The sequence below is a fragment of the Candidatus Neomarinimicrobiota bacterium genome (assembly GCA_017656425.1).
GTDB lineage: Bacteria > Fidelibacterota > UBA2242 > UBA2242 > B5-G15 > JACDNV01.
Map to the genome: position 1 here is coordinate 1 of JACDNV010000015.1, position 50,143 is coordinate 50,143.

The 50,143-nt window shown below is 34.3% G+C and carries 45 protein-coding genes and 1 tRNA gene; 40 read left to right on the top strand and 6 right to left on the bottom strand.

All coding sequences use genetic code 11. From position 1 onward, the window contains the following. Positions 1-143 precede the first annotated feature (143 nt). The 5 genes from H0Z29_09685 to H0Z29_09705 all read left to right on the top strand — a co-directional run bounded on the left by H0Z29_09685 (position 144) and on the right by H0Z29_09705 (position 3,408). On the top strand, positions 144-1,001 hold the full coding sequence (locus tag H0Z29_09685) for a transposase (protein ID MBO8131767.1): 858 nt from the start codon (positions 144-146) through the stop codon (positions 999-1,001). Between the two features lie 221 nt (positions 1,002-1,222). Next, entirely contained in the window at positions 1,223-1,408 is a 186-nt protein-coding gene (locus tag H0Z29_09690) for a hypothetical protein (GenBank protein MBO8131768.1), read from the top strand. Between the two features lie 286 nt (positions 1,409-1,694). Further along, positions 1,695-2,387, top strand: a complete 693-nt coding sequence (locus H0Z29_09695; GenBank protein MBO8131769.1) for a tail fiber domain-containing protein — start codon at positions 1,695-1,697, stop codon at positions 2,385-2,387. 118 nt (positions 2,388-2,505) lie between these two features. After that, the gene (locus tag H0Z29_09700; protein ID MBO8131770.1) at positions 2,506-2,922 is read left to right on the top strand and encodes a hypothetical protein; all 417 of its coding nucleotides are present in this window, start codon (positions 2,506-2,508) and stop codon (positions 2,920-2,922) included. A gap of 255 nt (positions 2,923-3,177) precedes the next feature. Then, positions 3,178-3,408: a hypothetical protein gene (locus H0Z29_09705; GenBank protein ID MBO8131771.1), complete on the top strand. Its 231-nt coding sequence runs from the start codon at positions 3,178-3,180 to the stop codon at positions 3,406-3,408. Here the strand turns inward: H0Z29_09705 and H0Z29_09710 are convergent. After that, positions 3,357-3,623, bottom strand: a complete 267-nt coding sequence (locus H0Z29_09710) for an IS110 family transposase (protein ID MBO8131772.1) — start codon at positions 3,621-3,623, stop codon at positions 3,357-3,359. The two genes, H0Z29_09705 and H0Z29_09710, sit on opposite strands and share 52 nt — an antisense overlap. After that, complete coding sequence (locus tag H0Z29_09715) at positions 3,592-4,485, bottom strand: transposase (GenBank protein ID MBO8131773.1); 894 nt, start codon at positions 4,483-4,485, stop codon at positions 3,592-3,594. Before H0Z29_09715 ends, H0Z29_09710 begins: the two co-directional genes overlap by 32 nt. 309 nt (positions 4,486-4,794) lie before the next feature. Between H0Z29_09715 and H0Z29_09720 the strand changes: the two genes are divergently transcribed. The 23 genes from H0Z29_09720 to H0Z29_09830 all read left to right on the top strand — a co-directional run bounded on the left by H0Z29_09720 (position 4,795) and on the right by H0Z29_09830 (position 29,420). Next, positions 4,795-5,262, top strand: a complete 468-nt coding sequence (locus H0Z29_09720) for a hypothetical protein (GenBank protein MBO8131774.1) — start codon at positions 4,795-4,797, stop codon at positions 5,260-5,262. Between the two features lie 166 nt (positions 5,263-5,428). Next, positions 5,429-5,908, top strand: a complete 480-nt coding sequence (locus H0Z29_09725) for a hypothetical protein (protein MBO8131775.1) — start codon at positions 5,429-5,431, stop codon at positions 5,906-5,908. A gap of 62 nt (positions 5,909-5,970) precedes the next feature. Beyond that, on the top strand, positions 5,971-6,270 hold the full coding sequence (locus H0Z29_09730; protein MBO8131776.1) for a hypothetical protein: 300 nt from the start codon (positions 5,971-5,973) through the stop codon (positions 6,268-6,270). 45 nt (positions 6,271-6,315) lie between these two features. Further along, positions 6,316-7,575: a T9SS type A sorting domain-containing protein gene (locus H0Z29_09735; GenBank protein MBO8131777.1), complete on the top strand. Its 1,260-nt coding sequence runs from the start codon at positions 6,316-6,318 to the stop codon at positions 7,573-7,575. 247 nt (positions 7,576-7,822) lie between these two features. Beyond that, the gene (locus H0Z29_09740; protein ID MBO8131778.1) at positions 7,823-8,581 is read left to right on the top strand and encodes a tail fiber domain-containing protein; all 759 of its coding nucleotides are present in this window, start codon (positions 7,823-7,825) and stop codon (positions 8,579-8,581) included. Positions 8,582-9,331: 750 nt separating this feature from the next. Continuing rightward, positions 9,332-10,531 (top strand): phosphoglycerate kinase, encoded by a 1,200-nt coding sequence (locus H0Z29_09745; protein MBO8131779.1) that lies wholly within the window; start codon positions 9,332-9,334, stop codon positions 10,529-10,531. 3 nt (positions 10,532-10,534) lie between these two features. Beyond that, the gene (locus H0Z29_09750; protein MBO8131780.1) at positions 10,535-11,302 is read left to right on the top strand and encodes a triose-phosphate isomerase; all 768 of its coding nucleotides are present in this window, start codon (positions 10,535-10,537) and stop codon (positions 11,300-11,302) included. A 7-nt stretch (positions 11,303-11,309) separates the two neighbouring features. Next, positions 11,310-11,663 carry a preprotein translocase subunit SecG gene (secG, locus tag H0Z29_09755; protein MBO8131781.1) on the top strand — a complete coding sequence of 118 codons (354 nt, stop codon included), beginning with the start codon at positions 11,310-11,312 and terminating at the stop codon, positions 11,661-11,663. 20 nt (positions 11,664-11,683) lie between these two features. Beyond that, positions 11,684-11,765: transfer RNA gene (locus H0Z29_09760), tRNA-Leu, on the top strand. Between the two features lie 28 nt (positions 11,766-11,793). Continuing rightward, entirely contained in the window at positions 11,794-13,092 is a 1,299-nt protein-coding gene (locus H0Z29_09765) for a tetratricopeptide repeat protein (protein ID MBO8131782.1), read from the top strand. 103 nt (positions 13,093-13,195) lie between these two features. Next, positions 13,196-13,882, top strand: coding sequence for a TIGR02253 family HAD-type hydrolase (locus H0Z29_09770; protein MBO8131783.1), 687 nt, complete (start codon positions 13,196-13,198; stop codon positions 13,880-13,882). Next, positions 13,879-14,247: a holo-ACP synthase gene (gene acpS / locus H0Z29_09775; protein ID MBO8131784.1), complete on the top strand. Its 369-nt coding sequence runs from the start codon at positions 13,879-13,881 to the stop codon at positions 14,245-14,247. The genes H0Z29_09770 and acpS overlap by 4 nt, the downstream gene beginning before the upstream one ends. Beyond that, entirely contained in the window at positions 14,244-15,803 is a 1,560-nt protein-coding gene (locus H0Z29_09780; GenBank protein MBO8131785.1) for an NAD(P)H-hydrate dehydratase, read from the top strand. The genes acpS and H0Z29_09780 overlap by 4 nt, the downstream gene beginning before the upstream one ends. 2 nt (positions 15,804-15,805) lie before the next feature. Further along, positions 15,806-16,204: a VanZ family protein gene (locus tag H0Z29_09785; protein MBO8131786.1), complete on the top strand. Its 399-nt coding sequence runs from the start codon at positions 15,806-15,808 to the stop codon at positions 16,202-16,204. After that, positions 16,176-17,891 (top strand): DNA repair protein RecN, encoded by a 1,716-nt coding sequence (gene recN / locus H0Z29_09790; protein ID MBO8131787.1) that lies wholly within the window; start codon positions 16,176-16,178, stop codon positions 17,889-17,891. The genes H0Z29_09785 and recN overlap by 29 nt, the downstream gene beginning before the upstream one ends. A gap of 3 nt (positions 17,892-17,894) precedes the next feature. Then, entirely contained in the window at positions 17,895-19,160 is a 1,266-nt protein-coding gene (murA, locus tag H0Z29_09795) for a UDP-N-acetylglucosamine 1-carboxyvinyltransferase (protein MBO8131788.1), read from the top strand. A gap of 44 nt (positions 19,161-19,204) precedes the next feature. Next, a complete protein-coding gene (locus H0Z29_09800; protein MBO8131789.1) occupies positions 19,205-20,245 on the top strand; it encodes an aminotransferase class I/II-fold pyridoxal phosphate-dependent enzyme in 1,041 nt (346 codons plus the stop codon). After that, positions 20,242-21,579 (top strand): Trk system potassium transporter TrkA, encoded by a 1,338-nt coding sequence (trkA, locus tag H0Z29_09805; GenBank protein ID MBO8131790.1) that lies wholly within the window; start codon positions 20,242-20,244, stop codon positions 21,577-21,579. Before H0Z29_09800 ends, trkA begins: the two co-directional genes overlap by 4 nt. Before the next feature lie 48 nt (positions 21,580-21,627). Continuing rightward, complete coding sequence (locus tag H0Z29_09810; protein ID MBO8131791.1) at positions 21,628-23,067, top strand: PEGA domain-containing protein; 1,440 nt, start codon at positions 21,628-21,630, stop codon at positions 23,065-23,067. Positions 23,068-23,152: 85 nt separating this feature from the next. Then, positions 23,153-23,755 carry a TetR/AcrR family transcriptional regulator gene (locus tag H0Z29_09815; GenBank protein MBO8131792.1) on the top strand — a complete coding sequence of 201 codons (603 nt, stop codon included), beginning with the start codon at positions 23,153-23,155 and terminating at the stop codon, positions 23,753-23,755. After that, positions 23,752-25,098 (top strand): TolC family protein, encoded by a 1,347-nt coding sequence (locus H0Z29_09820; protein MBO8131793.1) that lies wholly within the window; start codon positions 23,752-23,754, stop codon positions 25,096-25,098. The genes H0Z29_09815 and H0Z29_09820 overlap by 4 nt, the downstream gene beginning before the upstream one ends. Before the next feature lie 18 nt (positions 25,099-25,116). Then, positions 25,117-26,262 (top strand): efflux RND transporter periplasmic adaptor subunit, encoded by a 1,146-nt coding sequence (locus H0Z29_09825; GenBank protein MBO8131794.1) that lies wholly within the window; start codon positions 25,117-25,119, stop codon positions 26,260-26,262. Between the two features lie 8 nt (positions 26,263-26,270). Further along, positions 26,271-29,420: an efflux RND transporter permease subunit gene (locus tag H0Z29_09830; protein ID MBO8131795.1), complete on the top strand. Its 3,150-nt coding sequence runs from the start codon at positions 26,271-26,273 to the stop codon at positions 29,418-29,420. Between the two features lie 413 nt (positions 29,421-29,833). On the opposite strand, the gene H0Z29_09835 is transcribed toward H0Z29_09830, so the two are convergent. Further along, entirely contained in the window at positions 29,834-30,028 is a 195-nt protein-coding gene (locus H0Z29_09835) for a transposase (GenBank protein ID MBO8131796.1), read from the bottom strand. Between the two features lie 543 nt (positions 30,029-30,571). On the opposite strand from H0Z29_09835, the gene H0Z29_09840 reads away from it, so the two are divergent. Next, complete coding sequence (locus H0Z29_09840; protein ID MBO8131797.1) at positions 30,572-30,790, top strand: chorismate synthase; 219 nt, start codon at positions 30,572-30,574, stop codon at positions 30,788-30,790. A 655-nt stretch (positions 30,791-31,445) separates the two neighbouring features. Here H0Z29_09840 and H0Z29_09845 read toward each other — a convergent pair. Further along, positions 31,446-31,607, bottom strand: coding sequence for a YjbQ family protein (locus H0Z29_09845; protein ID MBO8131798.1), 162 nt, complete (start codon positions 31,605-31,607; stop codon positions 31,446-31,448). 788 nt (positions 31,608-32,395) lie between these two features. On the opposite strand from H0Z29_09845, the gene H0Z29_09850 reads away from it, so the two are divergent. The 9 genes from H0Z29_09850 (at position 32,396) to H0Z29_09890 (ending at position 47,855) form a co-directional block, all read left to right on the top strand. After that, entirely contained in the window at positions 32,396-35,434 is a 3,039-nt protein-coding gene (locus tag H0Z29_09850; GenBank protein ID MBO8131799.1) for a T9SS type A sorting domain-containing protein, read from the top strand. A gap of 89 nt (positions 35,435-35,523) precedes the next feature. Then, positions 35,524-36,987, top strand: coding sequence for a hypothetical protein (locus H0Z29_09855; protein MBO8131800.1), 1,464 nt, complete (start codon positions 35,524-35,526; stop codon positions 36,985-36,987). Positions 36,988-37,003: 16 nt separating this feature from the next. Continuing rightward, positions 37,004-38,830 (top strand): hypothetical protein, encoded by a 1,827-nt coding sequence (locus H0Z29_09860; protein MBO8131801.1) that lies wholly within the window; start codon positions 37,004-37,006, stop codon positions 38,828-38,830. Positions 38,831-38,844: 14 nt separating this feature from the next. Further along, on the top strand, positions 38,845-40,920 hold the full coding sequence (locus tag H0Z29_09865) for a T9SS type A sorting domain-containing protein (protein MBO8131802.1): 2,076 nt from the start codon (positions 38,845-38,847) through the stop codon (positions 40,918-40,920). Positions 40,921-40,936: 16 nt separating this feature from the next. Next, positions 40,937-42,292: a family 43 glycosylhydrolase gene (locus tag H0Z29_09870; GenBank protein ID MBO8131803.1), complete on the top strand. Its 1,356-nt coding sequence runs from the start codon at positions 40,937-40,939 to the stop codon at positions 42,290-42,292. Between the two features lie 30 nt (positions 42,293-42,322). Then, positions 42,323-42,919 (top strand): hypothetical protein, encoded by a 597-nt coding sequence (locus tag H0Z29_09875; protein MBO8131804.1) that lies wholly within the window; start codon positions 42,323-42,325, stop codon positions 42,917-42,919. A 19-nt stretch (positions 42,920-42,938) separates the two neighbouring features. After that, positions 42,939-45,779: a carboxypeptidase-like regulatory domain-containing protein gene (locus H0Z29_09880; protein MBO8131805.1), complete on the top strand. Its 2,841-nt coding sequence runs from the start codon at positions 42,939-42,941 to the stop codon at positions 45,777-45,779. A gap of 18 nt (positions 45,780-45,797) precedes the next feature. Then, the gene (locus H0Z29_09885; GenBank protein ID MBO8131806.1) at positions 45,798-46,724 is read left to right on the top strand and encodes a PorV/PorQ family protein; all 927 of its coding nucleotides are present in this window, start codon (positions 45,798-45,800) and stop codon (positions 46,722-46,724) included. Positions 46,725-46,778: 54 nt separating this feature from the next. After that, positions 46,779-47,855 carry a cellulase family glycosylhydrolase gene (locus H0Z29_09890; protein ID MBO8131807.1) on the top strand — a complete coding sequence of 359 codons (1,077 nt, stop codon included), beginning with the start codon at positions 46,779-46,781 and terminating at the stop codon, positions 47,853-47,855. Between the two features lie 740 nt (positions 47,856-48,595). Here H0Z29_09890 and H0Z29_09895 read toward each other — a convergent pair. Beyond that, positions 48,596-48,862 (bottom strand): transposase, encoded by a 267-nt coding sequence (locus H0Z29_09895; protein ID MBO8131808.1) that lies wholly within the window; start codon positions 48,860-48,862, stop codon positions 48,596-48,598. Between the two features lie 89 nt (positions 48,863-48,951). Continuing rightward, positions 48,952-49,068: a hypothetical protein gene (locus tag H0Z29_09900; protein ID MBO8131809.1), complete on the bottom strand. Its 117-nt coding sequence runs from the start codon at positions 49,066-49,068 to the stop codon at positions 48,952-48,954. Between the two features lie 402 nt (positions 49,069-49,470). Here H0Z29_09900 and H0Z29_09905 point away from each other — a divergent pair, with 402 nt between their 5' ends. Further along, a complete protein-coding gene (locus H0Z29_09905) occupies positions 49,471-49,752 on the top strand; it encodes a transposase (protein ID MBO8131810.1) in 282 nt (93 codons plus the stop codon). Between the two features lie 140 nt (positions 49,753-49,892). After that, positions 49,893-50,143 (top strand): transposase (locus tag H0Z29_09910; protein ID MBO8131811.1); only part of this gene is annotated, 251 nt, incomplete at its 3' end.

Genomic DNA, 50,143 nt, shown 5'->3' on the forward strand with positions numbered 1-50,143 from the left:
CCCTGGAGGCAACAGAAAAAAAGTATATTAACAAATAGAAGCATCTTCTTCATGTCGTTATTTTGGGTCTGTTAAATTTTCTGTTGAAATTTTGAATAAAAATAAGAAAGGTACCCCCAATCAACTATTGAAAGGAGGTACCCATGAACCCTAAATTTCTAAAAGAAAATCTAACATTAAGTCATTTCATTATGCAAGTATTTTCTAAGATCAAGCCAAAATTAATCTCAATCCTCAAAGATAATCTTGAGAAGGCTCTCATTGAGCAGAGGGACAGAATTATCGGTAATAAACCTTACCAGAGGTTTTCTAGGATCAAACGCTGGGGGTATACTATCAGGAAGTATATTACAACTCCTCTGGGTAATATAAGTAATGTAAGGATACCCAGGATGCGAGATAAGGATAAAGAGATACGACTGTTTATAGATAGGTATGTTCATTACACAACTGATTTCATTAATGATGTTATTCTCGCTCATGCCTTAAACATGAGTACTCGTAAGATAACTGTTTGGTTTAAATCAAGGTTAAAGGATGTGGTTAGTTATGCTACCTTTTCCAGGTTCATAAAAGTTGTTGAGGAAGAGATAGATAAGATACGTAATGGTCCTCTTCCTCCTGACATTGAAGGTCTGATTCTGGATGGTATCTGGGGTCATATCAGGATAAAGAAGAAAAAGGGAGTTATACTGGTAGCTCTTGGTGTTGATAGAGAGGGTAAGATTCATCTATTGGATTGGGAATTAGCTGAGAAGGAATCATTTAATAGTTATGGAGTATTACTAAGCCGCTTAAAGAAGCGAGGACTGGAGAAAGTAAAGATAATAGTAGGAGATGGAGCTAGAGGCCTTCCAGAAGCAGGAAAATTTGTTTATCCCGGTTCTAACTTTCAATACTGCCTCTGGCATCTATCTCAGACATTGATGAAACAGGTCTCTCATCTACCACCTAAGATTAAAGATTGTTTCTATAACCAGTTTTGGGAAATTTTCGTCTAAGACTCCCTTTGGGAAATGCTTATGATCTGGATGTCCGAAGGATCTCTCTTGAGAAGTGCTATGATAGATATCTCGAGTTTTTGAAGAAATGGGGAAAGATGGTGCCATTCATAAGTCCGAAGGATCTCTTTTGAGATAAAACATTCGCTTTACATGAAGAAAATCTCTTCCATTACTATGATTTCCCTTTCGAGTATCGACATAGGTTAAGAACTGTTAATATGGCGGAAGGGTTTTTCAGACATTTACGCGAATTTCTAAGGAGATACCCCGGTTGGATTGATGAAAAACAGGTGGATAAAATCTTGCTTCTATTCCTTAAGGGAATGAATGCATATAGAGAAGTTTTTGCAAAACCATACCATAAAACAGAACTAAACAGGGGTACCTTTATCTATGTTTGCTAATTTCAACAGAATTCTATTGCATTGCCATTTTTTTCTTGACGAAGTAGGTTTTTTTTGTATATTTAAATTGAAAATAGTATCAAGATGTTGATTGAAAATTACTGGAACAATTTTCCCTACAAATCATAATAATAACCTCAGGAAAGGGGATAGCATCATGAAGCCAGTAATCCTTCGTCTCCCAGGTACTTATGGATGACGATCTTAACCATTCCTGAAATTGGTGATTGGTGAGTGGCGTTACACAAAAGCAATATTTCAAAACTAAACCATAGGGGGCAGAACCATGAAAGGTAAACTTTTTTTAGGCGTGCTGATAATCGCAGCACTGACAGCCCAAATATCCTTGGCCCAACTGAAGATAATTACAAATGGAAATGTTGGTATTGGAACAGAAAATATCTTATTACCGGCCAAGCTTCATATTAAAAATAACTATGCTGGTTACGGAAGTTTTGGAATATATGCATGTGGAATTGGATATAACGCTTACTATAATTATGGAATATATACTAATGCTATTTATGGCAATTCCGCTTATGGTATATATGCTACTGCAAGGTATGCAAGCAACAAAAATTATGCTGGATATTTCGTTGGAAATGTTTATGTCACTGGAGAATTAATAGAAGGTGGATCTGATTTTGGTATTAAAGAAGATGTGAAAGTTTTAGATTCTGTTCTTCCTAATGTAATGAAATTAAAGGCTAAAACTTTTAAATATAAAAAGGTTAAAGATATAAATTTTGCTAAAGGGAAACGATACGGCTTTATCGCTCAAGAGTTAGAAGAAGTATTCCCTGATCTTGTTGTAGAACATCAACATGTTGTTATTGATCCAGAAAAAAAGGATGAAGGTGAGCCAGAAGTAGTGACTTATAAAGTAATTAAATATTCTCAATTAATTCCTATTTTGGTGCATGCAATCCAAGAACAGCAGCAACAGATTGAGGAATTGAAAAAGGAGATGGGGAAGTAAGGTGTGTTGATTTAGGGCCTGCAATTTTTATAAGGGGTAGGGTGTGACAAAAGGTCAGTTTATAGAATTAGAGTTTGACATTGAAGATTTTCCTTAATAAGTAGAGTAGGAGGTAACCATGATGATAAAAACACTGAAATTGTTTACGCTACTACTTTTAGCACTATATTTTTATTTAAGCTGCGAACGACCAACCAATACTGAAGATGAAATAACGAAAGATAGAAAATTAGCAGAGAAATTCGAAATTCATCTTCAACATCATTTCAATGATACTCATATCTATTTTGAAATTGATGAAAAACGGGTTTTTGATGGAACAGTCACTACAAATTATATTACTAGTCTGGCAGCAATCATTGCTCCAGAAATATTGGCTGGTAGTCACCACCTACGTGTTCTTATTGACGTAACTGAAGCGGACACTACATTTACCGTGCAGGACACGCTCATTATCGGCGTCACTTATGACTCAAGTGCGGCAAAAATAAAATACAAATTTTATAAACCTCCAAATCTTCCTCAGTATGATTGATAAACCAGTCTGCAATTCTATTGTTTTCTTCTCTCCTGCTGTTTCTTATTGCACCTGGCTTCTATACGCAGCTTCTGGTCTTTTGAAGATTTTGGGGTTTAAAAAATTGTAAGTGGATTCTTTTATGCTTAATAACAAGGAACGATGCAATTGATGGGGTGCGGACAATACCTTTAAAATGCTCGAGGGATTCAATGTTATATTTAGTAAAATAAAGGACGTTAAATTGATTATAAGTAATGGGGTAATATGTCAATGAGAAAGATCACAGTTTTAGGTATAGAGAGTTTGATAAAGGATTTTCTTTGTAAGGAGAGAGAAAATAACCCTAACCAATTTTCTAGCGGTGAGGATGAGAGCACGTTTGTGTTTGTTGGTAGAGGTTTCGGTAAATTTTCTTCTGTAGTATCTACCGAAGACGGGATCAAAACGTCTTACGGAGTTAGCAGCTTCAATAAGCCAAGTTCTTCCGAAGGATCTCTTTGAGAGAGGTACTTATTGGAACTCCTAAGGAATCTGGTTTCCTCTCCCGAAAGGGATTCTTCGAATTTTTTGAAGGAAGCGGATTGATGTTCAGGCCAGACAAGCCCAGCAAGTTTAGCAATCTGGTCGTTAGAGGAGAAAGAAGAGATATCGCCAATTTCAGAGATGATACCAGCGGCATAGATTTCACCGATACCTGGGATGGAGGTAAGGGGTATTAGGGAAAGCTTTAAGTTCTTCTTTTATAGCCTTATTAACCTGTTTAAGAGATTGTTTAAGTGTTCTGATGTTGTGGATAAGTTGAGCAATAATAAAATGGTTAGAAGAAGCGAGTTCGGGTCTAATGCGGTAAGATTCTCTGGAAACAGCTTTAAGAGTTTGAGCAATTTTATGAGGGTCTGGGAATCTGTTTTTGCTGTTTTTAACCAGGAAAGATACAAGTTCTTCTGGAGTAGTAGAAGCCACATCTTCAGGGGTAAGGAATTCTTCGAAGAAGGAGAAGGATGTAGCGGAGGTAAGAGGTTTGAAAGCTTTGTTCTGGACAAGAGCTAAATGTTGGAGGAAGAGGTGATTAAGAAGGACATTGGTTTGAGAGGCGATAGTATTAACGAGATGGCAATGATATCTACAGAGTTGTCTGAGAGGCATATAGGGGTCAGCGGGGACATGTGGATGAGGCAGGGAGCGATCAAGTCTGAGATAGTCAGCGATAGAGATAGCATCATTAGAATCGTTTTTATTGACCTCTCTGGTAGATTTTCTGAAGCGATAGATTTTGTATGGAGAAAGTCGGAATACACGAATAGAGAATTGAGAGAGGGTAGAAGAAGAAGCGATGGAATTGGCGATATGCCAGTCATAGAAGGAAGTAGATTCTATACCTATCAAAGAGATCCTACGGACAAGAATCTCAGAGGCATTGAAGGAAGAGCAAAGAGAGGGAAGGGTATTTTCAATTTCATCAGCACCGGAGGGAGAGTTAGAGAAGTTTTTTGGTTTAAAGATAATTTCACCTTTAGAGTCAACGACAGCGAGAGTGAGAGATCTGGAAGAGGGATCGATACCGGCATAAAGGATCATAATACACCTCCGGAAAAAATATTAAAGATTAGGGGCTCTGGTTGTCTCCATCCAGAGCAGCCTCGCATAATGAGCAGACATCCCAAGAAAGGAGCTGCAAAATGGGGTAAGCAGTTTGGATGGAGACCAGAGCTGCAAACTTTATCAAGCGGACAAAGCCGCAAGGAGGAAAAGCATAACATCTATCAACTCCTCCTATCTAATCTCACCAGAACCCCTATATTTTTTTCGAAGAATCCCTTTTGGGACAAGTACTTTCCTGGTTCTTTCTATAAAATATCAAACATAATATACGAGGGAGGTAAAAAAATGACTTCTTTTAAAAAAAGCAAAAATTTGCGAAGGTTTGGAATATTCGCAAGGTTGATATTCATATGTCTAATTATAATTTTAAGTATTTTAAATTGTAAAAATAACGAAAGCACTATTATTTCTCCAGGTAATAGCAATTTAATTTTTAATGATACTTTAACGATTATGTATAAAGATACTTTGTTTAATTATGATGAAAATATTTGGATTACTTTTGACTCATTGATGACAGATTCTCGATGCCCTATAGGCTACTGGTGCAAATGGGAAGGAAATGCTGAACTGTTATTTATTTTTAAAATAATAGAAAAAATTGGATTTACATTAAATACACATTATAGTTTTAGAAAAGATACAACAATTAATAATTACACCATATCATTAATAAATGTATTACCATATCCACATAAGGATAGTTTGTACACTGCAAGTGATTATTCGGCAGAGATAATTATTTATAAATAATACCCAATTAACGGATAAGAGCTCATTTGATACTTAATTCTCATAATTTAAAAAATATAATTTTCCAGCTTAAAGACTGCTTATCCGTTAATTTGGGATATCTAAAAAAACGGACAAATTCAGAATTGTAATATTTTACCATTATTCTAAGAAAGGAGCTAGACATATGTACTCTCTAAAAATTATAAAATTGTATCCAATTCCTTTTGTGCCCAATAGGTATTATGTAGCAACGAAGATAAAAATTGCTTTTTTATTAATTATTTTCTCTATTTTTTTGCTTGCCAGTTGTTCCAGTCCCTCTGAGACTAATGAGAAAAAAAAGGACCTAATAATTGGTAGTTGGGAATGGTGCTATAGTAAGCTCTATTGGCCTTCAGATTCAATTTTTTCTCCCGAATCGGTGGGTTATACTGAGAAAAGAGTTTTCTTAGAAGAGAAGATTGTAAAGATTTTTCGGAATGATTCATTAATATATATGTATCCTTATGAAGTTCAGTATTTTCAAATTGATAGCAATGAAGCTGAAGGCCAGCTAACTATTGATGATTGGACAACAGCTTTCTTCCATGTAAATAGCGATACTCTTATCATTAGTACATCTCATGTAGACGGTCCAATTGAATATTTTTATCGAGTAGAATAGAATTAATTAAAGACTACTTTTTTAGAAATTCATAACTAATATGATTAGAGGAGGAATAGAAAATGTTTCTAAAAAACTTTATCACAATAGTTATACTTATTTTTCCGACTCTGATAAATCAACGAGTATTGGCTCAAGAAGAATGGGTTTGTGAAACTGTTGCACCTGATGTGGATATTTTGACTAAACTTGGAATCACATCATATCAACCAACAATTGATAGTGTTACGATCAATATTTATGTACATGTTATTTTTCGTTCTGACAGCACCGGAGGATTAACTGATCAGCAAATAGAAAATTCATTATGTGTAATGAAAGGGGATTTTATGGTAGGTAACATCTATTTTTATAAAATGTGACAAGATTCGATCTTTAATGATAGGTATTACAACTTTACTAATGAATTGTTTGACAATCTTATCCAAGAGAATGCTCATTCTAATGCAATAGATATTTACTTTTTAAGAAGCGGTATATCTTACGGTAGAGCTTCAGGAATTCCTGGTCTGGCATTGGTTATTGGGGGGAATTATGCAGGAACATCAGTTTTGTCTCACGAAATGGGACATTGTTTAGGTTTGTATCATACTCATAGCGGTCGAGGATGCGGAGATTTTGCTAATTGTGCTGAAGAAATCGATGGGTCTAATTGCGATATTTGTGGTGACCTAGTTTGTGATACCCCTGCTGACCCATGTTTATCTGGTAATGTTAATGCTTCCTGTCAATATACAGGGCCATCTCAATTTAATCCAGATGTTGGAAATATAATGTCATATACACCTCCCTATTGTATGACACATTTTACTAATGAACAATTCGATCGGGCATTCACAATCGTCGAAAACGATCCAATGCTAAGTTCACTTATTACTATGATACAAATAATTTCAGATTCCATTATTTGTGATGAAGTATGGGCTACAGATGTATTAGTTGTTGGCAATGTAACTGTAAATTCAGGTATTACTTTAACCATTTTACCTGACATTGTAGTCAATTTTAATCCCACAATAAAACTTACTGTCAATGGTGTGCTTAACGCAAAAGGTACTTCTTTAAATCCTATCATTTTTAAACCTGATTCAGTTAAATGGTATGGTATTGTATTCGAGAACGGAAGCAGTGGATATTTACAATGCTGCGAAATCAAAAACAGTAAAAACATGATCATTATCAAAAGTGGTGCTGATGTTAAAATGTGCGATGATAATGAAATAACCTTACAGCCTGGTTTTACAGTTGAATTAGGTGGTAAATTCTATGCATACGTTGATCCGTCACTCGGGGATGGATTAGCAAAGTTCGCCTCATATCCCAATAAAAGTAATGGTAATGAAGAAACAAATAAGGACAGTGCCCAAACTTTTCAAAATAATCTACCGGCATACTATATCCTATCTAAAAATTATCCAAATCCATTTAATTCAACTACTACTTTAAAATATACGTTGAAAGAGAAAACAAAAGTTACCATAAAGATTTATGATATTTTAGGCAAAGAAATAATAACTATTGTAAATGAAACTCAACCAGCAGGATATCAATCGGTTACTTGGAATGGTACCGATAGTTACGGTAATCCTGTTCCGAGTGGTATCTATATCTACAGAATGGTTGCTGGTAACTTTACCAAATCATATAAAATGGTTTTAATAAAATGAGTAGATTTTTATTATTTGTTTGAATCGGAATGACTCTAACTATCGATTACAATTAACCTAGGAAGATGTTATTTAATTGGTAGTTTTACCAGTTTGCTTAGGATTTTCGAGATGTTTAAAAATTGGTTAGGTATAAGTCTGGTCATAGATAAAGATATTATTATGGATTATAGGAATGAGTAAATATTGCAAATATGTTTATTAAGGTGTTCTAATTTTAATTTTCAATAAATATGAGGAGGTTACGATGTTTAAGAAAATTATTCTTTGTTTTGCATTTTTCTTCTCTTCGTTTGCTTTAGCACAAATTACAATTAATAGTTCCGGTCATGCAACTTTTGGTGGAAATGTAACTGTTAACGGGTTTGCTGCAATAGGCACTTCTCCTTCCTTATCATATCGACTACGTATCAATAATTATAATGGAGCTAGCTCTATTGCGGGTCTATATGTCCTTAGTGTTGGAGAATCGGGAACGATTGTAAATCGAGGAGTATATGGTAAAGCTACTTGCTCTAATGGATATATTAATTATGGAATATACGGCTATGCGTCGGGAGGTGCAATTAATTGGGCTGGTTATTTTGCAGGAAATGTCTATACCACCGGTTCTTATCAATCCTCTGATGAGCGAATGAAGAAAAATATAAAACCACTGAATAAGAAAGAAATACTTTCTAAGATTGAACAATTAAAACCTGTACGTTTTCAGTTTTTGAGTGAATCGGAACTACGTGAAAAAGGTCTCCCGGCTTTAAATGCAAAAAGAGGATATCATATGGGGCTCATAGCCCATGAAGTGGAAAAGATATTTCCTGAAGTTGTGATTGACGTTCCACAACCCATCGAAGATGAGAATGGAGAGGTAAATGAAGAGTCGGAAATTGTAAATACCAAAGCAATTAATTACCAGGAATTAACGGTAGCCTTATTGGCTGCATTACAAGAATTGCAGAAAAGGATTGAAAAGCTGGAAAAACAAATGTCAACGGGAGGTAATTACTAAAACTGTTTTGTAATACTAAGGAAGTTCATGTACGAAAATTCTTATAATTCTTTTATATCGGGATGTTCAGGCACATTATGGTACGGACCAAATTTAAGGTTAATTGGGGAGGATAATGGATTTTTGCCGAATAATTTATCGACTATTATTCGTAGAATCCCTATTCGGGAGAGGAGACATAAATGCGATACTTTGGGATATTTTATAATCTTTCAGGATATTTACCGGGGTTTTAAATTTTTTATATGAATTTTTTCTCAGGAAATCGAAATATAATTGGTAGGATGAAGCTTTAACAAGGAAATCTTTTACTGAGCTGAATGATTCTATGCAGTAGAATTCGTCTTCGATTAATCTGTGAGAGGATTCTACATCGACATTAGTATTGGGGTAATATGTCCGTAGGATCCCTAATCGGGAGAGATCTGTATTACCTCTAAAGGTTTTAATCTTATTTCCTTTAGAAATCGTATAATGTTATTCTGTCTTTTAGGTTGTTATTTGCTATGATACTATCCGTAGGATCCCTAATCGGGATAGGTTATGTCTTTTCTACTTATCTTTGATTCTCTTTCCAAAAATCTCACAGAGCATAGCCTTTCCTCGGGCTATGCTCTCATCACTCATTACCCTTAATTTAATCAATCCTATTGTACCACCATGTGCATGAACTTTCCCATTTGCTCTAAATTTTGGCTTGTAAAAATATTGAATAGTATTTAAAATTGTGGGCTAAATAAGGAGTGTGTTATGGCGAGGTTAACAGTAGATGATATTAGTGTAAAAGACAAGAGAGTTTTGGTCAGAGTTGACTTTAATGTACCACTTGATGAAAAACAAAATATAACTGATGATTACCGTATCAGAGCTGCTTTGCCCACAATTAAAAAGCTGATTAGTGACGGTGGAAAAGTAATTTTAATGTCTCATCTTGGTAGACCTAAAGGAGAAAGAAAACCTGAATTGAGCTTAAAACCAGTTGCAAAAAGATTGCAGGAATTGTTACAGGGAACAAAAGTTTATTTTGTCGAAGATTGCATTGGTGATGAAGTTAAAAAGGCTGTAGATACTCTTAAACCTGGTGAGGTTTTACTATTAGAAAATGTGAGGTTTTACAAAGGGGAAGAGAAGAATGATCCAGAGTTTGCAAAAAAACTTGCTGAACTGGGTGATGTCTATGTAAATGATGCTTTTGCTACTGCTCATAGAGCTCATGCTTCTACAGCGGGTGTTGCAGAGTTGTTGGAAGTAAAAGCCGCAGGTTACTTACTGGAAAAAGAGTTAAAATATCTAAAAGATTATCTTGAAAATCCTGAGCAACCATACACAGCCATACTCGGTGGCGCAAAGGTATCAGGTAAGATAGAGATAATTGAAAGACTTATTGGAAAGGTAAAGTATTTATTGATCGGCGGTGGAATGAGCTATACATTTTTAAAAGCATTGGGATATGAAATTGGAAAATCACTTCTTGAAGAGGATAAAATTGATTTAGCAAAAAGCACAATGGAAAAAGCTAAGAACTTAGGATGTGAATTGATATTACCGACGGATGTAGTTGTAGTTTCTGAAATGTCTTCGGATGCTGATATCGAAGTTATTAATTTTAAAAATATTCCTTCTGATAAAATGGGTGTAGATATTGGTCCAGAGACAGTTGCTACTTTTAATGAGATTATTGAAAAGAGTAAAACTATTCTTTGGAATGGTCCATTGGGCGTATTCGAAATTGAAAAATTCTCTACAGGTACAGAATCGGTAGCAAGGAAGGTTGCTGAGGTTACAGAAAAGGGAGTAATTACAATTCTTGGTGGGGGAGATACTGCTTCTGCAGTTAAAAAATTTGGACTTGCTGATAAATTCACGCATGTTTCAACAGGTGGTGGAGCATCACTTGAGTTATTAGCTGGAGAGGAGTTAATTCCAATCAAATTATTAGAAAGGGAATGAGACATGAGGAATATAATTGTTGCCGGGAACTGGAAAATGAATAAAACAATAGATGAATCTGTCGATTTTGTCAAAACTTTACAGGAGAAAATTTCCACGCAGATTAAACCTGAAGTGCTCATTTTTCCGCCATTCACTTCCCTATATGCTGTTAATGTGAACATTGACAAGAATAAAATAAAACATGGAGCCCAGAACATGCATTTTGAAAAATCTGGAGCTTTTACAGGTGAAATCTCTGCAGATATGATTAAATCTTGTGGTTGTGAGTATGTTATATTAGGTCATTCAGAAAGAAGACATATTTTTATGGAATCTGATGGAATTATTTCCAAAAAAGTTGCTACTGCTCTTGAAAATGGGTTAAAGCCAGTTATTTGTATAGGAGAGAAGCTTGAAGAGAGGCAGGCAGGTAAGACTGAAGAAGTGTTAAAAAGACAATTTGAATCCGCCTTTTCAAATGTTTCTGATGAGCAGGTAAAGGACTGTATAATTGCTTATGAGCCTGTTTGGGCAATTGGCACTGGTATAAATGCCACCCCTGAGCAGGCATCTGATGCCCATATTTTTGTAAGATCATTATTAAAAGAAAATTATACTGATGAAGTCGCTGAATCAACACCGATACTATATGGCGGCAGTGTGAAACCTGAAAATTGTAGGGAACTTTTTGAAAAAGATGATGTAGATGGTTTTTTGATAGGTGGTGCTAGTTTGAAAATCGATTCATTTTTAAGTATAATTTTAACAGTAAATGAAATGATATCTTGAGGTAGGTATGTATACATTTTTAATAATTTTACACGTTCTTATTTGTATACTATTGGTAATCTCAGTGTTAATGCAAGCAAGTAAGGGTGGTGGTCTTTCAGGAACTTTTGGTGGTCTGGGTTCAAGTGCAATTTTTGGAGGTAGAGAGGCAGCAACGTTCCTATCAAAGGTTACGACAAGTTTAACAGTTGCATTTTTTATTGTAACGATAATTATTGCACTACTTTCCGCTCCCAGGGGTCAAGCCGAGAGTATAATAAAAAAACAGGCTGAGAAAGGAGCTATCCCAAGTGCTACTCTTCCTGTTCCAGAGGGTAGTTTACCACAGGTGCAAACACCAATACAGGATAATGAGAAGTAATAAATTATATAACAAAATTTGCCGAAGTGGTGGAACTGGTAGACACGCACGTTTGAGGGGCGTGTGGGGAAACCCGTGCGGGTTCGAGTCCCGCCTTCGGCACAAAGTATTTAAATTAAAGGGGAAAGATATGATTTCTAGGAGTTTTAAATTTTTAATAATTATATCTTTTATTTTAATGATTACAAATTTATTTGCTCAGGTATCTTCTGACCCGTTGATGGAAGCATATGATCTTTATAAAGCGGGGAAATATGCAGAGTCTCTTGAAAAATGTCGGGCGTTAATTAAATTAGAGCCAGATTATCCTGCAGCTATCTTTCTTTTAAGTAAGATATATTTTAATCTGGGAGAATTGGATAGTGCCAGAAATTATATAGATAAAGCAATCTCCCTAGATCCGGCAAATCAGGAATTCCGTAAGGAAAGAGAGAATATGTCAAATTTTATTTCAAAACTTGCAGAAGCATCCAGGTTATATAATAATGCCAAATATGAGGAAGCAGAGAAAATTTATTTAGAGATAATAAAGTTAAATCCAAATTTTGCTGATTCATATTATTTACTGGCAAGAGTTTATGTTAAACTTGGTAAGTATAAGGAAGCAAAAGTCTACTTTACGAAAGCTCTTGAGCTCAAGCCTGACGAAAAAAAATATCTTGATAACTACAATGCAATAGTAAAGCAATTACTATACGAAGGTAATCAGCTGCAAAAAAGTAGGGATTACAGAGGTGCGATAGAGAAGTTTAAAAATGCAATTAGTCTAAAACCTGACGATTATCTTGCATATTATTTAACCAGTGTCGTTTATTTGTTAATAAAAGATTATGACTCCACCTTTAAATACATCCATAAAGCAATTGAGCTAAACAAAGAGTATCCAAAGGCTTACTTGGTAAAAGGTAAAGCACATTATTATAAAGGTGAGTATCAAAAAGCAATAGAGTCTTTTAAAATGGCTTTGGAAATCGATCCGGAATATGTGGATGCATTAAAAAATCTGGGAATTGTATATTATAAAATGAGGAATTTAGATGAAGCATTGAAATATTATTTTGAAGCATTAAAACATGAAAAAAATGATGCAAATATATATGAGAATATTGGAGCTATACTAAATGAACAGAAGAAGTATGAAGAATCAATAAAATATTTAAAAAAAGCTGTTGAACTTGATCCAAGAGATAATGGTAGCTGGCTTAGATTAGCTCAGGCTTACAATTTCTTAGGCTTACCTGAGAAAGCAAAGGAAACTGTAAATAGAGCTTTACAGATAAAACCACGATGGGCTCCAGCACTAATCGAGCTTGGATTAGCGGAGAAGGCGCTAGGGAATAAAAGCGCAGCAAAGCAGGCATTTCTGATGGCTGCAAGAGATCCAAGATACAAAAAATACGCCGAGTACGAACTGCAAAGGCTGAAGTGATTAAACTAACTTTTGAATAAAATTATTACTAGGAGGGGCGATTAAATTCGTCCCTTTTTCATTTAAGAATATAATTTTTAATAGTTTTTATTAAATTAAATGTATGATAAAAGCTGTGATTTTCGATCTGGATAATACTTTAATAGATTTTATGAAAATGAAGGAGGCAAGTATATCTGCAGCTATTGATGCAATGCTTGATGCAGGGCTAGATAGGTCTCCAGATAAAATTAGAGAAGGTATAAATAAAATATATAATGAAAAAGGCATTGAATATCAATACGTTTTTGATGATTACTTAAAGAATGAGTTAGGAAAGATTAATTATAAGATTTTAGCTTCGGCTATAGTTGCATATAGGAAGGCAAAAGAGGGAAATCTTCAGACCTACCCCCATGTTCATAATACATTGATAAGTTTAATAAAAATGGGGATTCGACTGGCAGTTGTTTCCGATGCTCCAAGAAGGGAAGCTTGGTTGAGAATTTGTTCTTGTAACCTCCAGAATTATTTTGATGTCGTTATGACATTTGAGGATACCAACTTAAGAAAACCTAACCCAAAGCCATTTCAGCTAACATTGGAAAGATTAGAGATAAAGCCTGAAGAGGCTATCATGGTTGGTGATTGGGTTGAAAGGGATTTGATTGGAGCAAAAAAGGTTGGAATGAAAACAGTATTTGCCCGTTATGGTGATACTTTTGGGACAGCATTTTCAGGAGCAGATTATGAAATCGATTATGTAGATGAAATAATAGAAATTGTAAAAAAAGAAAACGGATATCGATGAAAATAGGCATTGATATAATTAAAATAGATAGAATAGATAGACTGATCCAGAATTATGGGAATAAATTTTTAGATAAGTACTTTGATAAGGAAGAAATTAGATATTGTAAAAGTAAGGTTGTTCCACTTCAGCATTTTGCTGGAAAATTTGCAGCTAAAGAAGCAGTCAAAAAGGCACTTCTTTCCACCAATCCAACTTTAATTGTTCCCCTGAGCGATATTGTAATAAGGAATAATTCATTGGGGAAACCATATGTGAGATTACGTGGTAACGTTGGTGAAATTTGTAAGAACTATATTATTGAGGTCTCAATATCCCATGAAAAAAACGACTATGCTATAGCAATAGCTCTGGTGGCGATATGAGAGAGTATGTTTTAAGTAATGAAGAAGCAAAAATTGTAGACAGTTTTACTATAGAAAAACTTGGTATTTCCGGGAAAAAGTTAATGAATAGAGCTGGTAAGGCGGTTGCCACAAAGGTAAAGGAAATATTAAAGGATATTCCTGGAAGTAGAGTGGACATCTTTTGTGGTACCGGAAATAACGGAGGAGATGGGTTCGTATGTGGACTGAATCTATATGATTGGGGAGCTATTGTATATATCTGGGTTGTTGGAAATAAAGAAAAAATAAAAGGCGATGCAAAGTATTACTTTGACAAATGTTTAGAAAGTGGATTAAATATAAACTATATAGAAAAAGTCGAAGATGTTGGGAAAATTCATAATATAATCGAGACGGATTTAATAGTAGATGCTATTTTCGGAACTGGATTTAAAGGTAACGTTAAGCCTCCGATTGACAGAATTATTGAGATTATTAATAATTCCACTAGACCGGTTATATCTGTTGATATACCATCAGGTGTTAATGGTGATTCAGGTATAGTTCATGATATAGCTGTGAAAGCGAATGCAACTGTCACTATGGGATTTTTAAAAAGGGGTTTGCTACTTTATCCAGGCAAAAGGTATGCAGGTGAAGTAACTGTAGCGGATATAGGTTACAATGAGCAATCATTTAATGTTCTAAAAAATAAAACTTATCTTATACACAAAGAAGAGATTGTTGATTTAATCCCACCGCTATATTGGGATACATATAAGCACAGACAGGGGAAAGTGCTGGTATTTGCTGGATCTGTTGGAATGACTGGTGCTGCTGTATTAACCTGTGAAGCTGCGATGAGGACTGGTGCAGGTCTTGTTGTACTATCTATCCCTAAATCATTGAATGATATAGTCGAAATAAAGTTAACTGAGGTATTGAGTATGCCAGTAAATGAATCTGAGAAACAAACTTTTACTGTAGATTCACTTACAGATAATGTTAGGGAGAGGATAAAGTGGAGCGATGTTATTGTATTTGGCCCAGGAGTATCTTACTGTGAACATGTGATTGTTTTTGGAGAAAACTTGTTAAAAAGTGTTAATAAACCTGTTGTTATTGATGCTGATGGGCTAAAAATTTTCAAGAATAATACTGAGTTAATCAAGAAAGTAAAAGAAATAGTGTTGACACCTCATTATGGGGAATTTTCATTGATTACAGGTATTCCCTTAGATGAAATAAAAATGAATGTTGTTGATATAGGCAGAGAATTTGCAATATCAAATGGGTGTGTATTAGTATTGAAGGGAGCACCGACGCTTGTATTTAATCAGGAGGGTGATGTCGTGTTTAATTCAACAGGTAATCCCGGGCTTGCAACAGGTGGTACAGGTGATGTACTGACTGGAATGATAGCTTCTTTAATCGCTCAAGGAATGAGTGTATGGGATGCAGCTATTTCTGCTGTTTTTATACATGGATATACAGCTGATATTATTGCGATGGAATCAAGCATGAGAGGCTTGGTGGCGGGTGATATTATAAAGAAGTTACCAGTTATACTCAAAGAGTTTGAAAGAGTTGAATAATAATGTATAGGGGACATTTCACAAAGATACCGATTATAGTTTATACAATCATTATTTTCGTACTATCATCTATGGAGAGTGGTGGAGCATTTAATGTATTAGGAGTGGATAAAATTTTACATTTAATAGAATTTGGTTTATACGCGGTGTTAATGAATATAGCAATTATAAGTTCATCGAATAAGTATTTAATTATGAATAATTGCTATTATACTGTTTTACTTTCGATGGTTTACGCTGCTTCTGATGAAATACATCAGTTTTTTGTTCCAACAAGAGATTGTTCAATTTATGATTTTATGGCTGATGTAATAGGAATTTTGATTTTTTTGGGCATTTTTAAAATTTTTTTAAGAGTAGTGAAAAGTTCATATGTATTTGGCAAGGTTAAAAATAGTTAATTTTGCAGTAATCAAAGAGATCAACGTAGATTTTAAAAAAGGCTTTAATGTTTTAACTGGGGAAACAGGGGCAGGGAAATCCATTATTGTTGATGCACTCAGTCTGTCTCTTGGAGAGAAATTACCAACTGATGTAATAAGATCAGGTGAGGAATACACATCTGTTGAAGTTACTTTCAATGAATTAGATTCAAATAAAAATGTGCGAGAATTTATGATTGAAAATGAGATACCTTTTATTAATTCCAATATAATATTAAAGAGGGAATTATATAGAAGTGGTAGAACCAAATCATTCATAAACAACAAACAGGTGAATTTGTCTCTGTTAAAACGTGTAGGTGATATCATTGTTGACCTACATGGACAGCACGATCATCAAGCATTATTAAAAGATGCGACGCATATTGATTATCTTGATCTATTTGCTAATACAAAGAGTGATATAATCAAATTAAAGGAAATTTATAACAGGATAAACAATATAAAAGAAAAAATTTCAATTCTTGAAGAGAAGAAGAAGATATTTAATGAAAAGAAAGAGTTATGGGAGTTTCAGATTAATGAAATTGATAGAATTGACCCAAAGCCTGGTGAATATGACGAATTAATGGAAGAAAAAAGAGTACTTGAAAATTCTGAAAAAATATTTCAAATATCCAAAGAGATAAATTCAGCCATTTATGAATCTGAGAATTCAATATTTGAGCAATTGCAAGCTGTTGAAAAAAAGTTAAGCCAGCTTTGCGATATATCCTCTGGTTTCAAAGAATATCATGAGCAAATATTCAATCTTAAATTTATATTGAGGGAGCTATCAGAAAGAATTGCAGATTTCGTTTCGTCGATTGATTTTAACCCTTCTAGACTTGACTATATAAATAATAGAATATTCACTCTCCAACAATTAATGAAGAAATACAATAAAACAATAAATGAAATAATAGAGTACAGAAAAGAGCTTGATTGTAAAATGATCGAGGACGAAGATCTAGATAAAAAAATATTGATATTAAGAGAAGATTTAGAAAAACTACAGGATCAATATTTAAAATTAGCTCTTGAAATATCTAGGAAAAGGAAAGAAAGTGCGTTACAATTTCAGAGGGAAGTAGAAAATAAGCTTAATTTTCTCGGAATTAAAAAAGCAAAGTTTGTTATAAATATTAAATATATTGAAGATAAAGATGGTCCTTTCATTGTAGATGGTGTACCTGTGAGTGCTACATCCTCTGGGATAGATGAGGTAAAATTTAAAATTTCTACAAATCCGGGAGAGGATGTAAAGCCATTTTCATTAATTGTTTCAGGTGGTGAAGTTTCTAGGATAATGCTGGCGATAAAAAGTATATTAGCAGGGAAAGATAATATTCCTGTACTTATATTTGATGAAATAGACACTGGTATATCGGGGAAAATTGCTCATGTAGTGGGAGAGGAATTGTTAAAATTGGGTAAATACCATCAGATAATATGTATTACTCATCTACCTCAGATTGCATGTCTTGGGACATACCACTACAAAGTCTATAAAGAGATAAAGGACGGGAAAACTTACACTCTTATTAAAAGTTTGAATGAAGATGAAAGGATTATGGAAATAGCGAGTCTGGTTAGTGGGAAAAATATAACTGATACTAGTATTATTCAGGCCAAAGAAATGCTTGGACAAAATAGGAAGAATTAATAAATGGAAAAATTTGTTATTTATGGTGGACATAAACTCTCAGGCAGAGTAAGAATTAGTGGAGCAAAAAATGCTGCATTACCTATCATGGCTGCTACAATACTTGCACCTGGAAAATATGAAATAAGGAATGTACCGCATTTGAGAGATACATTTACTATGTTGGAAGTTTTAAAGGCTACGGGTGTAACTGGCGAATTAAAAAATAATCAAGTAACACTTGACACAACTAAATGCGATGACCCTTTTGCACCCTACGAGCTGGTAAAACAAATGAGAGCTTCCTTTTATGTATTAGGTCCACTTTTGGCAAGATTTGGTGAAGCAAAGGTTTCATTACCTGGTGGCTGTGCGTGGGGACCAAGACCTGTTGATTTACATATTAAAGGTATGAAGTTGTTAGGAGCAGATATTGGGTTAGACCATGGATATGTAATTTCAAAGTGTAGAAGATTAAAAGGTAACATAATCAATCTTGATATCACAAGTGTTGGTGCAACTGGTAATATTATGATGGCAGCATCTCTTGCAAGAGGTGAAACGATAATAACTAATGCAGCAAGAGAGCCAGAAATAGTTCACCTTGCAATGTTTCTGAAAAGTATGGGTGCAAAAATTGATGGGGAAGGTACAGATGTTATCAAGATTAGAGGAGTAGATGAACTGCATCCAGCTAATATAGAAATTATCCCTGATAGGATAGAGGCTGGAACTTTTCTATTAGCAGGCGCTATGATTGGGGACGATGTAACTATCGAAAATGTTAATATAAATCATATCACATCAATACTTGCTAAATTAAAAGAAGCAAAAATCAAATTTAAGATTGTAGAAGATGGAAAAATTATAATCTCTCGCCCAGCAAAAATAAAGTCCGTTAATATTACAACAACACCTTACCCTGGGTTTCCAACTGATATGCAGGCACAATGGATGGCTATGATGGCAATTGCTGATGGTAGTTCTGTTATTGTTGAAGAAATATATAAAGATAGGTTTACACATGTACCTGAATTGCAAAGACTTGGGGCAGATATACAGCTCGATAATAACGTTGCAATTGTAAAGGGTGTTAAAGAATTGATTGGTGCACAGGTAATGTCCACAGACATTAGAGCAAGTGCTTCATTGATCCTTGCAGGTTTAGTGGCAAAAGGCAGAACCGATATTTACAGAATTTATCACATTGAAAGAGGATATGAAAATATAGATATAAAACTTAGAAAACTTGGTGCAAAGATAGAACGTGAAAAGACAGATATTATTTAATTTAAATTTAAGATTCTAAAGAATTTTATCTAAAAGAGGAATTGATGGAAATTAGAATTGATTTAAGAAGCGATACGGTAACAAAACCAACCCCGGAGATGAGGAAGGTGATTTGTGAAGCGGAGGTCGGAGATGATGTCCTAGGTGATGACCCTACTGTTAATAAACTACAGCGAATGATGGCTGAGCTTACAGGAAAAGAATCAGCTTTATATGTTCCAAGTGGCACTATGTCAAATCAAATTGCAATAAAGGTCAACACACAGCCCGGTGATGAGGTAATTTGTGAGGCAGGGTCACATATATTCAATTATGAAGCAAGTGCCCCCTCGTTTATATCGTCTGTTCAGATATATCCAATACAGGGTAACAAAGGGGTTATGAATATAGAAGAAGTGAAAAGAGCAATAAGACCTAAAAATATACATCATCCAGTTACTCGGTTAATTGTTGTTGAGAATACTCATAACAGAGCAGGGGGAACTATATATCCTTTAGAAGAGATTATTAAGCTGAGTGAGATTGCTAAAGAAAATGGGGTTAGAATGCATCTTGATGGTGCAAGGCTTTGGAATGCATCGATTGAAACTGGTATATCAATCAAAGAGTATTCAAAGTATTTTGATACTGTAAATCTATGTTTTTCAAAAGGTCTGGGTGCTCCTGTTGGTTCTATACTTGTAGGAGATAGCCAGACTATTGAGAAGGCAAGGAAAGTCAGAAAGATACTCGGTGGCGGAATGAGACAGGCAGGATTACTGGCTGCAGCTTGTATTTATGCTGTGGAGAATAATTTTAAAAGGTTGAAGGAAGACCATGAAAATGCGAAGAGATTAGCAGAGGGAATAAACTCGATTGATGGTTTATCTGTGGACATGGACGCTGTTCATACAAATATTGTTATGATCGATATTATAAAGAAAGATGTAACAGCCTATACGATTCAGGAAAAACTTTTGGAAAATGGTGTTGGAATGCTTGCAATTAGCGAGAGTAGACTAAGGGCAGTTACTCATCTTGGGGTAACAAAATTGGACATTGACGAAACAATTTCATTTATCAAAAAAATATTTGAAGGAGCATGAAAGTAATTCTTATCGGTGCAGGGGAAGTAGGGTACTATTTAGCAAAAAAGCTGATTCAGGAAAATCATGATTTGTATATAATTGATAATAATCCAGATAAAGTAGAAAGAGTATCTGAAACTCTTGATGCTATAGTTATTCATGGCAATGGCGCGAGTCAGAATGTACTTGAAAGTGTAGGTGCTAAAGATGCAGATATTTTGATTGCTGCTAGTTCTATAGATGAGGTTAATATTCTGTCCTGTTTAATTGGAAAAGAGGTAGGAGTTAAAAACACAGTTGCCAGAGTGAGAAGCAGGGAATTTCTAAAAGAGGGAAGTGTTATAAATAAAGAAAAGTATGGAATCGATCTAATAGTACACCCTGAAAAGGTAACTGCTGATGAGATTATAAAATTGATATATTATCCATATACTTCCAAGATTGTTGATTTTGGTGGCGGAAAGTTGACTATTGCCGCTATAAAGATAAAAAATAATAGCAGAATAGTAGGTAAGTCGATAATAGAAGTTACCAGTCAAGCCAGTAATAACTTCCTCTGTCTCTGTATAGAAAGGGATGGGAAAACTATAATACCACATGGAGATGATGTTTTTATCGAAAACGATACAATTTATGTGATTTCGAATATAAAGGACTTAAAAGGGGTTTTGAAAACAATATTTCCTGAGTATAAAGAGCAGCAGAATATAATGATATATGGGGCAAGTAGCATAGGGAAGATGGTCGCAGAGAAGATTTCAGAAGATCTAAATGTTAAGCTAATTGAGGGAAACAAAGAAGATGCAAAACAGGCTGCCGAGGAGTTACTTGATACCTTGATTTTGCTGGGAGAGGGGACAGATATAGAGCTTTTAACTTCAGAGCAGATAGAATTCATGGATAGTTTTATTGCAGTTTCGGATAATGAGGAGTCCAACCTTCTTGCAGCACTTTTGGCAAAGTATTTAGGAGTAAAAAGAACGATAGCGCATATTAATACAAATGACTATATACCAATTATAAGTAAACTTGGTATTGATTCTGTTATAAGTAAGAATATAGCTACGGCGAATGCTATAATGAAATTTATGAGAAGAGGGAGAATAATCTCCGTATCGTTATTTGAGGGAATAGATGCAGAGGCAATAGAACTTGTCCCAAGAGAGAAGAGTTACGCTACTAAAAAACCTATAAAAGATTTAGGCCTACATAGAGATATTTTAATTGGGGCTATAATAAGGAATAATGAAGTTATAATTCCTAAAGGCGATACAATTATTGAACCTGATGATAACGTTGTTGTTTTTACAAAACCTTATTTGATTGGAAAAGTAGAAAAATATTTTAATTAAATGACAACTCTATAATATACAGAATAATCAAATAGAAGAGGCAATTACATGTTGAAGAGTAAAATTTTAGTTACAATAATGATATTTTTTATGACTATATCAGCACAGCAGGCTGATACAACCGTTTCGGTTACTGAAGAAGTAGTTGAAAAGGAACAAAAAATACCAATAGCTGTCATGGATTTAGACGCTAATAACATTGATGAATCTGAAGCAAAAGCACTCTCCGATAGGATGAGGGTAGAGATTGTCCAGATTGGTGTGTTTGATGTGATGGAAAGAAAGAGGATGGCAGATATTCTTAATGAAATGAAATTTCAGTTATCAGGGACTACAACTGATGCTAATGCAATTGAAATAGGAAAAATGGTTGGTGTTCGGAAAATTGTTGCTGGTTCTGTTGGTAAGATTGATAATATTTATACAATAAGCGTTAGGTTGATAGATATTGAAACTGGAAGAATTGAAAGGACTGCTGTATATGACATTTATGGAACTTTAAGTACAGTTTTTAAGATAGGGATACCTACGGTAGCATCAGATCTGTGTAGTGTTAAGAAAATGAAGCCAAAAAGTATATTATATTTAGATTCTAGGCCATCACAAGCAGATGTTTATGTTGACGGAATTTATGAAGGTATGACGCCGATATTCCTTGAAATAGAACCACAGGTTGCACATAGGTTAGTTTTAAAAAAAGAAAGCTATGCTGATAGAGAAAAAATGATATTTTTAAACAAAAATCAGATAGTTGAAATGATATTAAATCTTGAAAAAATACCTGTCCCTGCGGTAGTAAAACCTGAGTTGATCAAAGAGGAAAAGAATAAAGTAAAAAGAAGTTATAACAATGGTTTTAAAGTGTCATATTCCTTTTCAAGGGATGTAACAGTAATTAATGATTTTATATCATCGATTAATTATAAGATAAACAATGGAGTAAACCTTTTTAAAACGAAAATTGAAAATTATCAATTTCCTGAGATAACATCCTTTAATGGGATAGAATTCTGGAATACTGATAGGAGTGATGAAGTCACTATTGATTTTGGAATAGCTATTTATAAATCCAATTTGGAAGAGTGGTTTGGTAATCTGGTAGGTGGTGAGAGCGAAAGTGAGCAGTACAGAATGGAAATCTGGAATCCTAGATTGACGTTTAATTTATGTATTACACCTGTTAAGTATTTTTTATTTTATCCATTTTTTAATATTGGATTTGGATACAATGTTTTGTTTTTAAATGTTTATCATGAGATTTTTTCAATTGGAGGTCCTACATACCATACCTGGGGATTCAACTATGGAGCTGGATTTGAGATAAGACCGATAAAGCCAATAGGTATGAGTATAGAATGGAATAGAAGAAATATGAATTTAAAGTTAATGGATATCAATAAGATTACAAAAAAATTCGATGAGAATGGACTTGATAGATTTGATATCAGCGGTGAAAATATATCCTTTTCTATAACGTTCTATTATTAAAAAAAATTAAAAAATAAAATATGATATATTGATTTAATTAATAGCTTTCTTTAATTTACCGACCGGTAAGTAAAATGGAGAAGTTATGGATAATGTCTTTGATACCAAGGCAAAACTTATAGAAATCGCAACTGAAATGTTTGCCCAAAATGGATATGAAAATACCTCTATGAGGGAAATAGCAGAGAGAGCAGGTATATCTAAACCTGCAATTTATTACTATTTTAAAAGTAAAGAAGAACTATTCTTAGAGATGCTGAAAACAACGTTTCAGAAGTTTGTCAAAAGTATTGACGAAGTTTTTACTTCAGACTTGTCTCCTAAGGAAAAGCTTTTAAACTTTATTATTGCAATGTTTGAAAAAACGAAGGAAAAACCGGAGATCTTTAGGATTATCCATAGCATAAATCTCGAGGATATAAAAATAGATATCGCGTTGAACTTCAGAGAAAGATTTAAGTTTATACGGGATAATTTAAAAAAGATTTTTGATGATGGTGTGAAGAAAGGTTTATTTAGAAACGATATTGATATGGATGTCTTCTTAGCATGTTTTAACGGTGCATTGAGTTTACATGTCTTAAGATTTATTAAAGTTGGAAATATTGAATTGAATAGAGAAAGAGCAGAAAAAATTTTGGACCTATTTCTTAATGGAATATCTAAAAAGTATGGAGGAAAAGAATGAGATACAAAAACCTGTTTCCATGGATTTTAATGACAGTATTAAGTGTGACTATCCTATGGGGTAAAGAATTTGAGATTACACTTGAAACAGCGAAGAAAATTGCTTTAGAAAATAATCCTGATATTAGGGTAGCAAAAAAAGAACTTAAACAGGCAGAATTAAGACTTGTTGAAGCAAGAGCAAACTTTTTTCCGACTATATCAGCCTTCTCTCAATTACAGCATGCATGGGAGTTACCAACTGTTATTATGAATAATCCCTTTTATGATCCCGTCTTAAATCCGAGGAAAAAATTGTATTTCAAAATGGGGACAGAAAATAATATTGCTTATGGATTGAATTTACAACTACCTATTTTCACTGGAGGGTCAATCTACTATGGATATAAAATGGCTCTAATGAATAGAGAAATAGCTGAAGCTCAGTTAAAATCTAAGGAACAAGAAGTAATTTCCAATGTAATAAATGCCTATTATAATGTTTTATTCTTACAATCAATGTTAAAAGTTACAGAAGAAGCTCTTGAGGCTGCCACAGAAAATTTAAAGCAGGTAAAATATTATTATAATGAGGGAAAAGCATCTGAGTTTGATTTGATTAGAGCCGAAGTGCAGTTGGAAAATTACAAGCCACAGCTACTTTCTGTTAAAAATCAAATTAGAATTGCTAAAGATAGATTGAAGATGTTGTTAGGTATTGACGATAGCGTAGAAATTATATGCATTGATAGTTTGTATTATCAGGAAACAGAATTTTTAAAAAAACCGCTTGAGGAATTGATTGAAAATGCAATTGACAATAGAGCCGATATTAAAATTTTAAAGATTCAGAAAGACTTATTGAAAACTCAGGTAAAATTAAACAGAGCATCATTAATGCCAACACTCGCCTTTTCGACAAATTACCAATATCAGGGGCAAAGAGATGATTTCAACTTTGAATCAGAAGATTTCTTCAGATCATCGAGTTCATCTTTAAGTCTGAGCATCCCATTATTCTCAGGTTTTAAAAATCATTCAAGAATTCAACAGAGTAAAATTGAGGTAAGGAAGTTTCAGGACAGATTTGATCATGCTATTAATGGTGTAAAAATTGAAGTTAAAAGTGCATGGCTCAAATTGAAAGAGGCTGCGCAGAACGTTCAAACTCAGTTGAAAATAGTAGAGCAGTCAAAGGAATCAATGAGATTGGCAAACCTTATGTACAAGGAGGGTATGAATACGCAGCTTGATGTATTAAATGCTCAGGTAGCTTTAAATCAATCAAAGATGAATTACCAGAGGTATTTACTTGAGTATAATTTAGCTCTGGCTAGTCTATTAAAAGCTCTGAACCTGTTATAGAGATTAGAGGAGGTGATTATGTCAAAAGGAAGAAATGATTCCAGATCTATGAAGTTAGCAATTTATTGGGTATTTATATTGACTGTAATTGCTATCTCAAAGTGTAGCGGACCTGGTAATGTTGGTAAAGAAACTGAAGTTACGTTTCCCGTCCAGGTGATGAAAGTTAAAAAGGGAGAAATAGTAAAAACAACAGATTATTTTGGAGATATAAAGGGACTAAAAGAGATACGTATATTCTCACCCCTATCGAGTAAACTTTTAAAGATAAACAAAGATGTAGGTGATTTTGTAAAAAAGGGAGATACATTGGGAATTGTAGACAATGAAAGAATCTATCAGATGGTAAGACAGGCTGAAGCATCCTATGCATCTGCCAGAGCGCAGTATCAAAATATTAATACAGAATATGAGCGAATTAAAAATTTATACCAGAACAATGCGGTTAGTAGATCACAGTATGATCAGATAAAAGCTCAAATGGAAACTGCTGAGGCAGGCGTCAAGCAAGCTGAAGCAAATTTAAAAACAGTTAAAAAACAGTTTTACGATAGTTACCTTATTACCCTTATAAATGGAATAGTTTCAAACAGAATGTATGATGTTGGGGACATGTGTACTCCTCAGATGCCGATATTTACTGTTGTGGATATGGATACTGTTAAAATTGAGGTTCAAGTACCTGATAACGAAATATCAATGATCAAAAAAGGGCAGCAGGCTATAATTACTGTTGATGCTTACCCAGATACAGAATTTATTGGTACTGTGTACAATGTCTACCCTACTATAAATCCAGCCACTAGAACTACAACGGTTGAGATTCGTTTTCGTAATAAAGATTATTTATTGAAACCCGGGATGTTTGCACGGATAAAGATAATTGTACAAAAAAAGAATGATGCGATCGTGATCCCAAGGAAAGCAGTATTGGAGAAAACAGAATTGGATGTATCATCTGGTGAGATAACTACAAGCAAAGTTAGAACAAAGCGATATGTATATGTCGTAAATGGCAACCTAGCGTATAAAAGGGAAATTGAGACAGGAATCGAAAATGACTATTTCATTGAAGTTGTAAAAGGATTAAGAGAAAATGATTCGTTAGTAACTGTGGGTCAGCAATTTTTATCTGATTCAGCTAAGGTTGAAATCATAAGGTGAGGTGTAGTATGTTTTTATCAAGGTTATCAATAAAAAGGGGAATAACATTTACGATGATCTATTTAATCCTTGTGGGATTTGGTATATTTGGTTTATCTCAATTAAAGCTTGATCTTTATCCAAATATTCAGTTTCCCGTTATAGCTGTATTTTCTAACTACCCAGGCGTCGGACCTGAGGATATAGAAAATTCAATAACAAAACCTCTTGAAAGGGCAGTGATATCAGTGGAAAATATCAGGCATGTTACAAGTTATAGTTCATCAGGCAGTTCAGTTTTGCTACTGGAGTTTGACTGGGGAACTGACATGAAAAAAGCTGAAAATGATGTAAGGAAGAGTATTGATTTAATAAGAGATTATTTACCTGAAGAAGCAGCAGAGCCAGTTTCCTTTACATTTGATCCCAGTATGATGCCTATTCAATTTATAACACTAAGTTCGGATAGATTGGGTGAGGCAGAATTGAAGCAAGTAGCTGATGAGCAGATATCTCCGAGACTGGAAAGGATTCCTGGGGTTGCATCAGCTGATGTTCGCGGAGGATTAGAAAGAGAGATAAAAATACTCTTTAATCCCAATAAAATGGCGGCTATTGGAATATCGGTTCAGAACTTGATACAAAGATTGCAAATGGAAAATCTGCAAATTCCTGCGGGGATAATAGACAATGAAGAACTGGAGTATACAGTAAGAGCATACGGAGAATATACTGATATTAAGCAAATAGAAAATACCGTTATTGGTTACAAAGAAGGAAAGCCAATTTATCTTAAAGAAGTGGCTACAATTATCGATGGTTATAAAGAAAAAAGAGCTGTAGTTAGAAATAATGGAGTTAATGCGGTTACATTGATAATAAGAAAACAATCTGATGCTAATACAGTTCAAACAGCACGCCGTGTGCGGAAAGAATTGCCACAGATTATGTCTCTTGTGGGGGGTAATATAAAATACAGTATTATTTTTGATTCATCAAAATTTATAACCAGGTCCATAAGTAATCTTGCTTCTACCGCCATTCAAGCTTTTATTTTAGCATTTATTGTAATTCTATTCTTCTTGAGAAACGTCAGAAGTTCACTTATTGTATCGGTCAGTATTCCAATTTCCCTATTGGTTACTTTCTTCGTTATGAACCAGGCTGGAATTACTCTTAATATAATTTCAATGGCAGGTCTTGCCCTTGCAATAGGTATGCTTGTGGATAATTCAATTGTTGTACTGGAGAATATTTTTAGGCATAGGGAGTACGGTAAAGACGCTTTTGTAGCAGCTGATGATGGAGCAAGTGAAGTAGCAAATGCAATTATAGCTTCAACGCTTACAACACTGGCTATTTTTATCCCGATATTATTTGTGCCCGGTATTGCAGGTGTTATGTTCAAAGATATGGTGGTCACAATAGTTTTGTCATTGACTACCTCGCTATTAGTAGCCCTTACTCTTATTCCTCTTCTATCAAGTAGATTGCTTAGAGTTGGGATCAGGCAAGCAAGAGTTAAGACTATGAAGAAATTAAATAACTCTATCGAAAATTTTCTTTCATTTATTGAGAGAAAAAATGTAGAGATTCTTGATTATTTCATGGTGAGAAAAAAAATATTTCTTGCGGGCATATTGGTTCTTTTTGTCGTAACAATGTTTTTAACTCGCTTTCTGGGAGGTGAATTCTTACCGAAAACTGATCAATCCGAACTTGAGATTACTATCGAAAGAGAGCCGGGTGTATCTCTTACATCCATGGATAAAACGGTAAGAGAAATAGAAAAAATGATACGAGATGAGGTTCCTGAAGCTAAAAATATATATGTAAGTTTTGGATCTCGAGAGGGCATAGCGTCAGTCTTTGGTTCTAATTCATCAAATGAAGGTGAAATAAGAATTGACCTTCCAGACGTGAGAGAAAGAGATAGGTCTGTATTTGAAATAAGTAATGTTTTAAGAGAAAAACTTTCAAGATTCCCCGGGCTAAAATTTAATTTTTCTGAAGGAATGAATATGTTTGGGACAGCTGGTGATATCCAAGTCAAAATCTTTGGCTACAATCGGCGGATAGCAGAAGCATTGGCAAATAAAATTGAAGAGGAAATCAAAACTATTCCAGGGGTTGTTGATGTAACGAAGAGTTTCAAAATTCCAAAGCCTGAGTACAAAATTGTCTTCGATAGAGAAAAGATTTACTCAATGGGATTAAGTGTATTTCAGATTTCTTCGATCATAGAGGCGCAGCTTAAAGGAAAAGTTGCAACTCTTTATAGAGAAGGAGGTAGGGAATATGATGTTACCGTACAGGCAGATGAAAATTTTAGAAATACCAAAAGCGATATAGAGAATATTTATATACCGACATTGACCGGAGCTCAAATTCCACTGAAAAGCGTGGCACGAGTTATACTTTCTGATGCTCCACAGCAAATTATAAGAGAGGACCAGGAAAGAATGGTTACTGTCAATTGTGACGTTTCTGGAAGAGACCTTCAGTCCGTTGTATCTGATATTAAAAAAGTATTGAGGAGGATACCTTTCCCAAGGGATTTTAGGTATGAAATTGGAGGTACAGCTAAAGATCAGCAAGAATCATTTTTCTATCTTGGCATAGCTCTTCTTGGTGCTATAATACTTGTTTATATGGTTATGGCTTCTCAATTTGAATCATTAATCGATCCATTTATAATAATGTTTACAGTACCACTTGCAATGATGGGGGTTGTATGGTTTCTACTTATTACGGGTACTACATTGAGTATAACCGCATTAATTGGATGTGTGCTTCTTGTAGGTATTGTTGTTAACAACGGTATAGTTTTAATTGATTATATAAATCAGCAAAGGGAAAAACATGGTAAAGGTCTCTGGGAAGCAGTGTTGATAGGTGCGAAAAGGAGAATGAGACCAATTCTTATGACTGCTATGACTACAATTCTTTCGATGATTCCTCTCTCTTTGAAACTGGGCTCAGGCGCAGAGATATGGGCACCGCTTGCAAGGGCAGTAATTGGTGGATTGACGGTTTCTACTTTTCTCACTTTGATAATGGTTCCACTTATTTATTTGTATTTTGAACAGATATCACTAAAAAGAAAAGTAAAAAAAGGATTAGCAGATCGTTCAGAACTTGAAAGACCAGAGAACCTTGATATAGATATGATCAAATAAATGACAAATATTGCTTTAGTATTTAAGTATAGTTCTATTATTGAATAGTTTATTAAGAGTCTAATTCTTTTTTGTGTAAAAACTCTCATATCAGACATAAAAAATCAAACTTATTCAAAATGGATGGTTTATTATAATAAAATTTTAATCCAATCTCTTCCATTTTTAGCTACATCAACATAAGCACGAAATAATATTATTTACAGAACTGCATACGAATGGAATATGGCTTTGGATCTGGTAACTTTGCGGAAAGCTTTATGGATAGCTTTTATGGAATTGGTGATATAGATCAGTTTTCGAATATCAGGTGAATATTCAAAGCAGTTAGAAAGTTTCCACTTGCTTTTCCATGAATTAATAACTAATTGATATCGTTTTTCACCTCTGTTTTCCAGTTGCAAAAGGGCATCTTATGGCGCTGTAGGTGTAGATGTTTTATAAACTTTTCTTAAATCGTTTATAAATTCCTTTTGCTCTTTGTAGAAAATGTATATCAAACTATTTTGAATTAAGTATATAACATGAATCCCGACATGCATTTGTGGGAATATACTTTTAATTGCATCGGGGAAACCTTTTAGACCATCTATGCAGGATATAAGGATATCATCAACATCGTATTTCTATAATTCAGCAAGTGCTGATAGCCAGAAATGAATTCCTTCGCTTTCCCCTATCTATTATCAGGCATATCCTTATAGCCATGACTATCAATACCCAAATGAGTAGAGACGGCACGAATCTGTACTTTCCCTTCATTACGAACTTTGTAATTAATTGCATATAAATAGGTAATTACATATATTATCTCTAAAAGATAATCCTACCAATATTTAAATTCATGGATTACACCTTCTGTGAACCTTCTAATAAAGATAGATGATATTTACAATCTGTAAAGCTTATGCAAATACTATTGTATATATAACGGTTATTTTTGAAAATAAAAACGTGCGTTCTGCAGTTTATGGGAATTTAAAAAATCTTTCTCGGCTATTTCATGCAGACTTCGTTGCATCTAGAGAGTAGGGTGGCTTTAATGATTTTCGAGGAGTAGGTTATTTTTCAAGCATGCTGAACGTTTGCCTTGTTGGAGCGGATGTAATTGTCAAGAAGATCACTACTCCATTGAGGTACTCGGGTAGGTTGTGGAGGTAGGAGGAAGCAGTGAAATAGGTAAGCTCATAAGAGAAGCAAGGAAAGATGTCGATTCTATTAGTGGAATTGTTGAATTTGAGATTGAAAATGTTCCTGTAGGTTTAGGTGAACCTTATTTTGATTCAGTAGTGTCTCTTCTGAACCAAACTGTTTTTGGTATTCCAGGGATTAAGGGAATTGAATTTGGAATCGGGTTCATGGCTGACTAGATAATGGGTAATAAATATAATAAGGTGGGATAATAAATGGTAATTCAGTGTTCTTTTTAGTAGCTGTAAAACCGACAACGAGCATTTTAAAAAATCAGAAAGCGATAAATCTGTAAACTGGTAAAGAGGAAGAAATTTCTGTTTAAGAGAGACAAGATTTATATATTGCATTTAGATTTCCTGTTATATTTGAGATTTTATCAGCAAACGTTTACACTTATTTGATGCTGATTGAACAGAGAATGGCGAGGGTATTTGGAAAAGGAGGCGTAGATATAGAAATTTTTGTGATTTGAAGCTTAATATTTATGAGTAGTCATCCAGAGAGTATAATTAAATTGCTTATTACTCTTGGGGCACACTTTTTGTCTTGTCGCTCGTTTTTGCGGTCTGTATAAGGGGACAGGATACTCCATGGACAACATTTAAAAAATTTTTACTATTTACTAATAATAAAAGGATTGTTGTCTTAGGATAATTATTTGATTGTGGAGGTTTTGCTCAATTCTCATTTTTTAAAGCAGATCGAAAGAATAAATTCGCAACTGTTATACATTACCCACATTATCCGCGCTAAGAATCATGAAGAAATAAAACGATTTTTGAAAAGGTTGATTGAGAAAAATATGTGATTTCATAGAGATAATAATTTTATCTAAATGTATATATCTCTGTCACGGGGCATGTTATCGTGGTTTATAATCACTATCCGTTCCCAGGTACCTAAAATTAGCCTTTTATTTACGAAGGAAAAGTTGATTGATGGTCTAGTTTTTCGAGCAGTTCTCTCATGTCTTCTACAAGAGCGGACTCGCATCGACAGTTTAATACTTGCGGTTGAGCCAATAGCGGAGATCCAAGTGAGACCACTGGTTATTTTGGAATTTGAGATGATATCTTACACTTTTTCTCTAATATCGATGTTATGGCTGAAACTTTTTGTTTAAAGGACTATTTCTTTACAATGTGTTGTCATACTTTTTGCTTCTTATCTAAGAATGGAGAAATATGGAAAATTTTTTTAGAAAGGTAACAAAAGTATTGACAAAGTTATATGCAAATTTTATATTTCATACGTTGTATGGAAACGTTTGCAATTTAGAAGAAAAAAGTTATCGATTAGAGGGTTGAGCTACGCTAGGTTCTAATAATAACAAGAGTTCGTTGGTTTTTTGAGTTTTTTGATAAACTTTTGGTTGTAGTTTTTTCCATGTCTTCCCGGACTAAGTAGACCAGAAGTCTATATAAAGCAAATAATGTGCAACTCTTTCATATGTTTTGACGGGAACCTTAGTAACAAATATGATGATGCAGGTGGTAGCTATTTTGCTGGGGAGATGAGTTAAAATTTATTTTGGGATAGAGCATTAATTTCATTCAGTATTTAAGAGATGGTATTAATTTTAAATCAACTCTTTTCAATGCTGAATTCTGCGAAAGTTCGCTTTGTACTTTGGAATTGATAAAGAAAGTTTTATTTTATCTAATAAGTGTCTTTGGCATAGTGAGTTATGTTTTTTTAGTTAATGCTGACATTTGGATAAAGCATGTAAATCTATTGGGAAATAGATAATTGAATATTTAATTAAAAAAAAGGAGGTAATCATGAAGGTGTTGGTTAGTTTTTCTAGGTGTTTTTTCCCAATCTTTTTCTTTGTTGTATTGGTGTCGACAAATGTTTTAATTGCTCAGGAGTCGTTCTTACAACCTTATACGGTTGATGAACATACTGTTGTGTTATTGCATTTTGATGGGAATTTAGTGAATGAGTCAGATAAGGCATCGGATGCAACCGGCTTCGGAAATTATAACTTTATTCCTAATGATGAGCTATCAGGTTTTGGGCAATGCGTATGGTTTGACAATGATTCACGATCGGATTCTTCTTATATTATTATACCGGATACTGTAACTTTGGACTTAGATACTAGTTGGACAGTAGAATGCTGGGTTAAGGTTTTATCTTTTGGTACTCAAGCGGGCGATTGGCATATTTACCCTAAAGTAGTTAGTAAGCCCTCTAACTGGTGGTTAGGTATAAATGGTGCTTCAGGAACATTTAATGTACAATCAGGATATGAGACTGATATGACTGTTTGGCATGATGTTTTTACACAAAATGAAATTATTGAAACAGAGGTGTGGTATCATATCGCCGCTATATTGGACGTTGATAACAAAGTTTATACAGTTATAGTGCATGATAGGGATGGTAATTTAGTTGCTTATAACTCTTCATACATACCTGAGGTAGCAATTATCCCCAGAACTACGAGTGATCCAGTCCAAATAGGTGTTTGTTTATGGTGGCCTGATACTTGGCTTAATGGATTAGTAGATGAAGTAAGAATTAGTAATTGTGTACGTAAATTTGACATCCCGCCAGAAATAGTATCATATCCTACCGTGAGACATGTTGATGAGAATGTCCCAATTGATATAACTATCCAATTGGCTTCCATATCATCATGGGAATATACGAATGTTGAATTACACTATGCTCCAGTTGCTGAAACTGATGTTGAAAATTTTAATGTAGTAGAAATGAGTTCGACAGATAATGTAAACTTTACTGGAACAATTCCAGCACAGGATGCTGGTACATCGCTTAAATATTTTATTACTGTTGAAAATACTGATGGTGAAGTTGCAAATAGTATGTTAATGGCTGAAGAGAGTGATACCGCATTTTTTGGAATAGCCGTTGGTTATAAAAATTCTTTGGTTTTAGATATGGATTTTGAACAAAATTTAGAGGATGCTACCGGTTTAAATACTGTGGTAGCTACCGGACCGGCGGTCTACTCTGATGATGCTAAAGTAGGAAATTACTCTATTCATTTTACTCCAGTTCCTGTTGGAGAAAATGATACATTAGTTTCCATGTTAAAAATTGAAAAGCCTGCTCCTTTTCTTGCATTTAGTGATGGCTATACAATGGAAATGTGGGTAAAGCCTGATACTGTTTTCCCTTGGGCCGCATTTCTGGGAAAATACCCTGAATACTATAATGATGATAACGATTGGAAATTCAATTATCGCTTGTATTTTGATGGTAGACATCTGAATAAATTGAATATAGAAAATTATCATTGCAATACTGTTTGGCATAGAGTATATATAGATGATTATGTTCTGGAACCTGACCAGTGGTACAAGATCGTGGCACAATACTCTGCTGAAAAGAAGATATTGATGATAGAATTGTATGACGAAGAAGGAAATCTTATTTCAGAAAACTGGGAACCCACAGAAGAATATCCTCTGATGGTACGAGCGGGTGATTTTACTATTGGTGGTGATACATATGATTATATGGCAGATGTGAGGTTTCAAGGTAAAATGGATGGGCTTAAGGTTTATAATTATGCAAAAGCTTTACCGCCGTCCTTGGTATCATCCCCTCCTCCGAGAATAGCAAAGGTTAGTCCGAACGAGAGTGAGGTAATTCAGGTTGATATCGACAATTCGATTAGTACGAAATTGTTTTATTCAGTTAATGGTGGCGAAGAAATTGTTATAAATATGGAGAAGACTGGTGACTTTACTTATTCTGGAACTATTCCAGGACAGTCTAAGGGTAGTATAGTGGAATATTATATAGTTGCTGAGAACGATGTAGGAAAAAAGATGAGGCTCCCTGGTTCTGGAAACTACATATTGAAATACATGGAAGATGAGGGTCTTGTCCTACACCTGGATTTTGAACAAGGGACTGGAACTCCATTAGATAATTCTGATTATAATAATGAGATTTCAGTTTTTGGGGATATTAGCTATTCTGAAGATGCTTTTTCAGGTAATTATTCTTTGTACTATGGTAGTGAAGGCGGCTATATAAGGATAAATCCTCCTGCCCCTTTTGTAATTAATAATGAGATGACACTTGAGATTAGTTTTAACGCTGATGAAATCCCGATAGGGGGTACAGATCTTATTGCAAAGTATCCTGATCCGCCAAGTTGGGAGTTTGGATTTAGGGTATCTTTTCAAGCTGATGGAAAATTATTCCCAGAAATATATCTGGTTGCAGATACTATAGGAGTAGCTGATAGAAGATGGACAAGTTTGTTTTTGAAAAATGATACCAGGATTGTTCCGGGGCAATGGTATACATTTATTATGGATGTCGGGAAAGATTCTGCATACGTAAGACTGTTAGATGATGCGGGTAATGTTATTGATCAGAGTGAGAAAATTAGTGTAGCTGGTCAACATTTGAATCCTGTTGCTGGCATGTTAGCAATAGGACGATCATGGGAAGAAAATCCTCCTCTTTTTAAAGGAAAAATTGATAATATTAAAATATACAATTATTCAAAAGCAGAGAAATTAGGAATTGATTTTGAAAATAAAAATTTAATTACGAACTATTACTTGGCACAAAATTATCCGAACCCATTTAATCCGACCACGAATATCGAATTTATGATACCCAACACAGAAAACGTTAAATTAGTTATATATAATATTCTTGGTCAGGAGGTGCGTACTTTAGTAAACTCAAAACATAATGCTGGTAGATATGTATATATTTGGGATGGAAAGGATAATTCTAATAGACCAGTTCCTAGTGGTATATATATTTATAAGTTGGAAACAGCGGCTTATAGCAGAACACGTAAGATGGTGTTTATCCGGTAAATGAAAGATAGGTGGGGATACTCTATAAAGTTAGAGTATCCCCACCTGATTACTTATCTCAATTTATGATAATAAATGAGGGGTTGAGAGTGAAATTAGAAAGGCGTAACGTAACAAATGTTAGTTTACTGTTTGGACTGTCGTTGCTGATTATTCTGGTTAGCTGTACCTTTACAACTGACCCACCTTTTGAAAAACAGCCTCCCGAGACAAGAATATCGAATGTTCCATTATACGGAGATACATTATTTCCAAGAGTGAAAATAATCTGTGATGGCGGTGACTATGATGGTTATATAATAGGATATGAATATAGAGTAATAACATACCATTTAACAACTGGAGATTCAGTAATAACACCATGGGAATTCGTAGCAGAAGATTCTACTCATGGTGTTATAGAAATTATTTTTGAATCGAGTGATTCGTTAAACAAACAACTGATTCAAGTACGTAGTGTCGATAATGATTCTTTGGTAGATCCAACCCCTGCTGAATTGGTGCTATATACTCCACGGACTATTTACCCAAGTGTTGAAATTACCAGCCCATCTAATAATAGTGTGTTATTCTTTCTCGATGAGACGAATGATTGGTGGCAGGGAATTAAAATAAATTATTCTGGTTTTGATGAAGATGGAGAGGTTATTGAATATGCTTGGTCTTTAGATAACGGCCCCTTTGTCTGGACAACTGATACAACAATAATGTTAAAACCAGAAGATTTTGTGAATGGATTAGAGGGTAAACATAATGTAAAAATTATATGTAAGGATAACACATTTTTGGTCGACTCAGTTGGTGCTACGGTAACTTTTACATTAGTCAGAGCTAAATTTGATAAGGGTATATTAATAATAGACGATACAGAGGAAAATAATTTCCCATCATCTGCTAGAAAAGTATTTAATGATATTGTTACAGATAGTATGTATAAAGAACTATTTTCCCCTGATACGATGGTTGATTATGCGGAGGATGGATTACCGAGAAAAGAAGTGTTAGGGAGATATAGATTGATAATTTGGCATGCAGATAACCCAGGTACAAGGCATCATATATATCAACATGAAGATATATTAAAGGATTATTTGAATGTTGGTGGCAAATTATTGGTGATTGGATGGGAAGTAATTAAATCTTTTGCTTATGAAAGTAATTTCCCGGTCACATTTGATAATGATTCATTTGTTAAAGAGTATTTACATATTTCGAAGGCAGATGCACATCAAGGCTTATATGGGGATTTTATTTCTGCGCGTGGTTTAAATAATTTCCCCAATGTCGTAGTTAATGATAGCTTGTTAACTTCTTTTCCATATAATGGAAAACTTAGAGGTATTGAAGTTATTACAGAAAAAGGTCCTTTTACAGAAACAATATATACATATTTGGGAGAGGATTTGAACTCCGAATTAATAGCTCAACCTTGTGGAATAAAGTATTTGGGTACGCAATTCAATGTTATAGTGATAACATTTCCTATGACATTTTTAAAAGAGGATAATAAGAGGTTGCTGGCAAATGAGTTGCTTGAAGCTATAAGATATTAAATAAGAAAGGTGGCCGATGAAAAGTAATATGAAATGTTTGGTTGTAGCATTTTTAATGATTACCATTTTTAGTAATATAGTGTGGTCACAATTTGTTACATTGGATTGGAAGATGCAGGATATCGGAGCTGTTAGACAATGGATACCTAATAATGGTGGATTTTGGGCTATGCGCACTTATGATTGCCCCTTGTTAATTAATGTTGAATATCCTGTAGGGAGCTATATTGAACATATTGGAGAAGGGGGTATTTGGGTTGGGGCGATTACCCCAAATGGCGATACACTAGTTTCTGTTACGAATAGTTGGAACCCATGGGGTGAGGGAGAATTTTGGCCACCAACGAATGAACCTTGGGATACTATATGGGTTGTGAATAGAAACGATACGGTTGATATTCCGTATTTTGAAAATTATGTGGGTTTGTCGGACAGGGATTATGTTTTTAGGTATAACGATTATAATCCGTATAGTTTAACAAAGGCTAATCATGTTCCTCTTTATGTGGATGTGATAGAAATTGGTCATAACTGGTCAGCACCAGAATTTTTATCTAAAATTAAGTTGTATGAACATTACGTGATTTCTAAGGAATATGATTTGAAAAAGGTATATATCAGCATGTGGGCAGATCCAAATGTAGGATTGAGGTCTGTAGACTTTCAGAGTATGCTTTCCGATGACTATACAAGATTTTTCCCAGAATTGCAAATGGGAGTCGGTTTGGATGCTCCAGGAGGAGTAGATGATTTCGCTGATTATCCGATTGGGGTAAAATTATTCTCTCCTGATAATTATCCTGAAGAGACGCTGAATTGGACATTTATATGGGGTGGTAGTACAAATCCTCCCGGTATAACACCTAGTACGGATAAAGAAAAGTATGAGCAACTTATGATGTCAAGGAAAATTATGGAGGATCAGCAAATTCCAACTGGTAGCCATTTTATCATATCGTGTGGACCTATGGAACTAAATAAAGGAGATACTTTGCATTTTTATGTTGCTTTAATATTAGGTGATGGATTAGATGAAGTAATACGTAATGCAAAAACATTAGAAAAATTAAAAGATAATAATTTTAAAACTCCTGCCCCTCCCCCAAAACCATTGTTAAGAGCGTTTACTTATATTGGCAGGGTGAGATTAGTGTGGAGCCCTACAGAAGAAGTTAATCCAGAAAATTATTTTGACCCGTATAGAGCTGATGGTGATTCACTGCCTTTTGAGGGTTATAGATTATATAAGAGTACAATATCAGCAACAGGTCCATGGAAGTTACTGGCTGAATTTGATGTTCCTGATGACGGAGTAGGTAATGATATTGGATTGCAATATGAATATGTAGATGAGGGTTTGTTAAATAACGTTGAATATTATTATTCTGTTACAGCATTTTCGAAACCAGATAAAGTGTTAAATTGGCCATCTCTAGAAACTACAATTGAGGACAATGTTATAACGGTTGTACCAGGAGCAGCTCCACCAGAGACGGTTGGCAAGGTTGCTGTTGTACCAAATCCGTACCGTGGTGATATAGATTATAGTAGCTATAATCCTCCATGGGAAAAACCTCCAGCTACCCGAAATTTTTGGATGGAACAAGACAGAAGAATTCAGTTTATAAACCTTCCATTGAGATGTAAAATTAGGATATATACTGCTTCTGGTAAGTTAGTTACTACGTTAGATCATGATGCTACAGGTAGTGGTGTAGGATATCATGATTGGAATTTAACGTCATATGTAGGACAAGCTGTGTCCAGTGGAATATATTTGTTTACTGTTGAAGATTTGAATACGGGTAAAGTTCAAGTTGGTAAATTTGTTATTATAAAGTAGTTATGGAGGGTATCATGCGAAGAATGGTTGTTATGATATTAATATTGTTGTTGGTAGGTTTTATAAGAAAAGGTTTTTCCCAGTGGCAACCTGGGCAAATTCCTATAATGACAGTATGGGGTAGTATGGTAACTCCAGAAAATGTGCACAAAGAATATCCGAGACCACAATTGCAGCGAAAAATGTGGAAAAGTCTTAACGGCTTGTGGCAATTTGAGTTTGCAAAAAGTGAAGATGTACCATGGGAACGTAATCTTGAAGGAGAAATTCTGGTGCCGTTTCCTGTAGAGTCAGCACTGTCTGGTGTTATGGAAAAAGCTACAAATAGAGGAATGTGGTATAAAAGATATTTTACTATTCCAAGTGAGTGGAACGGGAAAAGGGTATTGTTACATTTTGAAGCTGTGGATTGGTATTCGAAAGTGTATTTAAATGGTAATGAGTTAGGTGAACATAAGGGAGGTTATGATTCTTTTTCATTTGATATTACTAGTTACATAAAAGATAATAATGAACTTATCTTATATGTTTACGATCCTTCAAATAACGGCAATCAACCCTGTGGAAAACAATGGGAACATCCTGGAGGTATATGGTTTACTCCTTCCTCAGGTGTATGGCAAACTGTTTGGTTAGAGCCAGTAACAGATATTTATATTAAAGAAATCAAGATAACTCCAGATATAGATAAAAAAAGTGTAAAAATTGATATTATGTTGAATAAAGATGAAGATGTATCGGTTGAAGTTAAAGTTTGTGAGGATAGTAAGGTTATTGCGAGCAAGGGGAGAAGAGGCCTAGGAGAAATAGATTTGCAAATTCCAGATTCTAAGTTGTGGTCGCCAGATAATCCGTTTTTATATGGTTTGTTTGTGACTGTTAAGAATGAAAACGGAGATGTTGATTCTATAAGAAGTTACTTTGGTATGAGAAAAATAAATATACTAAAAGATGAGAATGGAATAGCAAGAATATTTCTAAACAATAGGCCAGTTTTCCTTATGGGAGTTCTTGATCAAGGATTTTGGCCAGAGGGGATTTATACAGCACCTAGTGACGAAGCTTTAAAATATGATATAGAATACGCTAAAAAATTAGGTTTTAACATGATACGTAAACATGTTAAAGTGGAACCGGACCGTTGGTATTATTGGTGTGATAAATTGGGAATGCTGGTATGGCAAGATATGCCCAATATAACACCCGGACATGTAATAAATGATTATGATAAAACTCAATTTAAAAATGAATTAATAGAAATGGTTAAAGAGCATTTTAATTATCCTTCGATAGTATGCTGGGTCATATTCAATGAAAATTGGGGTATTCATGATGTTGATAAATTGACAGATGTGGTAAAATCACTTGATAAAACTAGATTAGTAAACTCCAATTCCGGCTGGAATGTAGGTGGTAAAGATCCAAAAGTCGGTGATATAAATGACATCCATAATTACCCATTGCCTAAAATGCCAGAATTGGAATACGCAAGAGTTGCAGTCTGTGGAGAATTCGGAGGGTTATGGAGGTTAGTTAATGGACATATTTGGGGAGATTATGTTCCGAATATTGGTTTTCAGAACAATGATGAAATAACAGATCATTATACAGGAGTACTCATGGATTCTATAAAACAACTGAAAATGAGAGGTTTAAGTGCAGTGGTGTATACAGAAATTACTGATGTGGAAAAAGAATATGCGGGTCTTTTAACATATGATAGAAAAGTAGAAAAATTTAATAAGTCGTCAGTTTATTTGAATCACAAACTTTTAACAGAAGTGTCAAATGATATCTTTAATAAAAAGGATTGTGGGAAGTCTATAAAAAGTTGCATGTTGGAGCAGAATTATCCCAATCCATTTAATACAAAAACTATTATAAGATATCACATTTTGAATAATAGCTATGTTGTTCTAAATATTTATAATATGTTAGGATATAGAGTTGCAAATCTTGTGAATAAAATGCAGCCAGCGGGTTATCATGTAGTATATTTCGATAGTAATAATTTAGATAGTGGAGTTTATTTTTATGAGTTATTAACGGAAAGTAATAGGCAAGTTAGGAAAATGGTTTTATTAAAATAAAAAAAGGAGTTTTAAAATGAAGTCAATAAAATTTATTTTTATCATATACCTGATATTTTTATTTAATATAGTCTTGTTTTGTGAAGAAGAATATTATGTAAATCCTGTTGGTGATTTTGTCAAATATGGTGATGTTGCTGATCCTTGTGTTTTAAAATATGAAGATAAATACTATCTTTATGCTACTTCTTGGGCATCCCATACGTGGGGTTTTAAAGTATGGGAATCTAAGGACCTAGTAAATTGGGTAGACAAGGGGAAAGCGTTCAGTAGATATGATGAAGGTAATGATTGGGGTCAAAAGGATTTTTGGGCTCCAGAAGTTGTGTTTTATGAAGGGGACTTTTACATGGTTTATAGTGCCAGAGCTATTGATGGTAAATTAAGAATAGCACTGGCAAAATCTTCATCCCCGCTAGGACCCTTTAAAAATATTAAAGCACCTTTACTAGACGAAGATATAGTATGTATTGATGGACATATATTTATAGACGATGATGGATCTACGTATTTGTTTTATGTGAAGGATTGTTCTGAAAATATAGTAGGTGGGCGCCATGTAAGCCAAATTTATGTCCAAGGGCTAAATCTGAGATACCGTTTAGTATATGGCGAACCAGTATTAGCAGCTACTCCAAGTCAGCCATGGGAGCTACAGTCAGGTGATTATATATGGAATGAAGGGCCATATGTAGTAAAGCATAATGGTATTTATTATTTAATGTATTCGGGAAATGCTTTTTTTATGGCTGAATATGCTATTGGTTATGCAACTGCTACAAATCCATTAGGACCATATACTAAGTATGAAAAAAATCCTGTTCTTAAAGCGGATTTAGAAATAGGGGTCTCAGGTCCAGGCCACCATTGTGTTACGACTTCACCCGATGGGGCAGAGTTATTTATAGTATATCATTCCCATATTGACCCTAATTATCCAAGTAAAGGCAGAACAATAAATATAGATAGAATGTATTTTGATGAAAAAGGTGTGTTAAATATAAAAGGACCCACTCGATCTCCCCAGCCAATGCCAAGTGGTGTTTCATCATCTTATATTGAAGGTGATGAAGAATTAGAAATGCAAGACATACGAGATATAAAAATCAATGGGGTATTCCCTAATCCTTTTAATGATGTGTTAAGAATTAATTATGAAATAATTAAAGATTCTTTTGTTAAAGTTCGAATATATGATAGCATTGGTAAGATAGTAAAGACGATTCAAGTAGGAAATTTAAGCCCAGGAAAGTATTGTATAAAATGGAATGGTTTTAATGATGGTGGTAATAAGGTGTCATCGGGGGTGTATTTTTGTGAAGTATGTAGCGTTAGATATAAAGACATAGAAAAAATTGTGTACTTAAAATAATAATGAAATTGGGGAGGAGTTGTAAGAGTTATGAAATGTTATTATTTGACTATAGTGATTTTAATTATGCTTATTAGTAAAGGATGCAATATTGAGGTAGAGAAGTCAGACTATCCCGGTGTCTTAAGATTGAATTTACAAGCAGATCCAACAGATACATCCATTACGATTCTAGATAAAACCTATATTCCGGATACTTCTAGCGTTATGAAAGTTAAGGTTTTTGAGGCAAAAGCATATATAGATAGTTGCTATACAATATTGCTACCAACTTTGGATGCATTTATAGATGAAGGAAGAAGTTATGATATTTTAAAAAAAGATGAGGGTAAATATAAGAGGTACAAAATATATGAATCATATGCTCCCCCTGGGATTTATAATCGGCTCCAATTTGGTATAATAATTAAAGAGCTTGAAATAGGTGGATACAAAATTCCTATAGAAGTTCCAGAAGGGGGAAGTTTGATTTATAATTTTGATATAGAATTTGCTGTTTATGAGGACGATACGACGGAAATAAATATTCAAATAAAGCCTTTTGAGTCTCTTTATAGATATAGAGATTCTTATATATTTAATGGGAATTTAGAAATAACGAGCATTAATGTATATCGGCAAAAGTAAAGCTTGTAAGGGGTGCAATATGTCATTTATTAACTTGTTGAAGCGATGCATATTAGTAGCATTTATTGTACAGGTGTTATTTGCAGGAAATACAGGAAAGATTGCCGGTGTTATTATAGATGTCGAAACAAAAGAACCTCTTGTAGGTGCTAATGTAGTAGTAAAAGGTACGAATTTAGGAGCAGCAACGGATGAAAAGGGTAGATATTATATTTTACAGGTCCCTCCGGGTGTATACACTATAGAGGTAAACTACATTGGATATACTAAATCGATAATTAAAAATGTGGAAGTTAGAGTTGATTTAACTACCCATATAGATGCTGAATTAAAGCGTTCGGTTATGAAAATGGAAGAAATAGTTGTAGTTGCAGAAAAGCCAATAGTTCAGCATGATGTTACATCAACAAGAAAAAGCATGACAAGAAATGAATTGGAAGATGTGCCCGGGATTGAAAATGCTCTTGATATGTTTAAATTGAGTGGAGGTACAGTACTGGGTGTTAGACAACCTGTTATAATGGTGGGTGAAGGAATACAGCTTCATGCAAGAGATGAAAGCCTGAAAGATGTTCATATTAGAGGAGGGCGTGGGGGGGAAATTCTATATATTGTTGATGGAATTCCAGTAACACATCCACTTTATGGAGGTAGAAGTGTTTTAGATTTGAATGTTAATGATGTAGAAGAAATCGAACTCATAACGGGAGCATTTAATGCTGAGTATGGCCAGGCTCAATCAGGGGTTGTGAATATAACAACTAGATCTGGGAAAGATTATTATTCAGGAAGCATAGAATATAAGACCGATAACATAATTAGTCCTTCAACTAATACAGATTATATAACTTTCAACGTGGGAGGTCCTGGGTTGCTTGATAAAATTATTTTACCATTATTGGGCAAGGATCTACCCGGGAAAACAAACTTTTTTATATCAGGTAATGCAAATTTAACTAATACTGAGTATAATAACCATCGCGAAAGGGAAAAAATAAATTTAATTGGAATTGAATTGAAAGAAAAACAAGATAATACTGGAAATATAAATATAAAGTTAGATTGGTATTCACCCAATTCAGCATTTCATTTAACCGGAAGCTATCATGGATCGTGGCATTCTTGGTCAAGGTTTGACTGGTTGTGGAAAAATTGTCCAGATAATACAGTAGATTATTATAGAGAAAATCATCAATTTAGTTTTAGATTTAATCATACACTTTCAAAATCTACGTTTTACAATATAAATTTTGGCTATTTAGGAATCAAATATAGGGAGTCATTAAATGGTAACAAACCTGCAGATTTCTGGTATTTTGTACCTGATTCAATGTATCAGGATACTTTGGATTATTATATATGGGAAAAAGAATTTTTTGGAAAAAAACCATATAAAGTGTTTTCAACAATTTCAACGCCGGTTGTCGATGAAATAATAGGGTTTTTTACAATTGATTCCTACGAGTCAGTTTGGCGCGATGATAATACAAAAACATATTCAATAATTGGTAGTATAACATCGCAGGTAAGTCATGAACATAAAATAAAATCTGGTTTTGAAATACAATTCCATAATCTTAGGTATATAGATATACAAGACGGTGGAGTAAAATTGTCTAATTATGGATTGTGGAAGTATGGGATAAGTAGTATAGCAGATTCTACTGCAAAGCCACCAGGCCCCTACCCTGAGTTCGGACAAACCAGATGGGCTTTTAATGTTAATCCGGCAGTAGGTGCTTTTTATATACAAGATAAATATGAAGTTGAAACATTAATTATTAATGTTGGAGTGAGAGTCGATTGGTTTTGTTTAGGTGAAACGATATTTAAAAAGAAATATATAGAGCAATGGGAGGATGCAACAGGCTTCAAGTCGAATTGGAAAAAATATAAATATTCTTTTAGTCCTAGATTGGGCATATCATTTCCTATTAATGTGAGAACAAATATGTTTTTTTCTTATGGACATTTTACACAATTACCAGAGTTACAATTTATTTATCGTGATCCGTATTCAGGTGGTTTTACGGGTAATCCAGGATTGGATTATGAAAAAACAATATTATATGAATATGGTTTTATATACCAATTTTTTGAAGATTGGGCAATTGATATGAAAGTATATGCAAAAGATATTAATAATCAGGTTGGTACAACAAGGTTATTAGCGGCGAAGGGAATACCAGTATATATATATGACAACAAGGGGTATGGTAGAGCGAGAGGCATAGAATTAAGGTTAATAAAAAAATACCGTAAACATGTATCTGGTACCTTAACATATACAATTCAGTGGGCGAAAGGATATTCATCTTCGGCATTTGAAGATTATATTCGATCTTTAAATAATTTTCCTAATCCCATAAGAGAGAGAAGAACAAACTGGGACATAAGGCATCAACTTGTTTTTCAGGGTAATATTAGTGTTTCTAAGGCAGACCCTATAAGATTATTTGGCATAGAATTACCGGCAGATTGGAGTATTACTGTGTTATCGAATATATCGTCTGGATATCCATATACACCTGGATCGACAAATCTTTTGGAGCTTCAAGTGAAGGAAAATAGTGAAACTGGTCCTATGTTAATTAATGCGGATATAAAATTTAGAAAACGGATTAATGTTAGTGAGAAATTTAGAATTAATATAATATTAGACATTTTTAATATTTTTGATATTAATAATGTTAATATTGGTTACGGCTTTAATCCTTGGACTGGATTGCCGTATAAATATGGTGATAAAGTTAATAATACTAAGGAGCTATATAGCTGGTATAAGATGTATAATCTGTTAGACCCGAGGCAGTTTTTTTATGGACGTAACGTAAAGTTGGGATTAAAGCTAGAATGGTAAAAATGATGGGATGGTGATATGAAGAAACAATTATTAATTTTTATAATTGGTATTTTTGCAATTGTATTTAGTTCATATGGATATAATAGGCCTGGGAGTGCGGGAGCGCAATTTCTTTTGATTGGTCCATCGCCTAGAGGTATGGCAATGAGTAATGCTATAATATCTTTTCCCAGTGGTGCTGAAGCTACATACTATAATCCCGCGGCAATTGCACTATTTACTAAAACTGAGTTTATGGTATCTTATATGAAATGGTTTGCAAACATAAATTATAATTACGCTTCTGTAGCACGTAATTTTGGGAGAATAGGTTCTCTAGGATTACTGATGACTAGTTTTATTACAGACGAGATGAAAGTTCGAACTCCTCTTCAACCAGATGGAACAGGAGAAACTTTCTATAGTGGAGATTATAGATTTGGAATAATATATGGTTTGCGGTTGACTAATCATGTCTCTATGGGTATGTCATTTAATTATATATATAGTTTTTTATATAAAAATTTTACTAGCAATGCATTTTCTATTGATATATCGGTTTTATATAGAACTAAAATAAATAATTTTAGCTTTGGTATGAAGATAGAAAATTTTGGCTCTGAGATGAAGTTTATTAACGAGGCTTATCCACTACCTACCAATTTTCAATTTGGATTTTCATTTGATGTAATAGATTTAGAGGATTGTAGAATTACATTAGCTATGGGAGCTAATAAACCCAATGAGGGGGATCCTTTAGGAAATGTTGGAATCGAAATGTCGTGGTTTGATATGTTTTTCATTAGAACTGGGTATTGTATTAATGATGAGGTAAGAAATTATTCATTCGGTGGAGGTATATTATTTAAGTTAGCTGGTTGTAGCATACGTTTTGACTACTCATACAGTAATTATAAGAAACTTGGTGGTGTTCAAAGTATAGGTGTTTCAACTGGTATATAATTTGCAGGTAATTATTTTTGTTTAACTAATAAGACAAAGTATGGGAGGTTAATTATGAAGAGAGTTTATGTATACCTATTACTAATAGGAGGTATTTTTGTAGGTTTAAATTCAGGTGTTGCGAGAGAGAGGTGGAGTACTGAAAAAGCAAAAGAATGGTATTCGCGTCAACCTTGGATAGTCGGTTGTAACTTTATTCCAAGTACTGCTATTAATCAAATAGAAATGTGGCAAGAAAGCACTTTTGATCCAAAAACAATTGATAGAGAATTAGGGTATGCCGAAAAGATAGGTTTTAATGCTGTTAGAGTTTATTTACATTATTTAGTTTGGGTTCGAAATCCCGAGAGATTTAAGGGAAGGATAAATGAGTATTTAAAAATTGCAGATAAGCATAAAATTAAAACTATCTTTGTATTATTTGATGATTGTTGGAATGGATATCCAAATTTGGGTAAGCAACCTGATCCAAAACCTGGTGTGCATAATTCTGGTTGGGTGCAGTGCCCAGGTCAAGAACAGGTAACTCAGGTAGCACTTTTCCCTGTTTTAAGAGCTTATACCAAAGATATAATAGCAACTTTTAGAAGTGATAATAGAGTCTTGATGTGGGATCTCTATAATGAGCCAGGTAATTCCGGTCATGGTGATAAGACCTTACCTTTATTAAAGGGAGTTTTCCAATGGGCACTTGAAGAGAATCCTACTCAGCCAGTCACGGCTGGTGTTTGGGGCGGTTCTATAAACGATCGACCAAAACTAAATGAGTTTCAATTGAATAATTCTGATATTATTACATTTCATGCCTATGATGATGTAAAATCTACTATTGCGTTAATTGATACTTTAAAAAAGTATAATCGCCCAATGATATGTACGGAATATATGAGAAGACCAATAAATACCTTTGAGGATCACATGCCCCTTTTTGCAAAAGAAAATATTGGATGTTTGAATTGGGGGTTGGTAAGTGGTAAAACACAGACAATTTATTCTTGGGAAACATGGAAAAAACCTTATGATCATGAACCGGAAATATGGTTTCATGATATTTTTAAGAAGGATGGTACTCCCTACTCTAAGAAAGAGATAGATTTTATTAAAAGAGTGATTAAATCCAAAAATAGATAAAAATTATATAGATTCAATTATGCAGTGTAAATTTGATTGAGGCTATATAGGAAAAATAAGAAGATAGCCTGCTATGTAAATATAAATTTAAAAGTAAAAATAAAGACAAAATATGTTATCATGAGAATTTAGATAATTTTAGAATCATTAAGAGGAATGGTCAAGGATGTATTGGAAGAGGTGATTGTATGTGGAGAGTAGAAAAGACGCGAGAGGTAATGGATATCACAGAAGGAATTAGAAGACGAAGTTGGATGAGTTAAAAGAATTAGAGATGCCTTGGACAAGAAATGGATAATTTAGGAGTGAGATTCTACACTATAGATTACAAAGCTCACCTGAAAAAATGTGTATAAACTTAAGATTTATCATAGTTTTTAGAGAACTTTATATATAGATCTTTTTTAAGTTTATGGGCTTTACTTTAAAAATTGGGATAGGTTTAAGGCTGTTTCATTTTTTTATATAAATACTCTCATGTCAGGAATTAAAAATTAATATTTTTTCAGAATGGATAGCCAAATTGTATAAGTATTTTACTCCAATCTATTATAGTTGTTTTAAGCAGGATATAACATTTTCTGCAAAGATATATCTGTAGGGAATATAGTTTTGGATTTTTAACTTTGCGGAAAGCTCCATGGAGAGCATCTACAGAATTTGTGGTATAGATCAATTTTCGAATATCAGGTGAATAGCCAAAGTAGGTAGAAAGGTTTTTCCATTTACTTTTCCATGAATTAATTACAACGTGGTATCGTTTTCTCTATTTTGTTTTCCAACTGCGAAAGAACATCTTCTGCAGCTATACGTGTAGGTGTTTTGTTAACTTTTCTTAAATCTTTCATAGATTCCTTATAACAATGGCTGTCAATCCCTAGACAAATATAAACAGCGAGAGTTTGTACCTTGCCATAACTACGAACTTTGTAATGAAATGCTTCAAAATAAACAATAACATATGCCGTCTCTAAAAGACAATTCTGCCAATCTTTTACTTGCAGCATTACCTGCTAATAAAGGCAGCTGATATTTCCAATCCATACAACTCTTGCGAGTGATCCTGTATATCACAAACACCAATGCCTTTTTCATATTAAGAAATAATCTTGTAACCAAATTCTCGTTGATATTTGTGTATAAAAACTGGTCCAAATTTTTTATACCTATCCCGTGGAACTTCGATATCAATAATGCCCAATTCACCTTTCAGCTGCCTACTCCTTTTGACATTACACCAATTAGTTGTTTTGTTATCACTATTCTTTAAGGTTCATGACCTAAATGATGTGTAAGCTTTTCAATAAGATTCTTGATAAATCTCTTAATAAGAAAGTTTTTACCTACTAGATAGGGAGTGTCCCAATTTTTGTGTAAATGGGATAAAGGAATATTTTTCTTACTGTTTCTGAGTTGTGTAAATACCTTCAGAGAGTTATGTTTAACCGTTTAACAGACGGAGGTATTTGCCATGAAATTAGAAAAAGCCATCATTCAGAAACTGGAAAAGGATTTGGAGACCGTAAAAACAATGGATGATTTGCTTGGTAAGAACGGGGTTATCAAAAAGCTCGTCAAACACTTAACTGAGCGGCTGTTATCCTAAGGATCTCTTTTGAGACAGGAAGAGCTGACTCAGCATCTGGGATATGAACGTTATCAGAAGAGAGAGCATCATGGTAGCAACTCACGCAATGGTAGTAGCACCAAACATTTAAAAGGGGAGTTTGGTAGCATTGCAATAGATGTGCCCCGAGACCGTGAAGGGGAATTTGAGCCATTGCTGATTGCCAGGCATCAACGTGAATTTGGCGATCTTGAGGGTAAGATTCTCTCTTTGTATGCCAGAGGAATGAGCGTATCCGTAGGATCCCTATTCGGGACGGGATATCCGTGAGCATTTACAAGATCTTTATGGGCTGGAATTATCCGCTGCCTTCATCAGTCGTCTTACCGACAGGGTGCTTCAAGAAGTCTCCGTAGGATCCCTATTCGGGAAAAGACTGGCAACAGCGTCCGTTAGAGTCAGTTTATGTCATTGTATATTTCGATGCTATTCACTACAAGATTCGCAGCGATGGGAAAGTTCAAACCAGGGCAGCCTATACCTGTCTGGGTATTGACGCTCAGGGGCAACGGGATTTATTGGGTATCTGGGTTGGTGAGAGTGAAGGAGCACATTTCTGGTTATCGGTGTTAACTGAATTACAGAACCGTGGTGTAGAAGACATTCTAATTGCCTGTGTGGATGGTTTGAAGGGATTCCCGGAAGCCATCGAGAGTATTTT

Coding starts and splice junctions, on each gene's coding strand:
- H0Z29_09685 (MBO8131767.1), top strand. CDS start 144: ATGAACCCTAAATTTCTAAAAGAAAATCTAACATTAAGTCATTTCATT.
- H0Z29_09690 (MBO8131768.1), top strand. CDS start 1,223: ATGGCGGAAGGGTTTTTCAGACATTTACGCGAATTTCTAAGGAGATAC.
- H0Z29_09695 (MBO8131769.1), top strand. CDS start 1,695: ATGAAAGGTAAACTTTTTTTAGGCGTGCTGATAATCGCAGCACTGACA.
- H0Z29_09700 (MBO8131770.1), top strand. CDS start 2,506: ATGATGATAAAAACACTGAAATTGTTTACGCTACTACTTTTAGCACTA.
- H0Z29_09705 (MBO8131771.1), top strand. CDS start 3,178: ATGAGAAAGATCACAGTTTTAGGTATAGAGAGTTTGATAAAGGATTTT.
- H0Z29_09715 (MBO8131773.1), bottom strand. CDS start 4,485: ATGATCCTTTATGCCGGTATCGATCCCTCTTCCAGATCTCTCACTCTC.
- H0Z29_09720 (MBO8131774.1), top strand. CDS start 4,795: ATGACTTCTTTTAAAAAAAGCAAAAATTTGCGAAGGTTTGGAATATTC.
- H0Z29_09725 (MBO8131775.1), top strand. CDS start 5,429: ATGTACTCTCTAAAAATTATAAAATTGTATCCAATTCCTTTTGTGCCC.
- H0Z29_09730 (MBO8131776.1), top strand. CDS start 5,971: ATGTTTCTAAAAAACTTTATCACAATAGTTATACTTATTTTTCCGACT.
- H0Z29_09740 (MBO8131778.1), top strand. CDS start 7,823: ATGTTTAAGAAAATTATTCTTTGTTTTGCATTTTTCTTCTCTTCGTTT.
- H0Z29_09745 (MBO8131779.1), top strand. CDS start 9,332: ATGGCGAGGTTAACAGTAGATGATATTAGTGTAAAAGACAAGAGAGTT.
- H0Z29_09750 (MBO8131780.1), top strand. CDS start 10,535: ATGAGGAATATAATTGTTGCCGGGAACTGGAAAATGAATAAAACAATA.
- secG (MBO8131781.1), top strand. CDS start 11,310: ATGTATACATTTTTAATAATTTTACACGTTCTTATTTGTATACTATTG.
- H0Z29_09765 (MBO8131782.1), top strand. CDS start 11,794: ATGATTTCTAGGAGTTTTAAATTTTTAATAATTATATCTTTTATTTTA.
- H0Z29_09770 (MBO8131783.1), top strand. CDS start 13,196: ATGATAAAAGCTGTGATTTTCGATCTGGATAATACTTTAATAGATTTT.
- acpS (MBO8131784.1), top strand. CDS start 13,879: ATGAAAATAGGCATTGATATAATTAAAATAGATAGAATAGATAGACTG.
- H0Z29_09780 (MBO8131785.1), top strand. CDS start 14,244: ATGAGAGAGTATGTTTTAAGTAATGAAGAAGCAAAAATTGTAGACAGT.
- H0Z29_09785 (MBO8131786.1), top strand. CDS start 15,806: ATGTATAGGGGACATTTCACAAAGATACCGATTATAGTTTATACAATC.
- recN (MBO8131787.1), top strand. CDS start 16,176: ATGTATTTGGCAAGGTTAAAAATAGTTAATTTTGCAGTAATCAAAGAG.
- murA (MBO8131788.1), top strand. CDS start 17,895: ATGGAAAAATTTGTTATTTATGGTGGACATAAACTCTCAGGCAGAGTA.
- H0Z29_09800 (MBO8131789.1), top strand. CDS start 19,205: ATGGAAATTAGAATTGATTTAAGAAGCGATACGGTAACAAAACCAACC.
- trkA (MBO8131790.1), top strand. CDS start 20,242: ATGAAAGTAATTCTTATCGGTGCAGGGGAAGTAGGGTACTATTTAGCA.
- H0Z29_09810 (MBO8131791.1), top strand. CDS start 21,628: ATGTTGAAGAGTAAAATTTTAGTTACAATAATGATATTTTTTATGACT.
- H0Z29_09815 (MBO8131792.1), top strand. CDS start 23,153: ATGGATAATGTCTTTGATACCAAGGCAAAACTTATAGAAATCGCAACT.
- H0Z29_09820 (MBO8131793.1), top strand. CDS start 23,752: ATGAGATACAAAAACCTGTTTCCATGGATTTTAATGACAGTATTAAGT.
- H0Z29_09825 (MBO8131794.1), top strand. CDS start 25,117: ATGTCAAAAGGAAGAAATGATTCCAGATCTATGAAGTTAGCAATTTAT.
- H0Z29_09830 (MBO8131795.1), top strand. CDS start 26,271: ATGTTTTTATCAAGGTTATCAATAAAAAGGGGAATAACATTTACGATG.
- H0Z29_09845 (MBO8131798.1), bottom strand. CDS start 31,607: ATGCGAGTCCGCTCTTGTAGAAGACATGAGAGAACTGCTCGAAAAACT.
- H0Z29_09850 (MBO8131799.1), top strand. CDS start 32,396: ATGAAGGTGTTGGTTAGTTTTTCTAGGTGTTTTTTCCCAATCTTTTTC.
- H0Z29_09860 (MBO8131801.1), top strand. CDS start 37,004: ATGAAAAGTAATATGAAATGTTTGGTTGTAGCATTTTTAATGATTACC.
- H0Z29_09865 (MBO8131802.1), top strand. CDS start 38,845: ATGCGAAGAATGGTTGTTATGATATTAATATTGTTGTTGGTAGGTTTT.
- H0Z29_09870 (MBO8131803.1), top strand. CDS start 40,937: ATGAAGTCAATAAAATTTATTTTTATCATATACCTGATATTTTTATTT.
- H0Z29_09875 (MBO8131804.1), top strand. CDS start 42,323: ATGAAATGTTATTATTTGACTATAGTGATTTTAATTATGCTTATTAGT.
- H0Z29_09880 (MBO8131805.1), top strand. CDS start 42,939: ATGTCATTTATTAACTTGTTGAAGCGATGCATATTAGTAGCATTTATT.
- H0Z29_09885 (MBO8131806.1), top strand. CDS start 45,798: ATGAAGAAACAATTATTAATTTTTATAATTGGTATTTTTGCAATTGTA.
- H0Z29_09890 (MBO8131807.1), top strand. CDS start 46,779: ATGAAGAGAGTTTATGTATACCTATTACTAATAGGAGGTATTTTTGTA.
- H0Z29_09895 (MBO8131808.1), bottom strand. CDS start 48,862: ATGCTGCAAGTAAAAGATTGGCAGAATTGTCTTTTAGAGACGGCATAT.